Below are 55470 nucleotides of genomic sequence, written 5' to 3' on the forward strand. Positions count from 1 at the left end.
GCAGCGAACCGAAGCGGTCGACCAGCTCGGCGCCGATGGCCTCGATCTCCGCGTCGGTTTCGAGGTCCGCGAGGCGGCGGTAGAGGGTGAGCCGCACATGAAGGTCCGCCACATAGTCCTCGGGAATCAGCACCGGCGTGCCGATGGAGATCGTCGGCGACCATTTGTCCGCGACGGGCGCGGTGATGCCGGCCTTGAGGTTGGCGATCGCCTCCTCCAGCATCTCCTGGTAGAGCTCGTAGCCGACCTCCTTGATATGGCCGGACTGTTCGTCGCCGAGTAGGTTGCCGGCGCCGCGGATATCGAGGTCGTGGCTGGCGAGCTGGAAGCCGGCTCCCAGCGTGTCCAGCGACTGCAGCACCTTGAGGCGGCGCTCGGCCTGCGCTGTCACCGTCTTCTGCGCCGGCAGGGTGAAGATCGCGTAGGCACGGGTCTTCGAGCGGCCGACGCGCCCGCGCAGCTGGTAGAGCTGGGCGAGACCGAACATGTCGGCGCGGTGCACGATCAGCGTGTTGGCGGTGGGGATGTCGAGGCCGGATTCGACGATGGTGGTCGACAGCAGCACGTCGAACTGCCCGTCATAGAAGGCCGACATGATGTCTTCGAGCTGCGTCGCTGCCATCTGGCCGTGCGCCACCGCCACCTTCACCTCTGGCACGTTCTTGTCGAGGAAGTCCTTCACCTCGGCGAGATCCTCGATACGCGGCACCACATAGAAGCTCTGACCGCCGCGATAGCGCTCGCGCAGCAGCGCCTCGCGCACGATCAGCGGGTCGAAGGGCGTCACGAAGCTGCGCACGGCAAGGCGGTCGACGGGCGGCGAGGCGATGATGGAGAGCTCGCGCACCCCGGTCATGGCGAGCTGGAGCGTGCGCGGGATGGGCGTGGCGGTGAGCGTCAGCACATGCACCTCGGCGCGCAGCTGCTTCATGCGCTCCTTGTGGCCGACGCCGAAATGCTGCTCCTCGTCGATGATGACCAGGCCGAGATCCTTGAAGGAGATCGCCTTGCCGAGCAGCGCATGGGTGCCGACCACAATGTCGACCGTGCCATCTGCCAGGCCCTTCTTGGTCTCCGACAGCTCCTTGCCGGTAACGAGGCGCGAAGCCTGCCGCACCACGACGGGCAGTCCCTTGAAACGTTCGGTGAAGGTCTTGAAGTGCTGGCGCGCCAGCAGCGTGGTGGGGACTACGACGGCGACCTGCTTGCCGCTCAGGGCGACGGCGAAGGCGGCGCGCAGGGCCACCTCGGTCTTGCCGAAGCCGACATCGCCGCACACCAGCCGGTCCATCGGATGACCGGAGCCGAGATCGTCGAACACCGATTCGATGGCCGCTTCCTGATCCTCGGTCTCTTCATAGGGGAAACGCGCGCGGAACTCGTCATAGATGCCGGCCGCCGGGACGAGGCGCGGCGCCTCGTGGAGCTGGCGCTGCGCGGCGATCTTGATCAGTTCGGCCGCCATCTCACGGATGCGGCTCTTCATGCGCGCCTTGCGCGCCTGCCAGCCGCCGCCGCCCAGCCGGTCGAGCTGCGCCTCGGTGTCCTCCGAGCCGTAGCGCGACAGCAGTTCGAGGTTCTCCACCGGCAGGAACAGCTTGGAGCCTTCCGCATAGTGGATTTCGAGGCAGTCGTGCGGCGCGCCCATCGCCTCGATGGTCTTCAGCCCGATGAAGCGGCCGATGCCGTGGTCGACATGCACCACGAGATCGCCCGCGGTCAGCGAAGTCAGCTCGGCGATCACGTCCTGCGGACGGCGCGCCTTGCGCTTGGGCCGCACGAGGCGGTCGCCGAGAATGTCCTGCTCGCCGATGACGACGAGCGAATCCGTCTCGAAGCCGGTCTCGATGCCCAATACGGCAAGGGCGATGGTGCCCTTGGGCAGCGCTTCCGCCGCGTCGCGCGAGCCGACCGTCTGCGTGCCCTTGAGCCCGTGGTCGGCGAGCACCGTCGACAGGCGGTCGCGGGAACCGTCCGACCACGCTGCGAGTATGGTGCGCTTGGTTTTGGCGAGGTCGCGCAGATACTCCGCCGCCACGTCGAAAAGCGGCGCCTCCGGGTCCGCCCGCTCGGGCGCGAAGGAGCGCGCGGGGCGCCCGCCGAGATCGAGCACATCCTTCGATTCGGGTAGCGCGAAGCCGGTCACGGCGATGATGCGCGCGGCCTTTTCATTGGCTTCCCATTCGCCAGCGGTCAGATACAGCGCCTCGGGCGGCAGCGGCTTGTAGGGCGCGCCGCCGCCATGCTCCATGCCGTGCTTGCGGGCGTCGTAATAGTCGGCGATCTGGTCCAGTCGCGAGGTCGCCGCCTCGTTGCCCTGCGCCTCCATGACGATGGGCGCGTCGGGCGCGTAGTCGAACAGCGTGTCGAGCCCGTCATGGAACAGCGGCAGCCAGTGCTCCATGCCCGGATAGCGCCGCCCCTCGCTCACCGCCTCATAGAGCAGGTCGCCGCGCTGGGCGGCACCGAAGGCGGCGACATAGGCCATGCGGAAGCGGCGCATCGATTCCGTGGTGAGCTGTAATTCGCTCATCGGCACCAGATCGAGCGAGCGCATCTGCATGGCGGTGCGCTGTGTCTCGGGATCGAAGGCGCGGATCGATTCCAGCGTGTCGCCGAAGAAGTCGAGCCGCACCGGCGCCGGCAGCCCCGGCGGGTAAAGATCGACGATGCCGCCGCGCACCGCGTATTCGCCGGTGTCGCGCACCGTGGAGGTGCGCTGGAAGCCGTTGATCTCCGCCCAACCTACGACTTCGTCGAGCGAGAGCGCATTGCCGGGCGCGGCCGAGAAGGACTGCGAGGCGACGAGCCCGCGCTTCGCCACCCGCTGGAGCGCCGCATTCACCGTGGTGAGCACGATGGAGCCCGCCTCGCGTCCCTTCACGCGGGCGAGGCGGGCCAGCGTCGTCATGCGCCGCGCGATGATGGTGGCGTTCGGCGAGGCGCGGTCATAGGGCAGGCAGTCCCACGCCGGGAAGGGCAGCACCTCGACGCCGGGCGCGAAGAAGGCGAGCGCGCGCTCCAGCTCCGCCATGCGCTCGGTGTCGCGGCAGATCACGATCAGCGTGGGCCAGGGCGCGTCTTCCTGCGCAGCGAAGGCGCGGGCGAGGTCGGCGACCACGAGGCCCTCCATGCCGGAGGGCACGTTGGCGAGGGTGAGCGGACGGCCGGGCGCAAGTCGGGTGGTGAGGCTCGAAAATGCGGTCTTCATATCTCGGGCGATTTTCATATCTCGGGAACGCCCTCGCCCGACAGGTGGAACTGCCGGAAGCGGTGGAAGATGGGCGTGTCGAACGCCGGCGCCGGCGTGCCGGAATTGATCCAGCCGAACAGGTCGGGGTCCTCGACCTCGATCAGCAGCTCGAAATCGGCGACGTCCTCCTCGCTCAGATCGGCGATATGGGCATCGGCGAAACGGCCCATCAGCAGGTCCATTTCGCGGGTGCCGCGATGCCAGGCGCGGTAGAGGATGCGGCGGCGGCGGGCGTCGAGTCCGGCGCTCGAACGGGTGGTTCCGGTCATGTGGTTCCTGTGCCCCGGCGGCTTAAGGCCATGGAAGGCGGTGGCCATCGAAGGCGGTGTATCTAGCGCGCCCGGCGCCCGCTGTCAGGTAGGCATTGGGCGGGGACGTGGCGGGGAAACGTCTTTGCCGAGTAGATTACGCTGGGTCCTGGATCGGCGCTGCACTCTGTGCAGCTTGTCCGGGAAACAGAGGCGACGTGTCCCGGACAAGCGACGCCGGAGGCGGAGCGCCGATCCGGGACCCAGCAAAGACTTCCCGGCCGAATTCCCCCGTCCGATCGATGCCCGACCGGCTCCCTCCCCCGCTGCCGCCGCCCGCCGCATTGCGCCGCGCCGCGCCTTCGTCCACCTTCCGCCCATCATGCGGCCCGATATCCTCAATCCATACTTCGCGGCGATCACCGGCCTGTCGGGCATCGGCCCGAAGCTGGCAAAGCCGTTCGGACGGCTGCTCGGCCGCGAAGGCGAGCCCCGCCTGCTCGATCTGCTCATGCACCTGCCCGCCTCGACCATCGACCGGCGGGCGCGTCCCACCCTCGCGGAGGTCGTGCCCGACACGGTGGTGACGCTGGAGCTCGTCGTCGACCGCCACGTGCCGACCCCGCGCGGCTCGCGGGCACCTTACCGCGTCTACGCGCATGACGAGACCGGCGACATCGTGCTCGCCTTCTTCAAGGCGGACCGGAGCTGGATGGAACGCCTGCTCCCCGTCGGCGAGACGCGCTGGGTCTCCGGCACCGTCACGCTCTATGACGGCATGCATCAGATGACCCATCCCGACCGCGTGGTGGACGCGGCGGGACTCGCGAAGCTGCCGCCCATCGAGCCGGTCTATCCGCTGGTGGAAGGCCTCGGACAGGGCCATGTGCGCCGCGCCGTCGAGGCGGCGCTGAATGAGACGCCAGAACTGCCGGAATGGCAGGCCGCGCCGCCCGGCATCGGATTCCACGCCGCGCTGCGCCTTGTTCATCAGCCGCGCGAGACTCTGGACGCCAGCCCGCTCGGCCCGGCCTGGAAGCGCCTTGCCTATGACGAACTGCTCGCCGGTCAGCTCGCCCTCGCGCTGCTGCGGGCGCAGACGGTGAAGGAGGCGGGCCGGCCGAGCCTCGGCACCGGTGCCCTCTCGGAGCGCATCGTGCGCGCCCTGCCCTTTTCCCTCACTGGCTCGCAGACGCAGGCGCTGGAGGCGATCCGCGCCGATCTCGCCTCCAAGGACCGCATGTTGCGGCTGCTGCAGGGCGATGTCGGCTCCGGCAAGACAGTGGTGGCGCTGCTGGCGGCGGCGACCGTCGTCGAGGCCGGCCGGCAGGCCGCGCTGATGGCGCCGACCGAAATCCTCGCACGCCAGCATCTCAAGACCATCGAGCCGCTGGCGCAGGCGGCGGGGCTGCGCGTCGCGCTGCTCACCGGCCGCGAGAAGGGCCGCGCCCGTGCCGACATCCTCGCGGGCCTTGCCGCCGGCGTGGTGGATCTGGTCATCGGCACCCATGCGCTTTTCCAGGAGGGCGTCGTCTTTCACGATCTCGCCCTCGCCGTGGTCGACGAGCAGCACCGCTTCGGCGTGCACCAGCGCCTCGCGCTGGCCTCAAAGGGCGAGGCGGTCGATGTGCTGGTGATGACCGCGACGCCGATCCCGCGCACGCTCGTGCTGACCTATTTCGGCGATATGGAGTCGAGTGAGCTGCGCGAGAAGCCGGCCGGCCGCAAGCCGATCGACACGCGCGCCGTGCCCTCCGATCGTGTCGACGAGGTGGTCGCCAGCCTCGGCCGGGCGCTGGCGGAGGGGCGGCGCGCCTACTGGATCTGCCCGCTGGTCGAGGAATCGGAGAATTCCGACCTTCAGGCCGCACAGGCCCGCTTCGAGGACCTGCGCCACTGGTTCGGCGACAGGGTCGGCCTCGTGCACGGCAAGATGAAGGGCGCCGAGAAGGACGCCGCCATGGCCGCCTTCGCGGCGGGCGAGACGCAGCTCCTCGTCGCCACCACCGTGGTCGAGGTCGGCGTCGACGTGCCGGAAGCCAGCATCATCGTCATCGAGCATGCCGAGCGCTTCGGGCTGTCGCAGTTGCACCAGCTGCGCGGGCGCGTCGGGCGCGGCGATGCCGCCTCGACCTGCCTGCTGCTCTACCGCCGTCCGCTGGGCGAGATCGCCCGCCAGCGGATCGAGGCGTTGCGCGCCTCGGAGGACGGCTTCTTCCTCGCGGAGGAAGATCTGCGCCTGCGCGGCGAGGGCGACGTGCTCGGCACGCGGCAGAGCGGCTTCCCCGGCTTCAAGCTCGCGCGGCTCGACGTTCACGGCGATCTTCTCACCCGCGCACGCGCCGAGGCGACAGCAATAGTTAGGAACGATTCCGATCTTCTCGGCGCACATGGCGCGGCGCTGCGTCTGCTCCTACATATTTTCGAGCGCGACGTGGCGGTGAAGCTCCTCAAGGCGGGCTGAATACTGTCATGTTCCGCGTTGAAGAACTTGCACAGCTGACGATGGGAAGCCCGATGAACGAGCGGCGGCCGCGTCTATATTCCCTTACGGCACCCGGCCGGTGGGCGATGTTTGCGCTCGGCTGGGTCTGCGTCGTGCTCGGTATTATCGGCATCGTTACCCCGGTCATGCCCGGGACCGTGTTCCTCATTCTCGCCGCGTGGCTGTTCGCCCGCTCCTCTCCCCGTTTCGAGAACTGGCTGCTCACGCATCCGCGCCTCGGCCCCTCCGTTGTCGCCTGGAGGGCCAATGGCACGGTGCCACGCTGGGTGCCTTATGTGGCGTCCGGCAGCATGGGGGGCAGCTTCGTGCTGCTGGTCTTCGTCGGGCTGCCGGTGGCGGTGCTGGCGATCATCGGCGCGATCTTCGTGGCGGTCAGCGTCTATCTCTTCACGAGGCCGGTGACGTGATGGACGCGGCTGACAAGCCTGTCGGGCTTATCCTCGCCGGCGGCCTGTCGCGGCGCATGGGCGGAGGAGACAAGGCACTGCGCCCGCTGGCCGGCGAGAGCATCCTCGCCCGCGTCGTGCGCCGCCTGCGCCCACAGGTCAGGACGCTGCTTCTGAACGCCAACGGGCCGGCGGAACGCTTCGGCCTCAATCTACCCGTGGTGCCGGACGAGATGCCCGACACGCCCGGCCCGCTCGCCGGCATTCTCGCAGGGCTCGATCATGCGGCGCGGGAGATGCCGGGCGAGCCCTTCCTGCTCACCGTGCCAGCCGACTGCCCCTTCCTCCCCGCCGACCTTGCCGCCCGGCTGGCCGATGCCGCGACAGACGCAGGCGCGGCCTATGCGACGTCCGGCGCGCGCGCGCATCCCGTCGCCGGCATCTGGCGTGTCGCGGCACGCCACGATCTGCGGGCCCTGCTGGTCGACGAAGGCGAGCGCCGCGTCGGGCGCTGGCTGGCGCGCGCCGGCGCCGTGCCCGTCGAATGGCCGGCCGAGCCCTTCGATCCGTTCTTCAACGTCAACACGCCGGAAGACCTCGCAGCGGCCGAGCGGCTGGCGGCGGCCTATCCCGCGCTCTGACCGGCATCCGCCCGCCAGCCCATGCCGTCGACGGGCGCGGCGTGCTGGTCGACGAAATCGGCCACCGCCTCGATGTCGTCGAGATCGATCACCGGCAGCGGGCAGTCGTGCAGGCCGCCATCGCTGGCGACGCCGACGATATGGGGATCGTCGGGGTAGAGAAGCGGCTTGCCGACCTCGGCTCGGTGGATTTCGAGCTTGGGATGGTGGTCGCGCTTGTAGCCCTCGACCAGAACGAGATCGACCGGCGCCAGATGCGCCACCAGCTCCGGCAGATTCGGCTCCGGCGCGCCGCGCAATTCGTGCATCAGCGCCCAGCGATTGGCGGAGGCCACCAGCACCTCGCTGGCGCCGACCATGCGATGGGTGTGCGAATCCTTGCCCGGCTTGTCGACGTCGAATTCGTGATGGGCGTGCTTGATCGTCGAGACACGATGCCCACGGGCCACCAGCACCGGGATGAGCCGCGCCAGCAACGTGGTCTTGCCCGATCCGCTCCAGCCGGCAAAGCCGATCAGTCGCATAGGCGCGTCTCCCCGTTTCTTCGTTGCGCCAGAGTTCGGGCGTCCGCGCCGCTGCGTCAAGCGGGCCGCCGCCATGGGCCGATTGCGCTTTCCGCTTGCCGGCCATGCAGGCGCGGCCTACTCCGGCGCGGGAGTTTTGTGATGGATCAGGCGAACGGGCCGCTGCGGCTGGACCTCAAGGGGCTGAAATGTCCCCTGCCCGCGCTGCACACGCGCCGGGCGCTGGAGCGCGCCGCGCCGGGCACGGTGATCCTCGTCGAGTGCACCGACCCGATGGCGGTGATCGACATTCCCCATCTGGTCGGCCAGACGGGCAACGTCCTTGAGGAACAGACGTCGCAAGGCGGCGTGCTCGGCTTCCGCATCCGCCGGGCTTGAAGGTCAGGCATCTTGCCAGTCGAAGGCCAGCGGCGCTTCGCGAAAGGCGAAGCGGTCGAGATGGCGGGCCACTACGCCCTTCATCCGCTCCAGCGTCTCCGCGTCCCCGGCCTCTATGCGCACAATGAGCGCTTCCGCCTCTGCGTCCATGGTGGCCAGCGCGCCCTCGGGCAGCTTCACCTCGCCATGCGCGGGGTCGAAGCTCACGTCCAGCTTGTGCGCCCAATGCTTGCAGAGCTGCTGCAGATAGCGGCTGGCGTGTTGGGTGGGGACATGGGCCTGCGTGCTCGCCATGAGTCTTTCCTCTTTTCCGATGCCCCGACCGGGCGATGGACGAATCATGCGGCGCCCGGCCTTATGGAGTCGCGCCTCGATGGGAGACGCGTATCCCAATGGAGGAGCCCATGAGGCTGCCGCGCCTTCTGCTTGCCGCCCTGCTGGGCGCGTTGTGCCTCGCGGGCGCGGCGCAGGCGCAGACCTCGCCGCGTCCGCCATGGGCCGCCCCGCCAATCACGGCCAAGCCCGGCAAGCCGCTGCCCTCGCGCGCCGACACACATGTGTACCTGCTTCGCGGCCTGTTCGGGGTGTTCTCGCAGGGAATCGACGCGCTTGCCGCCGAGCTGGTGCAACTCGGCTACACCGCCGAGGTGCATGGCTGGGACGAGGCGCAAACGGTAATCGACCAGATCGTCCGGCGCTTCGCGGACGGGCATGACGGGCCGGTGGTGGTGATCGGCCATTCGCTGGGTGCCAATGCCACCATCGCGGTGGCGAGCGCCGTGGCGCCGCAGAACATCCCGGTCGACCTCGCCGTGACCTTCGACGCCACCGACCCCGGCCTCGTGCCGGAGAATGTCGCCATCCTGATCAACTTCTGGGCCAATGACGGCTTCGGCAAGCCGGTCTCGGCCGGGCCGGGCTATACGGGCCAGCTTGAGAATTTCGACCTCTCGGGCGAGCCGGGCATCGACCACACCAGCATCGATACGCGCGAGCGCTTCCACCAGTTCGTCATCACCACGCTGGAGGGCATGACCGGCCATTAACGCCGGCGGCCCGCCGCATCCCGACCCGGCAGCAGTGCCTTCAGTCGCCTCGTGAAGCCCGCATTCTCGATTCTGGCGAGCCGCGCGGTGGCGAAGGCGAGTTCCTGCCCGGTCGCCTCCAGCCGAGTCTCGGCGTCGGCCCGCGCGGCACGCACCGCCGCCAGTTCTTCCTCGGCACGGGCCAGCCGCGATTCCAGCTCGGCGGCGCGGCGGCCGTCCCAAGTGGCGCTCGAACGCGCTTCCAGCGCGTCCGGCGCCTCGATGTCATAGACGTTGAGCGCCGGCACGAGACGAGCCATCCGATCCTTCCGGCGCAGCGGCTCGGTGGAGGCCCGGCGGAACACCGCCACGAAGTCCGCCCACCCCGTCGGCCCCGGCTTACCGATGAAGCTCTCCACCACCTCGACGGAAATCCCGCTACGGCGGCTCCACAGGGCGAGCGCGTGGCCGGCATCGGGATAGAAGCGCCAGCAGTCCACGGGATAGCGATGGAAGTGATGGTTGCTTGGCGCGTTCACGTAGAGAAAGCCGCCGGGCTTCAGAATCCGCGCCAGCTCCACGAAGGTTTGCCAGAAGCAGGCATCGTGCTCGAAGGCGGAGCTTGTGACGATCACGTCGGCACTGGCATCGGCCAGCGGAAGCGGCCGGGCCGGATCGACGACGAGATCGACGCCCGCGCCCGGCGCCATGTCGAGGCCGAGATAATTCGCCCCCGGCGGGCAGTGGTCGCGCAGCGTGCCGTTGACGTTCTGGCTGCCGAGTTCGACGACCTGTCGGAACTCCGGCCGCCAATAGAGGTCAAAGAACAGCCGGCCGTGCTCATAGGCCGTGTCGTGCATGGGGAGCTCCGCTCTCGCTGCGAGGGTCGATGGATGGCCGGCGAACGAAGGATTAGCCGGTTTTCCGCCGTCACCGGAAGCATAAAACCCTTCCCGCTTCGCAGGCGGGAGGAGCCCTCCGGCGGCTTGCCATCGGCGCGCGAAACCCTTAAGCCCCGTCCCCGTGGGAGCCCGTAGCTCAGCCGGTAGAGCACGTGACTTTTAATCATGGGGTCTTGGGTTCGAATCCCAACGGGCTCACCACCTGTCCGATCCGTTTCCCCGACGCGGCGGTCACTTGTAGGAGGCGACCTCGATGAGGTTGCCGTCGGGGTCGCGCACGTAGACGGACAGTATGTCGCCCTGTGCACCCGGCTTGACCACCGGGCCGAGCTCGATCTCCAGCCCGCATTGGCGGAAATGGTCGGCGACCTCCTCTGGTCCGATATCGGTGAGGAAGCAGAGGTCGTCGCTGCCCGGCTGGGGGGACAAGCCGGTGAACCAGACGTCGGGCGACATGGAAATCGGCCGCAGATTGATCTTGTTGCGGCCGAACATCATGCTCGTGCGGATCGGGCCACCCTGCTTCTGCACGTTGTCCACGCGCGTCATGCCCAGCACGCGCGCGTACCATTCTGCCGCCACTTCGACATCGCGGACATTGAGGACGAGGTGATCGAACGCGTTGACTTTCAACATGGCGGGACTCTGTCTCTGGGCCTTTGCCTGTCCGGGGATCGTCCGGGCCGAACTGAGCGCCCGTCCCATGCATCCACAACGAAAGTCGTAACCCGTTTGGGTGCAGCCCGTCGATAGCCGCGATGCCATGATTGCAGCGCCAAAGGAATTCCAGCCTGAGGCGATCCTTCCTTAACCCCGGCGTCGGCTGCGAAGCGAATCGCGAATTGCCGGCGCCGGGGTCTTTTCGGTCGCTTCTTCCGCCGCCGCGCCTTAGCACTCTGGCGGCGAATTATTGCAAACCTGCAAGAACGCCCTGTCGATCATACCGCTTCCGATGCGTGGGAACGGCGACTAGCTTGCGTGCAACCCATCCGGCGGGCGGGCCCAGCGGACCTCGCGAAAACCTTGCCCCGCATATCTTGCAGGAGTTGCCCCCATGGCCAAAGTCCTCGTTCTCTACCATTCCGCCTACGGCCACATCGAAGCCCTCGCCAATGCCGTCGCAGAAGGTGCCCGCGAAGCCGGCGCGGCCGTCGACGTCAAGCGCGTTCCCGAGACGGTGCCGGAGGAGGTCGCCCGCGCCAATCACTTCAAGCTCGACCAGGCCGCTCCCGTCGCCACCGTCGACGATCTGAAAGACTATGACGCGATCATCTTCGGCGCCGGCACCCGCTTCGGCACGGTCGCCTCGCAGATGCGCAGCTTCATCGACCAGACCGGCGGCCTGTGGTTCACCGGCGCGCTCGTCGGCAAGGTCGGCTCGGTGTTCACCTCGTCGGCCACCCAGCACGGCGGGCAGGAATCGACCATTCTCGGCTTCATCCCCACCCTGCTGCATCACGGCATGGTCGTCGTCGGCCTGCCCTATGCCTTTCAGGGCCAGACGGGCGTCGACGAGATCAAGGGCGGCTCGCCCTACGGCGCCTCGACCATCACCGACGGCGACGGCTCGCGCCAGCCTTCCAAGGTCGAACTGGACGGCGCCCGTTTCCAAGGCAAGCACGTGGCGACCATCGCCGGCAAGCTCCACGGCTGACGGCCACCTTCTGACGCATCCCGGACGGGCTTCATCCGTCCGGGATGCGCTCTCTCACGACCGCGCCGAAATATCCCCGCGCGCCCAGCCTTCCTTCACCTGCGCCTTGTGGTCCTCGAAGCGCCCCTCCGCGATGGCGGCGCGGATGCCGGCGGTCAGGCTCTGGTAATAGGCGAGATTCACCCAGGTCAGCAGCATCGAGCCCAGCATCTCGTCGCAGCGCACGAGGTGGTGGAGGTAGGCGCGCGAATAGTCACGCGCGGCCGGGCAGTCGCTCTCCTCGTCCAGCGGGCGCGGGTCTTCGGCGTGGCGGGCGTTCTTCAGGTTGATCTTGCCGAAGCGGGTGAACGCCGTGGCGTGCCGACCCGCCCGCGTCGGCATCACGCAGTCGAACATGTCGACGCCACGTGCCACGCTTTCGATGATGTCGTCCGGCGTGCCGACGCCCATCAGGTAGCGCGGCTTGTCCTGAGGCAGGATCGGATTCACCGTCTCCAGCATCGACAGCATCACCGCCTGCGGCTCGCCGACCGCCAGCCCGCCGATGGAATAGCCGGGAAAGCCGATATCGACGAGGCCGCGTGCTGATTCCTCGCGAAGCTCCGGGTCGTCGCCGCCCTGAACGATGCCGAACAGCGCGCGGCCTTTCGGCTGGAGCTCGAACGCCTTCTTGGAACGCTCGGCCCAGCGCAGCGACAGGCGCAGGGCGCGGGCGATCTCCTCCTTTGAGGCGGGCAGGCGCACGCACTCGTCGAGCTGCATCTGGATGTCCGAGCCGAGCAGGCCCTGGATTTCCACCGAGCGCTCCGGGGTCAGCTCGTAATAGGACCCGTCGATGTGCGAGCGGAAGGTGACGCCCTTCTCGCTCATCTTGCGCAGCGCGGCCAGCGACATGACCTGAAAGCCACCGGAATCGGTGAGGATCGGGTGCGGCCAACGCGCGAATTCGTGCAACCCGCCGAGTTTGGCTACCCGCTCCGCGCCTGGGCGCAGCATCAGGTGATAGGTGTTGCCGAGAATGATGTCGGCGCCGAGCTCACGGACCTGGTCCGGATACATGCCCTTCACCGTGCCGGCGGTGCCGACCGGCATGAAGGCCGGTGTTCGGATGTTGCCGCGCGGCGTGACGACTTCGCCGAGGCGCGCAGCCCCGTCGGTGGCTTTCAGGCGGTAGCGGAATTCAGCGGTGTCGTTCATGCGGCGGCTTTTGGCAGCAAAAGGCAGGCGTCGCCATAGGAATAGAAGCGGTAGCCGTTCGCGATCGCGTGCGCATAGGCGCGCTTCTGCGGCTCGTGGCCGATGAAGGCCGCTACCAGCATCACCAGCGTCGAACGCGGCAGGTGGAAATTGGTGAGCATGCCGTCGATGAAGCGGAAGCGGGTGCCCGGCGTGATGAAGATGTCCGTGTCGCCGCGCCAGGCCTCCAGCCGTCCGTCCTCGCTCGCCGCGCTCTCGATCAGGCGCGTTGCCGTGGTGCCGATGGTGACGACCCGTCCGCCCCGCGCCCTCACCGCGCTCAGTGCAGCGGCGGTCTCGGCGGAGACCTCGCCCCATTCCGAATGCATGCGGTGATCGCGCGTATCGTCCGCTTTCACCGGCAGGAAAGTGCCCGCCCCGACATGCAGCGTGACGCGATGGGTCTCGATGCCGCGCGCGGCGAGGCGCGCGATGAGCGCCGGCGTGAAATGCAGCCCGGCGGTCGGCGCGGCGACCGAGCCCTCATGGGCGGCGAACATGGTCTGGTAGTCCGCGCGGTCCTGCGCATCCTCCGCCCGCTTGGCGGCGATGTAGGGCGGCAGCGGCACATGACCGATGGCAGCGATGGCGGCGTCGAGCCCGGCGCCCGAGGCGTCGAAGCGCAGCGTGACCTCGCCGCCCTCGCCCTTGCCCTCGACAGTGGCAGTAAGGTTGCCGGCCGCCGGGTCGGTACCGGCGAATTCCACCGTGTCGCCGAGCGCGAGGCGCTTGCCGGGACGGGCGAAGGCAAGCCACAGGTCGGGGCCGACGCGCTTGTGCAGCATCGCCTCCACCCGCACGCCCTCGCCCTGCGAGGTGGCGCGCCGGCGCATGCCGTCGAGCCGGGCGGGCACGACGCGGGTGTCGTTCACCACCAGGGCGTCGCCGGGCGCGAGAATATCCGGCAGGTTGCGCACATGGGCGTCGGTCAGCTCCTGCGCGGTGCCGGGGCGCACGACGAGCATGCGGGCGGCATCGCGCGGAGAAACCGGCCGAAGCGCGATGCGCTGGGGCGGCAGCTCGAAATCGAAAAGGTCAACACGCATGGAAACGCCGGCCCGGAAATAGCGATCCCGGATGCGCGATTGCACATCCGGGATGACGCGTCATCGACGGTAGGGTCGATCAGGCGGCGGAGACGCTCGCCTTGACGATCTTGTCGGGGTTCGACACCGGCTCGCCGCGCTTGATCTTGTCGACGTTCTCCATGCCTTCCACGACCTCGCCCCACACGGTGTACTGGCCGTCGAGGAAGGAGGCGTCGCCGAAGCAGATGAAGAACTGGCTGTCGCCCGAGTCCGGGTGCTGGGCGCGCGCCATGGAGGCGGTGCCGCGCACGTGCCGGCCCTTGTTGAACTCGGCCTTCAGCTTCTTGCCGGAGCCGCCGGTGCCGTTGCCGAACTGGCCATCGCCGGTCTGGGCCATGAAGCCCTCGATCACGCGGTGGAACGGTACGTTGTTGTAGAAGCCTTCCGTCGCCAGCTCGGCGATGCGGGCGACATGGTTCGGCGCCAGATCCGGGCGGAAGCGGATCTTGACCGGGCCCTGGGTCGTCTCGAGCAGCAGGAAGTTGACGGTGTCGGACATGGTGGTCTCCTTCAAAAACTCACAAATGGGCCTGGCGGATGCCGGTCACTTCGCGTCGGAAGCGACCTTCATCGAGATGATCTTGTCCGGGTTCTGCACCGGCTCGCCGCGCTTGATCTTGTCGACGTTCTCCATGCCGGAGACGACCTGACCGATGACCGTGTACTGGCCGTTCAGGAAGTCGGCATTGCCGAAGGTGATGAAGAACTGCGAATTGGCGCTGTTGGGCGCCGAGGCGCGGGCCATGCCGACCGTGCCGCGCTTGAACGGCACGTTGGAGAACTCGGCGGGAAGGTTCGGGTAGCGCGAGCCGCCGGTGCCGTTGCCGTACTGGCCGTCGCCGGTCTGCGCCATGAAGCCCTCGATGACGCGATGGAACGGCACGTTGTCGTAATAGCCCTCGCGCGCTAGCGTCTTGATGCGCTCGGCATGCTGCGGGGCGAGGTCGTTGCGCAGCACGAAGATCACCGGGCCCTTGGTGGTCTGCATGATGATGGTGTTCTGCGGATCGACATTCGGCGGCAGCTTGGGCGCGGTCTGCGCGGCGGCGGGCAGCACCAGCGCGCCAAGGACAGCGAAGGCGGCGATCAGGGATCGGATCATCGAATGGGACTCCGTTGAGCGATGGCGGGCCGCTGCCCGCTTCTAGCCGTTATGCCCGAACCGGCCGCGCAGGCGGGCCAGTACGGCGGGCGGGACGAAGGCGGACACGTCGCCACCCATGGCGGCGATCTGCCTGACCAGAGTGGCGGTGATGGGGCGGGCGATGGGCGAGGCCGGCAGGAAAACCGTCTGCACGCGGGGTTTCAGCACCGCGTTCATGCCAGCCATCTGCATCTCGTAGTCGAGATCCGTGCCGTCGCGCAGGCCGCGGATGAGAAGGCTCGCGCCCTGCGCTTCGGCGGCGTCGACTACGAGCGTGTCAAAGGTCACGCAGTCCAGCGCGGCGCCCTCCTCGCGGGCGATCGGCTCGAACACCTCGCGCAGCATCTCCAGCCGCTCGGCAGCCGGGAACAACGGCGTCTTTCCGGGATGGATGCCGACCCCGACCACGAGCCGATCAACCAGCCGCGCGGCGGCGCGCGCCACCTCGACATGACCGTTGGTCGGCGGATCGAACGAGCCGGGATAGAAGGCGGTGCGCGTGGCGCTCATGCAGTGCCTCTCGATGCGCCGCCAGCGTTAGCGGCCTCCCGCCGCCGACGCAAGCGGGACCGGCGCCCCGGTCCCTAGCGTTCCGCCCGGTCGATCCACTTCGTCACCTGCGGCGCACGGTAGTCGCGCAGCCGCGCGAGCAACGCTTCGGGCTCCTCACCCACCAGCAGCATGTCGCGATGCGCCTCGCGCATGAAACCTTCCTCGACCGCATGGTCGATGAAGCGCAGCAGCGGCCGGTAAAAGCCGGCGACGTCGAGCACGGCGCAAGGCTTCTCGTGGCTGCCGAGTTGCGCCCAGGTCCACACCTCGAACAGTTCCTCCAGCGTGCCGATGCCGCCGGGCAGCGCGACGAAGGCATCGGCGAGGCTCGCCATCAGCGCCTTGCGCTCATGCATGGAGCCGACCACGCGCAGGTCCGACAGGCCGAGATGGGCGACTTCCTTGTCGACGAGGCGCTGCGGGATGACGCCGATCACCTCGCCGCCCGCCGCCAGCGCGGCATCGGCCAACGCGCCCATCAGCCCGACGGAAGCCCCGCCATAAACGAGGCCGATGCCTTCGCGGGCCAGCAGCCGGCCGAAATCGAGCGCGGCCTGCCGGTATTCCGGCCGCCGGCCGGCATTCGAGCCAAGAAAGACGCAGATACGGCGCATGGTTCGCCTCTCGAAACGGGTGACATGAAAACGGCGCCGTCTCCGGCGCCGCTCATTCTTTCGGGCAAAAGGCGCGGTCGGCGGATCAGTCCGCCGCGTCCTCGCTGCCGGCATCCTCGCCTTCTTCCTCGGTGACGCGCTCGACCGAGACGACCTTCTCGTCCTCCGCCGTGTCGAACACGATCACGCCCTGGCTGCCGCGCCCGACGATGCGGATGCCGTTGACCGGGCAGCGGATGAGCTGGCCGCCATCGGTGACGAGCATGATCTGGTCCGCTTCCTCCACCGGGAAGGAGGCCACCAGCGGCCCGTTGCGCTCGTTCACCGCCATGGCGACGATGCCTTTGCCGCCGCGCCGCGTGGTCCGGTACTCGAAGGAAGAGGTGCGCTTGCCGTAGCCGTTCTCCGACAGGGTCAGGATGAACTGCTCGGCGGCGCCCATCGCGACATAGCGCGCCTGATCGAAGGTGGCGGCGGTGCCCGTGGTCTCGGCCTCCTCGGGTGCCTCCTCGGCCTCCAGCTCGACGATGTCCTCCGCTTCGGCCGTAGCCTCGCCACCCTGGGCCCGGCGCACGGCATTGGCGCGCTTGATGTACTCGGCGCGCTCCTCGGCGGTGACGTCGATATGGCCGATGATGGCCATGGAGATCAGCTTGTCGCCGCCCTCCAGCTGGATGCCGCGCACACCCATGGAATCGCGACCCTTGAAGACGCGCACCTCGGTGGCGGGGAAGCGGATGCACTGGCCGTTGGCGCTGGTCAGCAGCACGTCGTCAGCCTCGGTGCAGAGCTGGACGTCGGCGATGGATTCGCCCTCCTCCAGCTTCATGGCGATCTTGCCGTTCCGGTTCACATTGGTGAAGTCGGAAAGCTCGTTGCGCCGGACCGTGCCGCCCGTGGTGGCGAACATGATCTGTAGCCGGCTCCACGTCTCCTCGTCCGGCAGCGCCATGATCGAGGTGATGCGTTCGCCCTCGGTCAGCGGCAGGATGTTGACCAGCGCCTTGCCGCGCGATTGCGGGGCGGCGATGGGCAGGCGCCAGACCTTGAGCTTGTAGACCTGACCCTTGGAGGAGAAGAACAGCACCGGGGCATGCGTCGAGGCGACAAACAGGCGGGTGACGAAATCCTCGTCCTTCGTCTGCATGGCCGAGCGGCCCTTGCCGCCGCGCCGCTGCGCGCGATAGGTGGAAAGCGGCACGCGCTTCACATAGCCGGCATGGGACACAGTGACGACCATGTCCTCACGTGCGATCAGATCCTCATCCTCGAAGTCGCCCTCGGCCTCGGTGATCTCGGTGCGGCGCGGCGTGCCGAACTCGGCCTTCACCCCCAGAAGCTCGTCCTTGACGATGGCGCGGATGCGCTCGCGGCTGGCGAGAATGTCGAGATATTCGCGAATCTCGACGGCGATCTTGTCGAGCTCGTCCGCTACTTCGTCCCGACCGAGCGCGGTAAGGCGCTGCAGGCGCAGATCGAGGATGGCCCGGGCCTGCTCGAAGGAGAGGCGATAGGTGTTGTCCGGGCCCAGCCGGTGGCGCGGATCGTCGATCAACGCGATCAGCGGGGCGACGTCGAGCGCCGGCCAGTCGCGCGTCATCAGCGCCTCGCGCGCCGTCGCCGGGTCGGGCGAGGTGCGGATGGTGTGGATGATCTCGTCGATATTGGCGACGGCGATGGCGAGGCCGACCAGCACATGGGCGCGATCGCGCGCCTTGCGCAGCAGGAACTTCGTGCGCCGGCTAACAACCTCCTCGCGGAAGGCGACGAAAGCGGTCAGCAGGTCGTGCAGCGTCATCACCGCCGGCTTGCCGCCGTTGAGCGCCACCATGTTGGCGCCGAAGGAGGTCTGCAGCGCCGTCATGCGGTAGAGATTGTTCAGAACGACATCGGCCTGGGCGTCGCGCTTGATCTCGAACACCACGCGCAGACCCTCGCGCGAGGATTCGTCGCGGATTTCGGCGATGCCCTCCAGCCGCTTTTCGCGGACCAGCTCGGCGATGCGCTCGATCATCGTCGCCTTGTTCACCTGATAGGGGATCTCGGTGACGATGATGGCGTCGCGGTCCTTGCGGATCTCCTCGATGGTGGCGCGCGAGCGCATCACGATGGAGCCGCGCCCGGTGAGGTAGGCCTGCCGGATACCGCTGCGCCCGAGGATGAGCGCGCCGGTCGGGAAGTCGGGGCCGTGGATGTAGTCGAGCAGCCGCTCGACATCGAGCGCGGGGTCGTCGATCAGCGCCACGCAGGCATCCACCACCTCGCCAAGATTATGCGGCGGGATGTTGGTAGCCATGCCGACGGCAATGCCGCCGGCTCCGTTGACCAGCAGGTTCGGGAAGCGGGCGGGGAGCACGGTCGGCTCCTGCTCGCGCCCGTCGTAATTGTCCTGGAAGTCGACCGTGTCCTTGTCGAGGTCGTCGAGCAGCGTCATCGCCGGCTTGGCGAGGCGCACCTCGGTGTAGCGCTCGGCCGCCGGCGGGTCGCCGTCGATGGAGCCGAAATTGCCCTGCCCGTCGATCAGCGGCAGGCGCATGGAGAAGTCCTGCGCCAGACGCACCAGCGCGTCATAGATCGCCTGGTTGCCGTGCGGATGGTACTTGCCCATCGTGTCGCCGGTCACGCGGGCGGATTTGTTGTAGGGCCGGTCCGGCGTGTAGTTGTTCTCGCGCATCGAGAACAGGATGCGGCGATGCACCGGCTTGAGGCCGTCGCGCACGTCGGGCAGCGCGCGCGAGACGATCACGCTCATCGCGTAGTCGAGATAGCTGCGCGAGAGCTCTTCGGTGATCGAGACGGGCCGGATATCCGACGGGCCGCCGCCCTCCGGCTTGATCGTATCGGAATCGGACAAGGATTCGACTTTCCGTGGTTGCGGAACAGGTGTCACTGTGTAGCCGATTCCGGCTGAGGGCGCCAGTTTCGCGACGTTTTCGGTCGCGCAAAAAGCGTAGCAATACCAATATTTTACAGCCGAGTTTCCACAGGCGTCGCGGAACGTGGCGGAAGCATGGCGCCAAGGACGGCAAAGCCTGCCGGCGGATGCCCGAATCCTGGGCGCGGAGATGCCTGCCGAAGAGTTCCGCCGACCGCTTGGCAGGGCCGGCGCTGCGCGGTCTTATAGGACAGGCGGCCCCTTCGGCCGCAGCGGGACGCGCCCGACGCGCGACGGGGCTGGAACGTGCTGGACTATGTGTTTTCCGCCGTGGTGACGATGGCGGTCGTCATCGACCCGATCGGCCTCGCGCCGCTCTTTCTCGCCGTGACGACGGACCTTACCGGCCCGGAGCGCCGGCTGGTTGCCATCCGTTCGGCCTGCATCGCGCTCGCCATCCTGGTGGCGTTCGGCCTTGTCGGCGCGCCGCTGCTGGCCGCGCTGGGCATCACCCTGCCCGCCTTCCGCATCGCCGGCGGGCTGCTGCTGTTCACCATTTCCTTCGAGATGGTGTTCGGTCGCCGCACGGAGCGCAAGTTCGACGCCTCCGAGGTCGCCCAGCGCGAGAAGCTGCTGCGCACGCTCGCCGTGTTCCCGCTCGCCATCCCGCTGATGGCGGGGCCGGGCGCGATCACCGCCATGCTGCTGCTGGCCGGCGAGGCGCATGGCGATCCGGCGCGGCTGGCTCTGCTGTTCCTCATCACCGTGCTGGTGATCGCGAGCTGCCTCGCCGTCTTCCTGCTGGCCGAGCGCACCGACAAGCTGCTCGGCGTCACCGGCAACGTCATCCTCTCGCGCCTGCTAGGCATCGTGCTGGCCGCGCTGGCGGTGCAGTTCGTCATTGACGGGATCAGGGCCTCGTTTCTGGCGTGACGGACATCGCCGCGGCAGTCGCTTTCCCTTGATCCCCGCAATATCGACGGATTCTGCCGCCCTCGAATGCCGGCGAGGACCCGCCGGCCACGTTTCTGCCCTGTCCGCCTTTAGCCGCTCAGCCGCCGAACACGACCTGGTTCATGATCCGGCCGGGCCAGAGGGTGAACAGCCCGGCCAGTACCAAGCCGCCATAGAACAGGCCAGTCATGCCCTTGGCGTGCAGTGCCGCCTCGTGGCGATGGGCATGCCACAGCGCCATGGGCAGCGCCCAGAGCACGAAGAGCGAGAGCAAATGGATGGGGCCGAACGGACCGATCCATCGCATTTCGTGGATCCAGAACGAAGAGAGTGCGACGGTCAGCATCAGCGCTGCCCAGCTCCAGCCGACTGCGCGGTGCGGCAGCGTGCCCTTGGGTGCGGCGAGCTGGACCGCGCCGAGCGCGAGCGCGGCCAGCGCGCTGAAGGCATGGATGCGGATCGCCAGCGAAGCGTCGAGCAGGGGAGCGAGGCTCATGCGATTTCTCTCGCCTCCCGCCGGCCCATTCGGCCTGTCGCGCCCATGGTCATCTCTGGCAGGCCCGATGCCGGGCAAAATCCGGCCTCGGCGTCACTAGCTTGTCGACTGAGCGATAGGGGGTAAATCGCCCGCCCGCGAAGCATCCAGCCACAGGATGCCGGACGGCGGAAGCGCTCCGGAATGCCCCCGTTCCACCGCATGTCTGCCGACATGCTGCGCCGCTCGACGTGCCGCTCGCCTGCCAGCGCCTCAACCGTCGCTCCGCAGTCGAACGTATCTTGGCTCAGAAAACGTATCTTGGCTCAGAACGGGATTTCGTCGTCGAGATCGCCGCCACCGCCGAACTTGCCGCCGCCACTGCCGCCGCTGCCGCCCGCGCCGCTCACCGGGGCGGGCTTGCGCTCGCCGCCGAAGGAGCGGCCGCCGGACCCGCTACCACTGCCACCGCCGAAGCCCGAACCGCCCGAGCCAAAATCGCCGCCCGAGGCGTAGTCGTCACCGCCGCCGCCTTCGGAGCCGCCGCCGCGGCTGTCGAGAATGGTCAGCTCGCCACGGAACGGGCGCAGCACTACCTCGGTGAAATAGCGCTCACCGCCATTCTGGTCGGTCGCCTTGCGGGTCTCGAGCTGGCCTTCGATATAGACCTTGGTGCCCTTGCGCAGATACTGCTCGGCGACGCGCAGCAGGTTCTCGTTGAAGATCACCACGCTGTGCCACTCGGTGCGCTCCTTGCGCTCGCCGGAGGCCTTGTCGCGCCAGGTCTCGGAGGTGGCGATGCGCAGGTTGCACACGCGTCCGCCGTTCTGGAAGGTCCGCACCTCGGGGTCGCGGCCGAGATTGCCGATAATGATCACCTTGTTGACGCTGCCCGCCATATTGTCCTCCGTTAAGGGACGCCCGCGGCGGCGCGCGCGCGTCATTCAGGCCGCCATACTAGCTTACGCGTCCCCGCCATGCGCGCCCGCTCGCCCGCCTGTCCACATCTAGGCCGAAAACGGGGTGCCGCCATGTCAGATCGTTCTTGTTATGTTCCTAACATTGTGTCTAGTTTGATGCAAGACAATGAGTCCCTCGTTGCAGTGGCGGAGACCAGCACTATGTTAACGCTGTGAATGCCGCAGGGAGTGTTCCCGTCATGACCGATCCGCGTAACCGCCGGCGCGCCCGCGCCACTGCCATTGCCCTCAACGCCGAGGACGCGCGCCAGGCGATGATCCGCCGCGCGCTGCTCGCCGTAACCGGCGGGATGATCGCGGCGACCGCCGTCGCGGCGCTGGCGATGAAGGCCGCCGGCCTCTGAGTTTCGTCGGGACGGGCGGCCGCCCCCGCGATATGTTTCTGGCACAGCCCGTCAAGATGAGACCGGAATGAAGGACCGCGTGGATCCCCCGCGCCGCGACGCCCGTTCGATTACGATACGCGGCGCGCGCGAGCACAATCTCAAGAATGTCGATCTGGAAATCCCGCGCGACAGCCTTGTCGTGTTCACGGGACTTTCGGGCTCAGGCAAATCCTCGCTGGCCTTCGACACGATCTATGCCGAGGGCCAGCGCCGCTATGTCGAGAGCCTCTCGGCTTATGCACGCCAGTTCCTGGAGATGATGCAGAAGCCGGACGTCGACCAGATCGACGGCCTGTCGCCGGCCATCTCCATCGAGCAGAAGACCACCTCGAAGAACCCGCGCTCCACCGTCGGCACCGTCACCGAGATCTACGACTACATGCGCCTGCTCTGGGCGCGCGTCGGCATCCCCTATTCGCCCGCGACCGGCCTTCCCATCGAGAGCCAGACGGTCAGCCAGATGGTCGACCGCGTGCTGGCGCTGCCGGAGAAGTCGCGGCTCTTCCTGCTGGCTCCGGTTGTTCGCGGTCGCAAGGGCGAGTACCGCAAGGAACTCGCCGAGTTCCAGAAGAAGGGCTTCCAGCGCGTCAAGGTCGACGGCGAATTCCACGAGATCGCCGAGGCCCCCGCGCTCGACAAGAAGTTCAAGCACGACATCGACGTGGTGGTGGACCGCCTCGTGGTGCGCCCGGACATCGCCAGCCGTCTCGCGGATAGTTTCGAGACGGCGCTCGGCCTTGCCGACGGCATCGCGGTGATCGAGTTCGCCGACGAGAAGGACGAGGGCGGCGAGCCGCGCCGCATCGTCTTCTCGGAGAAGTTCGCCTGCCCGGTCTCCGGCTTCACCATTCCCGAGATCGAGCCGCGGCTGTTCTCCTTCAACAACCCGTTCGGCGCCTGCCCGACCTGCGACGGCCTCGGCCACGAGAGCAAGATCGACCCGGACCTCGTGGTGCCGGACAAGTCGCGCACCCTCAAACAGGGCGCCATCGCGCCGTGGGCGAAGTCCACCTCGCCCTATTACGGCCAGACGCTGGACGCCATCGCCCGCCATTACGGCGTCAAGCTCACCGTGCCCTGGTCGGGCCTGCCGGAGAAGGTGCAGGACGTCATCCTGCACGGCTCGAAGGCCGAGACCATCCGTTTCGTCTATGACGACGGCATGCGCGCCTATGAGACGGTGAAGACTTTCGAGGGCATCGTCACCAATCTGGAGCGCCGCTGGCGTGAGACGGAAAGTGACTGGGCGCGCGAGGAGATCGGCAAGTATTTCTCCGCCGTGCCCTGCGCGGCCTGCCACGGCTATCGGCTGAAGCCCGAAGCGCTGGCGGTGAAGATCGCCGGCAGCCATATCGGCCAGGCCGCGCAGCTTTCCGTGCGCGCCGCGCTGGACTGGTTCGGCGCCCTGCCCGGCCAGCTCAGCGACAAGCAGAACGAGATCGCGGTACGCATCCTCAAGGAAATCCGCGACCGCCTCGCCTTCCTGCTCGATGTCGGGCTCGACTATCTCACGCTGGCGCGCTCCTCCGGCACGCTGTCGGGCGGCGAGAGCCAGCGCATCCGCCTCGCCTCGCAGATCGGTTCCGGCCTGACCGGCGTCCTTTACGTGCTGGACGAGCCGTCCATCGGCCTGCACCAGCGTGACAATGAGCGCCTGCTCGGCACGCTGCGGCGCCTGCGTGACCTCGGCAACACGGTGATCGTGGTCGAGCACGACGAGGACGCCATCCTCGCCGCCGACTATGTCGTCGATGTCGGCCCCGGTGCGGGCGTGCATGGCGGGCGCATCGTCGCGCAGGGCACGCCACGCGAGATCCTTGCCAACCCGAACTCGCTTACCGGGAAGTACCTCACCGGCGAACTCACCGTGCCGGTGCCCAAGCGCCGCAAGCCGGACCGCAAGCGGCTGCTGCGGGTGGTCAATGCGCGGGCCAACAACCTCAAGAACGTCACGGCGGAGATCCCGCTCGGCCTGTTCACCGCCGTCACCGGCGTCTCGGGCGGCGGCAAGTCGACGCTTCTGGTCGACACGCTCTACCGCGCCGTGGCGCGCCGGCTCAATGGCGCTTCCGATCCCCCGCTGGCCCATGACGGGCTGGAGGGGCTGGAGCACCTCGACAAGGTGATCGACATCGACCAGTCGCCGATCGGGCGCACGCCGCGATCGAACCCCGCGACCTATACCGGCGCCTTCACGCCGATCCGCGAATGGTTCTCCGGCCTGCCGGAGGCCAAGGCGCGCGGCTACGGCCCGGGGCGCTTCTCGTTCAACGTGAAGGGTGGGCGCTGCGAGGCGTGCCAGGGCGACGGCGTCATCAAGATCGAGATGCACTTCCTCCCGGACGTCTACGTCACCTGCGACGTCTGCAAGGGCAAGCGCTACAACCGCGAGACGCTGGAAGTCACCTTCAAGGGCAAGTCCATCGCCGACGTGCTCGACATGACGGTCGAGGAAGGCGCCGAGTTCTTCAAGGCGGTGCCGGCGGTGCGCGAGAAGCTGGAGACGCTCTCGCGCGTCGGGCTCGACTACATCAAGGTCGGCCAGCAGGCCAACACGCTGTCGGGCGGCGAGGCGCAGCGCGTGAAGCTCTCCAAGGAGCTTTCCCGCCGCGCCACCGGGCGCACGCTGTACATTCTCGACGAGCCGACGACGGGGCTGCACTTCGCCGATGTCGCCAAGCTGCTCGAAGTGCTCCACGAACTGGTCGAGCAGGGCAACACGGTGGTGGTGATCGAGCACAATCTCGAGGTCATCAAGACCGCCGACTGGGTGATCGACCTCGGCCCCGAGGGCGGCGACGGCGGCGGCGAAATCGTCGCGGCCGGCCCGCCGGAAGTCATCGCAAAAGCCGCCCGCAGCCACACCGGCCGTTTCCTCGCCGAGGTGCTGGAGCGCCGCCCGCTCAAGCCGCGCAGCGCGGCGGAGTAGACGAGCGCCTCTCCGACCAACGCGTCATTCCGCACCAAACGCGTCATCCTGGACGGTCCGCAGGACCGATCCGGGATCGTCTGCCGGTGTTTCCGCCACGAGCCTCCGTCCGGCCGGACGGCCAGCCGCTGTCCTCGGCGCGTCACGCGTCCTGCCACAACCGGACCAGGTTCACCGTCACCGCGATCAGTACGATGGTGGCGCCGAACTGGTGCGCCAGCGCGATGTCGACCGGCACCTGATGGATCAGCGTCCACACGCCGAGAAAGGCCTGCGTCGCCACCAGGGCGAGGATGACGAAGGCGCGCCGGCGCACCGCCCCGCCGACCCGCCGCGCGCTCAGCCAATGCCCGATCGCCAGCGCCAGCAGCGCATAGGCGACGAGGCGATGGTTGAACTGGACGGTGAGAACATTCTCGAAGAAATTGCGCCAAGCGGGTTGCTGGATCAGCAGATTTTCCATCGGCGGCACGAGATGCCCGTCCATCAGCGGCCAGGTCGTGTAGCTCAACCCCGCGTCGAGGCCGGCGACCAGACCGCCGAGGAAGATCTGCAGGATGACGACGCCGAACAGGATGCGGGCATAGGAACGCAGCCAGTCCGGCGAGGCGCGCCGCTCCGCCGGCGGCTTCAGCGAGACCGCGACCGCCACCGTCGCCGCGAGGATGATGCAGGCGAGCGTGAGGTGGGTGGCGAGCCGGTACTGGCTCACATCGACGCGGTTCACCAGGCCCGAGGCGACCATCCACCAGCCGACGCCGCCCTGCAGTCCGCCGAGCACGAAGAGCCCCGACAGTTTCCAGCCGAGCGCCCGGTCGACCAGCCCCCGCCATAGGAAGAACAGGAAGGGGATGAGGAAGACGAATCCGATCAGCCGGCCGAGTAGCCGGTGCACCCATTCCCACCAGAAGATGTATTTGAACTCATCGAGGCTCATGCCCCGGTTGATCTGCTGGTACTGCGGGATCTGGCGGTACTTGTCGAACTCGGTCTGCCACGCGCTCTCGGAGAGCGGCGGCAGCATGCCCGTCACCGGCTTCCACTCGGTGATGGACAGGCCGGATTCGGTCAGCCGCGTCGCCCCGCCGACCACCACCATCAGCACGATCAGCGCGGCGACGGCATAGAGCCAGAGGCGCACCGGCCGCAGCCGGTCGGCGGCGGGCACGGCGAGATCGCCCTGCGTCGAAGGGGAAAGATCGAGGGCCATGCACGCGCTCCCTGCACCGGCGGCCACCCGCCCCCGCCGGCCGCCTTGCGCCGGGCGGCTTCCGCCCGGGCGTCGCGAGCGATATAGAGGCGCGCGCGGCCATGCAACGGGACTCTTTGTCCCGCGCGCCGTGCCGACCAGCCGGAGCGCCGACATGAACGACAACCGCCCCGCCCCTACCGGCCGCCTGCGCAAGTTCGCCGGTACTCTGGCGCTCGTCGTGCTGGTGGTGTTCTGGGCGCTGGCCGCGATGGCGCTGGCACAGGGCCGTGTCACCACCCTGCCAGCTTTCGGACAGTTCGTGGCCTATGTGATCCTCGGCAGCGGATGGATCGTGCCGGCCGCCTTCATCATCCGCTGGATGCTGAAATACGACCGGCGCCCGGAAAGCCTTTGAGGGCGCGCGTTCACGCTGCGCGGGAGAGTGCGCCGGCCGGTGTTTCCGGCGTGAACGTCACCATCGCGATATCGCCGAACCCCTGAGCGCCCAGGCCGTCGAAGGCCTGCACCGCATCGGTCGCCAGCGCGCCGGGACGCGTCACCAATATGGTGGTCGGCGCCAGCGCCGCGATGCGCGCGGCTCCCTCGGCGCCGCCGAGCGGCGGGGCGGCCACGATGACGTGATCATAGGTCTGGGTCAGCGCCGTGAGGATCAGCGGCAGACGGTCGGCCGCGATAAGCCCCGCCGCCTCGCGGGCGCCCCGGCCGGGCGGAATCACGTGGCAGCGCGAGCCGTTCTCGCGATGGATGGCGTCCGAGAAGCTCGCCACGCCGAACAGCAGGTCGGTGAGGCCGGGCGCACGCGGGTCGCCCGCGAGGGCATCGAGCGTCGGCGAGCTCATTTCGAGGCACACCAGGACAACCCGGCGGTCGGCAGTGGAGGACAGCGCGCGCCCGAGCGCGACGGCGCAGCGGGCTATGCCCTCGTCCGGGCTCGGGCCCGTGACGACGACCAGCCGCGCGGCGGCGCCGCGCACCTCCACGAGCCGCGAGAGATCGGCCAGCTCGCGCTCGCGGGCGGGAAGGCCGCGCGGCGGCAGGCGCTCCTCGTCCGGCTCGTCATTGGCGCCGCCGATCCACGGAAGATGCTGCATCGCGCGGGCCGGCACCTCCGGCATGGGCACGGCTCCGAATTCCTGCCCGGCGGCACGCGTGCGGCGGCGCGCCAGCGCCTGAAAGCCCATCACCAGTAGAAAAGTGCCGATGCCGGCGGTGAGGCTGGAAATCAGCGGCGTGGGCCAGCGCGGCGTCGCGGCGGGCGCGGCGGAGGCGAGGATGCGGGCCGGCATAGGCGCGGCGGCATTGGGGTCCATGCTGAACGGACCTCGGCTTTCGCGCAGTTCCAGATAATTGGTCGCAAAGGCGTTGGCGACATCCGCCGAGAGGCGAGGATCGGGCGAGGCGAAATCCACGGCGATCTGGCCGGAGCCGATATCGCGCACCGACAGCCCGCGCTCGACCGAACGCAGCGCCAGAGTCTGGCGGGACTCCTGGCCCGCCGACGGAACGGCGGAGAAGCCGGCGACGCGCAGGGCCGCGCCTGAAAGGGCCGCCGTCACTCCGCCCAGCGGGGCGGCGAGCCGCGCGGTGAGCCCGTTGCGCTCGATGACGTGGCGGGCGAAGTCGCGCGAGGAGAGAACCTTCAGGCTGTCGCGGCCGGCGGCGAAGCTGCGGCTGTCGGTCCACAGGCGTGCCTGCGACTGGTAGCGCGGCGTGCTGACCTGGCTGACGATTCCCCCGGCGAGCAGGCCAGCGAGAACAGGCGCGAGCAGAAGACGGCGAATCCGCTGGACGGTACGTTCCGGCGGAATCGCGGCGGGCGGCGGCGTCGCCTCATCGGGCAGCGGCGCGGCGCTCGGGCTGGCGATCTCACTCGGGTCCATCATGGTGCCCATTAGGCACCGTCATGGTTTCCACCGTGTTAAAGCCGCACACGCACCCACAGGCGACCGCGAGGGCCGCCGTTCGTTCCGGGAATGGGGATGGAGTGGAAATGGTCGGAGCGAGAGGATTTGAACCTCCGACCCCTAGTCCCCCAGACTAGTGCGCTAACCAGGCTGCGCTACGCTCCGACGCCGTGAGGCGTCGCCTGTCTAGCCATTTGCCGGCCGCGATGCAAGCCGCGCGGCGGGCTCGACAGGTCCCTCCCCACCTTCCTGCGCCTCGGGCTCGGGCCCCACTTCGCGCTCGGTTGACGCGCTCAGGCGCTGGAACACGCCGAGGGAGACCAGAGTGAGGCAGCCGGCGGCCAGCAGAAGCGCGGCATAGACCACATCCGCGACATCCTCACGCGCCGTCTCGAACACCAGCACCAGCGCCTCCAGGAAGATGGCGATGACGATGGTCGAGATGAATTTGGTGAGGCCGCGCCGCGCGTCGGCCGCCGTGCGTTTCTCCCGGCCGGCCGGCACCTCCTCCTCGAAAAAGTACTTGGCGACGTCGAACAGGGCGATGGCGACGATGAGATAGCCGACCACGGCGAGCAGCGAGCCGTGAATCGCCTGCCCTCCCGCGAGGCTGTCGCGTATCGCCATATAGGGGGCATAGACCAGCAGGATGGCCGCCACGGCCATGAGGGCGCAGGCGGCGACGGCGAAGACGATGCGGATGAAGAGGCTCATGCGGGTTCCCCTATCGGAATGCCGTCCCAGCTAGAGCGAGCCGCGCCGCCGGCAAGGGTTCTTGCGCTTCGGGGCTGCCGGATGTGCGGGAATGGGCCATATGTTGAAGCGCCGGGCCAGCCACGGAGCCATTGTCATGAATCATCACAGCCACGGCCATGTCCACGGCCACCCTGCTCCGGCCGTCGCCGAAGGCAGTGATGCGCCGCTCGACGCGCCGCCCGACATTCCGCCCCTGCCCGAGATGCTGGCGCGGCTGGAGACGCGGCGCTCGGCGCCGCTGCGCGGGCTGGTCGAACCGGGGCTGTCGCCGGATGAACTGGACCGGCTGCTGAGGCTCGCCGCGCGCGTTCCCGATCACGGTCGACTAGTGCCCTGGCGCTTCATCGTCGTGGCCGGTGCGGCGCGGCAGGCGCTCGGCGAACGGCTCGATGCGCTCTATGCCCGGCAGAACCCCGGCCTGCCGGTGGCAAAGGCCGACATGTGGACGCTCTACATGTCCCGCGCGCCGCTGACGGTGGTCCTTGTCAGCCGACCGGATACGAGCGCCAAGGTGCCGGAATGGAATCAGGTGCTGTCGGCCGGTGCCGCCGGCATGGCGCTGACGGTAGCCGCCAGCGCCATGGGATTCGCAACGCAATGGCTGCTGAAATGGCCCGGCCGTGACACCGAGGCGGCCGCCCTGCTCGGCGTGACAGCGCCAGAGCGGGTCGCCGGCTTCATCCATATCGGCAAGCCGGCGCAAGTCAGCGAGGACCGGCCGCGGCCGGCCCTCGACGAGGTGGTGAGCTACTGGGCGCCCGATCAGTCGATGTCGAACGACACGCCCTGAGCCAGCGGCAGGGAGCGCGAATAGTTGATGGTGTTGGTGGCGCGCCGCATATAGGCCTTCCACGCATCCGAGCCTGACTCGCGCCCGCCGCCGGTCTCCTTCTCGCCGCCGAACGCGCCGCCGATCTCGGCTCCGGATGGGCCGATATTCACATTCGCGATGCCGCAATCCGAGCCCTCGGCGGACAGGAAGGTCTCAGCCTCGCGCAGATCGTTGGTGAAGATCGACGAGGAGAGGCCCTGCGGCACGCCGTTGTGCAGGGCGATCGCCTCCTCAAGGCTCGACGTGCGCAGCACGTAGAGGATCGGCGCGAAGGTCTCGTGCTTCACGATCTCGATCTGCTCGCCGATCTCGACCAGCGCGGGGCGGACGTAATAGGCGTCCGGCCGTTCGTCCGCGCGCACGCGCTCGCCGCCATGGATGCGGGCGCCGGCGGCGCGGGCGGCGTCGAGCGCCTTCTGCATGCCCTCATAGGCGGCCTTGTCGATCAGCGGGCCGATCAGCGTGCCCGCCTCGCGCGGATCGCCGATGCCGACCGAGCTATAGGCCCTCACGAGGCGCGGGATCAGCGCGTCATAGACGGCTCCGTCGACGATTAGGCGGCGCAGCGTGGTGCAGCGCTGGCCGGCCGTGCCCATGGCGGCGAAGGCGATGCCGCGCAGGGAGAGGTCGAGATCGGCCGAGGGACGCACGATGGCGGCGTTGTTGCCGCCCAGTTCGAGGATCGAGCGGCCGAAGCGGCGGGCCACCCGCTCGCCGACGATGCGACCCATGCGGGTCGAGCCAGTGGCGGAGACGACCGGCACGCGCGTGTCGTCGGTCAGCACCGCGCCCACGTCGGCACCGCCGATGAGAAGCTGCGACAGGCCCTCCGGCGCCCCGCCGAAGGCGCTTGCCGCCCGCTCGAACAGTGCCTGCACGGCGAGCGCGGTGAGCGGGGTCTTCTCGGACGGCTTCCAGATCACGCTGTCGCCGGCGACCAGCGCCAGCGCCGCATTCCACGACCACACGGCGACCGGGAAGTTGAAGGCGGTGATGATGCCGACCGGCCCGACCGGGTGCCAGGTTTCCATCATGCGATGGCCGGGCCGCTCGGAGGCGATGGTGAGACCGTAGAGCTGGCGCGACAGGCCGACGGCAAAATCGCAGATGTCGATCATCTCCTGCACTTCGCCGAGGCCTTCCGAGACGATCTTGCCGGCCTCCAGCGTGACGAGCCGGCCGAGCTCGGCCTTGTGCGCCCGCAGTTCCTCGCCGAGCAGGCGGACCAGCTCGCCACGGCGCGGGGCCGGCACGGTGCGCCACGCCTCGAAGGCGGCGACGGAACGGGCGACCGCCTGCGCGGCGTCCTCAGGACTGGCCTCGGGCACCTCTCCGATGATTTCGCCGGTGATCGGCGAGCGCACCGTGCGGGTGCCGTTGCGCCAGCTCTTGTCCGGTACGCCGAGCGCCCGCAGGAGCTGCACCGTCTCCTCGGCCACCGGCCGCTGACCCTTGCCCGTCTCGCTGTTCGCCATGTCGCGCTCCTTGTCGCACCACCACCCGGCCGAACCGATCCCATAGCACCGGCAGCGGCGCCAAATCCATCGCGGCTTTCGACCGAAAGGGCCGGCGGCGCACCTTCCCCAATGCTGTCCACGCCTTATCCAGCGGTTCAGCTGCGGCCGCGAAATCAATGAGTTAGCCGCCTGGCTACAACATGACGCGCGCGATTGATTGTTCGCGGTCATCTTGGGGACAACGGCAAGTCTAGGCTGACTATTCGTCCGATATTTCTTATGCTGCATGTCACGACATCCATGTGCGTATCGCACTCTAGCCATAATGTCGTGATGCCCCGGCCACATTTCCTTTCCATGCACGACTCGTCTGCAACAGGAGAAGGACGAGGGTATTGACGGCTTGGGGAACAGGACGGGTCGCCGGCGCGGCGTTCGCGACGGGGATCATCTTTCTCACCGGCGGCAATGCTGCCCTTGCTAATCAGAAAAACCAGAACACGACGTCCGGAATGGCGTCGTACTACGGCTATGGCGGCCGCACCGCGAGCGGTGAACGGCACAGTGCCAACGCCATGACGGCGGCGCATCGCAGCCTGCCGTTCAACACGAAAGTGCGCGTCACGAACAAGGCCAATGGCCGTTCCGTCGTGGTGCGGATCAACGATCGCGGCCCGTTCGTGAGGGGCCGGATCATCGACGTCTCGACCGCCGTCGCCGACCAGCTCGGCTTCCGCAGCCGGGGCGTCGCGAAGGTCGATATCGCGGTCGTCGATTGAGACCCTGAAGGCGCCGGATCCGGAAGCGTTCAGCCTTCCCGGTCGCGTGCGGCGTCGAGTATGCGACGACAGTCCTGAAGCTCGTAGAGCGCGGCCTGCAGCCGCTGGATGTCGTCGCGGCCAAGCTTCGCCCGGGCGGGGATTTCGTTTTCCTGTACCCCGCCCGCGGCGCGCATCGGTACATGAAGCGGCGCGGAAGGCGTCGCCGCCGCCGCAGAGGGGAGCGGCTGGGCGATAGGCGGCTGGACATGCAGCGGCGCGACCGGCCTCGCGGCTGCGGGCCGCACGGACGGCTCCGGCGCCGGGCGATGGTGCTCCGGCACATAGTCCAGATCAGGCTCAGGTTCGGGCTCGTCGAAGGCCGTCTCGTCAAACACGGGCTCGGCGGCGATGGGACGGAAGGCGAAGGCCGGCCGGCTCTCGGACGGGCGCGCCTGGAAGTCCGCATTCTCGCGTCGCTCCGGCGCCGGTGCCGCCGGCGGCATGGCGCGGTGCCCCTCACCCTCCGGCGCGGCCGGCTCGTGCGGCAGCGCCCGCGAAGGTGCCTCGCCGCGCAGCGAGGGTTCGACGCGCGGCGGGCGCACCTGAGGCGCCAGGTCCGGCAGCAGCGGCAGCTCGAACATGTCGGGGTCGGCATCCGGTCGCCGCCTGGCGCGGCGCGCGGGCGCTTCCTCCGACGCTTCGCGCTGGCGCGTCGGCAGGAGGTTGAGGATGCCGCTGAGAGGGCCGGAGCGGGGCGGCTCCTCCTCGCGGGCGCGACCGGGATGGCCGGCATCGACGGAAGTGGCACTCCGCGCGGCGCGCTCCTCGCGCGCGTCCAGTTCGGCGATCTGCTCGGCTTCCGCTTCGGCGTCGCGCCAGATGGCCTGCACGTAGCGCGGGCCTTCGTCCTTGAGGATGCGCTGCACGCCGCGGATGGTGTAGCCCTCCCCGTAGAGGAGATGGCGGATGCCGCGCAGCAGCTCCACGTCGTCGGGACGGTAATAGCGCCGGCCGCCGCCACGCTTGAGCGGGCGGATCTGCGGGAAGCGCGTCTCCCAGAAGCGCAGCACGTGCTGCGGCAGGTCGAGATCCTCGGCGACCTCGCTGATCGTGCGGAAGGCGTCGGGCCCCTTCTCCACGCTCGGCTGCTCCTGTCGGACGCTCACGATTCGGGCGCGGAGTTGATCTGCTGCTTGAGGATGTTGGACGGCTTGAACACCATGACGCGGCGCGGCGCGATCGGCACTTCCTCGCCCGTCTTCGGGTTGCGCCCGACCCGCTCACCCTTCTGGCGCACGACGAAAGAGCCGAAGGACGACAACTTCACGGTCTCGCCGCGCGCCACGCAATCGGCGATCTCGGTCAGGACCGTCTCGACGAGCGCGGCCGATTCCGTGCGCGAAAGGCCGACCCGCTGATACACGGCCTCGCACAGATCGGCGCGCGTGATGGTACGACCGGCCATTGCTGTCTTCCCCGTTCCGTCGAACCTGTTATCGAATGCTGAAACTAGGCGCCGTCGCCGTTGCCGGTCAACGGTGCGTCGCGCGCAATGCGCCGATTACCAGCGAACCAGCGCCGAACCCCAGGTAAACCCGCCGCCCATGGCTTCCAGCAGCACCAGATCGCCGCGCTTGATGCGCCCGTCGGCATGCGCGGCCGCCAGCGCCAGCGGGATCGAGGCGGCCGAGGTGTTGCCGTGCCGGTCGACGGTGATCACCACTTTTTCCGGGGCGATGCCGAGCTTGACCGCGCTGGCGTCGATGATGCGCCGGTTGGCCTGGTGCGGCACGAACCAGTCGATCGTCTCGGCGTCCTCGCCGGTCGCCTCGAAGGCGTCGACGATGACGTCGGTGATCATGCCAACCGCGTGGCGGAACACCTCGCGGCCCTCCATGCGGAGATAGCCGACGCTGCGGGTGGAGGAGACGCCACCGTCCACGAACAGCTTGTTCTTGAAGCGGCCGTCCGAGCGCAGATGGGTGGTGAGCACGCCGCGCCCGTCCGCCTCATCGCGCACCGCCTCCAGCACCAGCGCGCCGGCACCGTCGCCGAACAGCACGCAGGTCGTGCGGTCGGACCAGTCGAGAATGCGCGAGAAGGTTTCCGCGCCGATGACGAGGCAGCGCCGGTACTGGCCGGATTTGAGGAAATTGTCGGCCGTCGCCAGCGCGTAGACGAAACCCGAGCACACCGCCTGCAGGTCGAAGGCCGCGCCATGGGTGATGCCGAGGCCGGCCTGCACGCTCACCGCCGTCGCCGGGAAGGTGTTGTCCGGCGTCGAGGTGGCCAGCACGATCAGGTCGATGTCGCCCGGCTCCAGCCCGGCATCGGCCAACGCCGCTTTCGCGGCAGCCAGCGCGAGATCGGACGTCACCTCGCCCTCGGCGGCGATGTGGCGTTCGCGGATGCCGGTGCGCTGGACGATCCAGTCATCCGACGTGTCGACCATCTGCGCGAGGTCGGCATTGGTCAGACAGCGGCCCGGCAGATAGGCGCCGAGCCCGCGCACAACGGAACGGATTGCACTCACGATGGAACCTGTAACTCGTCTGTAACGGTGGTCTCCGCGCCGGCGCGGGCACCGACCTGCGGGCGGTCATGCATGCCCGCCGCGATGCGGGAGAGAAGCTGGTAGCGCACCATGTCGTAGCCGATATCGACCGCCGAGGCGAAACCCTCCGCGTCGGTGCCGCCATGGCTCTTGATGACGACGCCGTTCAGCCCGAGGAAGACGCCGCCATTGGACTTGCGGGGATCGAGCTTCTCGCGAAGTGCGTTGAAGGCGCCGCGCGCCAACACATAGCCGATCTTGGCGAGGAAGCTGCGCTGGATGGCGCCGCGCAGGAATTCGGCCACCTGTTTGGCGGTACCCTCGGCGGTCTTGAGCGCGATGTTGCCGGAGAAGCCCTCGGTCACCACCACGTCGACCGTGCCGCGTCCGATGTCGTCGCCTTCGACGAACCCTTTATAGGCAAGGCCGGGATGGGTGGACTCGCGCAGCGCGACGCCCGCCTCCTTGACCTCCTCGACGCCCTTGATCTCCTCGACGCCGACATTCAGCAGCCCGACGGTCGGGCGCTCGATATCGAAGACGATACGCGCCATGGCCGCGCCCATCACCGCCATGTCGACGAGGTGCTGGGCGGAAGCGCCGATGGAGGCGCCAACGTCAAGCACGACGCTCTCCCCGCGCATGGTCGGCCATAGGCAGGCGATGGCGGGGCGGTCGATGCCGGCCATGGTCTTGAGGTTGACCTTGGCCATCGCCATCAGCGCGCCGGTGTTGCCGGCCGAGACGGCGCAGTCGGCCTCGCCGAGCCGCACCGCGTCGATGGCGCGCCACATGGACGAGACCCGGCGCCCGCGCCGCAGCGCCTGGCTCGGCTTGTCGTCCATCTGCACGACGACATCGGTATGGATCACCCGGCTGGCGGCGGCGAGGCGCGGCAGGCGGCCGAGGATCTCGTTGATGCGGGCGGAATCGCCGAACAGCAGGAAACTGATATCGGGATGACGCGTCAGCGCGATCTCAGCGCCGGGCAGCACCACGCCGGGCCCGTGATCGCCGCCCATGACGTCGAGCGCTATTCGGACGGTCGAGGACATCTAGCGGCGTGGTCTCGCTGGTCGTGGGGACGCCGGCAGCATGCCGGGGCGGCGCAGACGGCATGCCCCAGATGCGTGCCCGTGACAATAGCGCAGTGCGTATTTGACGTTCGGCGGCCCCTAATTGGTGCCATCGTCCTTGCGCAGCTTCGCCAGCGCGGCGAAGGGCGAGGTCTCTTCCGGGCCGGGCTCGGGCGCGTCGGCAAAGGCCGCGCCGGGCTTGCGCGGATAGGGATCGAGGCCCAGCGCCAGGAACTCGGCGACCACGGCGCCCACGTCGACGGTGCCGTCCACCAGCGGATCGGGCAGATCGAGTTCGGTCACGTCGACCTCCGAACCGGGCCGGATCGGGGGAATCTGGTCCTCGGGCGCGAAACGCATCTCGATATCCTCGGAGACCGGGGCGTCGAAAGCCTCCAGCGTGACGACGCAGGTCTGCGTCACCACCGCCTCGACATGGCCGGTGACGCGCACCGTGCCGGCGCGTTCGGGCTTCACCGTCACTACGGCGGTGAGCGCGGGAATGCCGGGAATGCCGAAATCCGCCGCCAGCGCCGCCCGCGTCGCCGCGTCGGGCGCGAGCTTCAGGGTGAGCCCGTCATCCGGCAGGCTGGCGACGAGCACGGGACGGGAAAGGGGCGATGCGTCCGTCATGACGGGGCTGTCTCCGTGAAGCTGATCCGCGCCGGCTCCGGCATCGGGAAGTCGCCGGCGGCGAAAGTGTCATAGCCGGTCGTCTTCAGCGCCTCGGCCGCCTTCACCATATAGGCGGCCAGCGCCGCCGCCTGAAGGGTGCGCTCGGTATCCGAACCGTAGACGTTGCGCAGCACCGCCTCGGCAAGCGCACCGGACTGGCCGGCGTCGACCGGAATCTCATAGGCGCTCACCCGGCCATAGAAGGACTGGGTGACGCGCTTCATCTTCTTCGGCACGGTGAGGTCGCCGACGCCCATCTCGCGCAGATTTGCATCCATGTCGACACAGAACGCGTCGAACACGCGCTGGCCGAGCTGGCGGCGCTCCTCGCTCTCCTCCTTCAGGCGGTGGAACAGCAGGAAGGCGTGGACGAGGATCATCTCGAAGCGGCCTTCGACGGTGTCGGGCACCTTGTAGTCGGTATAGAATACCGGATCGCGCGATCGTGCCACGATCGCGCCATAGAGCCGCTGAATGGTCTCGCCTCCGTCGTTCCGACGGAAGAAACGCAGAATCATGGACGGCTCCTGCCGCGTTCGACTGCCGGTCCGCCTGCGCGGAGTGCCGGTTTCGGCGGGGTAGCGCGGACGGCTGGCGCTGGCAACCCCGGCCGGCTCACACCCCCGCGACACGGCCCTCGGGTTGCTTCGGGCACCCGGCCTGTGCTTTCTGCCGTGTGGTGCCGTTCCGGGACCTGTCCCGCGGCAAGCTGGTGTGGAGACGAGTATATGGCATCGACGCGCGTGACGCAGGCGGGAAGCTCCCGCGCCCCGCTCGCCCGCCTTGCAACCGTGGCGGCCGTGGGTGTCGCGGCGCTCGGCCTGCCGGCGTGCTCGTCGGACAGTATGCCCATGGCGAACGCTACCATGGGACTGCCTCGCCAACCCACGACCTTCGTTTCCGAGCAGCAGCGCGGCTACGTGGTCGCCGACGGTGCGCTCGAACAAATCCCGGTCGGCTCCAGTCAGGAGCAGGTCCTGCTCGTGCTGGGAACGCCCTCGACGGTCGCCACGGTGGATGGCGAGGTGTTCTATTACATCTCGCAGAAGGCCAAGAAGGTCATGTTCCTTCGGCCGGAGATCACCGACCAGCGTGTCGTCGCGGTGTATTTCGACCCCAAGGACAAACGCGTCACGCGCGTCGCCGACTACCGGCTGAAGGACGGCAAGGTGTTCGACTTCGTCAGCCGCACGACGCCGACCGGCGGCCAGGAAATGTCGATCCTCGGCCAGATCTTCCAGTCGACCACCTTCACGCCCGGCGGGATCTGATCGGGCCGGCCTGACGTCGCTCAGAACCGCTCGGCCGAGAAGGGGCCAGGATCGGCGCAGGGCTCCTCCCCGGTCATCATCTCCGCCAGCAGCCGCCCCGTGATCGGGCCGAGCGTGAAGCCGAGATGCTGGTGGCCGATGGCGAGCCACATGCCCTTCTGGCCCGGCGCGCGCCCGATGACCGGCAGCATGTCCGGAAAAGCCGGGCGGCAGCCGAGCCACGGCTCGGCCTCGGCCCGCTCGCCGAGCGGGAACAGGCCGCGCGCCAGCGCTTCGGTCTTCTCCAGCTGAACCGGCGTCTTGGGCGCGTCGCGGCGGGCGAACTCGACACCCGTCGTCAGGCGAATGCCTCCGGTCATCGGCGTGATGACGTAGCCGCCTTCCTCGTCCAGCACCGGACGGGAGAGCCTCGCCTCCCCATCGGCGTGATAATGCATGTGATAGCCGCGCTTGACTGCCAGCGGCAGGCGCAGGCCAAAGGGGCGCAAGACGTCCATCGCCCAGGGCCCGAGCGCCACGACGATTTCGGGGGCCTCGACACTCCCCTCCTCCGTCGTCACCGCCCAGCCCGAGCCGAGCCGCGCAAGGGTCCGCGCGTCGCCCCGGCGCACATGGCCGCCGAGCGCGGCGAGATGGGCGGCATAGGCCTGCGTCACCCCACCCGGGCTCGACACCGAATGCGGATCGGACCAGATCACTGCGCCCCGGAACACCGGGCGCAGCGACGGCTCCATCGCGATCGCCTCGTCGACGGTGATTTCCCGCGCGGTGAGGCCATAGTCGCGCGCCAGCGGGAATTCGCGGCGCTCATTCTCCAGCCCCGCCTCGGTCCGGTAGAGCTTGAGCCAGCCGCCCTCGCGGAAGAAATGTTCGGCGCCGCTCACGCGGGCGAGGCTGTCGTGCTCGGCAATGCTGTGGGCGAGCAGCGTCTCGATGGTGCGGGCATAGGCGAGGATGCGATCCGGCGCCGACGCCCGCCAATAGGCGAACATCCAAGGCAGCAGGCGCGGAAGCGCGTTCCAGTGGTAGTTGGCCGCCGGATTGCGGCCGAGCGCGACATCGACGAGCGCGGAAAGCTGGCGCGGGAAGGCGACGGGATAGATGGAGGCGCGCTCGACCAGCCCGGCATTGCCGTAGGAGGTCTCCTCGCCCGGTCCCCGGCGGTCGACGAGCACGACGGAGCGGCCGCGCTGCGCGAGATGGAGAGCGACGCAGGTGCCGACGATGCCGGCCCCGAGCACGATCGTATCCGTCTTCATGGAGGTTATCCGGGAGTCCGTTCGGCGGGAGACGGCGGTGGAGCGCAGGCCCCGCCGCCGGATCGGGTCAGTTGATCGGGAACGGGAAGTACTTGGCGTTGATCTTGGCGTAGGTGCCGTCCGCCTGGATCTCCTTGATCGCCTTGTTCAGCGCCTCGCGCAGTTCGTTATCCTCCTTGCGGACCGCGATGCCGGTGCCGTCGGGGTTCACGTCGGCGAGGTCGGCGCCGATGAACTTGCAGCACTTGCCGTCCGCCGACTTCTCCAGCCACTCATAGAGCACGAACTTGTCGGCCAGCACCGCGTCGAGACGGCCGGCGGCTAGATCGGCATTGGCCTCGTCCTGCGTCGGATAGAGCTTGATGTCGGAGCCCTTGTACTTGTCTTCGAGATAGGTCGCGCCGGTGGTGGAGGACTGCGCGCCGATGGTCTTGCCCTTCAGCGCGTCGGGCGTGATGGCGGTGAGCTTGGTGTCCTTCGGGGCGATGAAGTTGCCCGGCGTCAGGTAATAGGGGATCGTGAAGGAGACCTTTTCCTTGCGCTCGTCGGTGATCGACATGGAGGCGAGGATGACGTCGTACTTCTTGGCCAGCAGGGCCGGGATGATGCCGTCCCAGTCCTGCGCGACGAAGGTGCATTCCGCCTTGAGCTTCGCGCACAGCGCCTCGCCGATCTCGATGTCGAAGCCGACGAGCTTGCCGCTCGAATCGACCGAGTTGAAGGGCGGATAGGCGCCTTCGGTGCCGATGCGGATCTTCTTGATCTCGGCCTGCGCGGCGCCGGCGCCCACGGCGAGCACGGCAGCGGCGGCCAGCAGAATCTTGGCGATTTTCATATGACTGTTCCCGATATCGGTCCGGGTGCTCCGGATCCTGCGCTGAGGCTAGGTCGGGCGGGGTGCGCAGGCAATCGGGGAAATCGACCAACCTTTGCGGGGCTTGTCAGAAATGGCTGAAGCTGCCTCGGGCGAGGGTGAGCTCCGCTCCGTCGCCGTCGCGCACGCTCAGCCCCTCACCCTCATGGGTATGGCCGATCACGCTCACCCCGATGCCGGCCGCGGTGGCGAAGGTGCTGAAGGCGCTCACTTCGTGGTCCGGCATCACGGCGAGGATCTCGTAATCGTCGCCGCCCGTCAGCGCCGTCTCCAGAAGCGCCGGCTCCGCCGCGATGGCCGCGCGGGCGGCGGCGCTGAACGGCACGCGCGACGCCTCGATCGTGCCGGCGACGCCGGAGGCCGACAGCAGCTTTCGCAGATCGCCGACGAGCCCGTCCGAGACGTCCATCGCCGCGCTGGCTCGACCGCGCAGCGGACGGGCGAGCGCCAGGCGCGGGCGCGGATGCAGGTAGCGGTCCCGCAGATGATCGAGGCTGGCCGAATCGAGCCCGGCGAAACCGGACCGCGCCGGATCGAGCCGCAGGGCGAGGCCCAGCGCGCTGTCGCCGATGGTGCCGCTCACCACGATCGCCTCGCCTGGCCGGGCAGTGGCGCGGCGCACCATCTGCCCCGTGGGCACGGCGCCGAGCGCGGTGATGGACACGGTGAAGGGGCCCGGAGTGCGCACCGTGTCGCCGCCGAGCAGCGGCGCCCCGTAGAGTGTGGCATCGGCGCCGATGCCACCCGCGAAGGCTTCCAGCGCGGCAGCGTCCATGTCAGGCGGTATGGCGAAAGCCAGCAGCACCCCGAGCGGGTCCGCCCCCTTGGCGGCGAGGTCGGACAGGTTCACCCGCATCGCCTTGCGGGCGATGGAGGCCGGCGGGTCGTCAGGGAAGAAATGCACGCCGGCGACCAGCGCGTCCTTGGTCAGCACCAGCTCGTGGCCGGGGGGCACTGCCAGCAGCGCGGCATCGTCCTTGAGGCCCAGGGCGCCGGGATGTGTCGCCACCGATCCGAACAACCGGGCGATCAGCTTGTCTTCGCCTGAATCGCCCGCCGCCATGTCCAGCTCCTAGCCGGTGAACTCGTCCGGCCGCCGTTCGCGGGCGATGCCGTCGAGCACGGCATTCACCATGCCGGTTTCTTCCCGGTCGAGGAAGGCGGCGGCGACGTTCACATATTCCGCCACCACGACGCGCGCCGGCACATCCGGACGCTCGGCAAGCTCATAGGTGCCGGCACGCAGCACGGCGCGCAGCACCGCCTCGATGCGCTTGAGCGGCCAGCCCTTGACCAGCGAGGCGTCGAGAACCGGGTCGATGGCGCGCTGTTCGCGTACCACACCGCCCACGATGTCGCGGAACAGGTTGATGTCGGCACCGGCGATCTCGTCGCCCTCGATCTCGTGGCCGATCCAGTGGCTCTCGAACTGGGCGAGAATCTCCGGCAGCGGCGTCGCCGCGAGGTCCATCTGGTAGAGCGCCTGCACGGCATTGAGCCGCGCCGCGCTCTTGCGCACCGGCTTGTGGTTCACGGGCTTGGCGGTCGTCATATGGCCTGCCCCGCCCGGCGCTTGAGGCGAAGGACGGCGAAGGCCGCCTCCACCGCGCCGCCGCCCTTGTTGCCCTCGGAGACGCGGGCGCGCACCCAGGCCTGCTCATCGTTCTCGACGGTGAGGATGCCGTTGCCGAGCGCCAGCTTACGAGCGACCGAGAGGTCCATCAGCGCGCGCGAGGATTCACCCGCGACGATCTCGAAATGATACGTCTCGCCGCGCACCACGCAGCCGAGCGCCACCACAGCGTCGTAAGGCGCACCGGCGGCTTCCGCGCCATCGAGCGCGATGGCGATGGCCGCCGGAATTTCCAGCGCTCCGGGCATCGTCACGATATCCGCCGTGGCACCGGCGGCCTCGACGGTCGCGAGAGCGCCGGCGAGCAACTCGTCGGCGATATCGTCATAGAAGCGCGCCTCCACGATGAGGACTCGAGCGCCGGTCAGCGGGATGGCAGCGGCGGCATCGGATGCACGCGGCGGGCGGGGGCTCGCCATGGATGAACCTCACGAAACTGGACGGGTCGACGACGTACAGGCGTCAACGGAACTCCGCAAGCCGCGCAGCATAGCGGGCCATCATGTCGACTTCGATATTGACAAGGGCGCCGGCCTGCACGTCTCCCCATGTCGTGTGGGTCAACGTGTGCGGGATCAGCAGGCAGGTGAAGCGCGGCCCGTCCACCGTGTTCACGGTCAGCGAGGTGCCGTCGAGCGTGATCGAGCCCTTGACCGCGATGAAGGGCGCGAGACTCTCCGGCGCCTCGAAGGTGAAGCGCGTGGTCTCGCCGAGATCGTCTCGCGCGATCACGCGGGCCATGCCGTCGGCGTGCCCCTGCACTATATGGCCGCCAAGTTCGTCGCCGATCTTCAGCGCACGTTCGAGATTGAGCCGCCGGCCTTCGGCCCAGCCGCTTGCTGTCGTCACCGCCAGCGTCTCCGGCGCCGCCTCGACCTCGAAGGCATCCGGCTGCGTCGCCACCACCGTCAGGCATACGCCCGCGCAGGCGATGGAGGCGCCCAACTCAATGCCCGCAGTGTCGTAGCGCGTGGCGATTGTCAGCCGCCGGACGTCGTTGCGGGGAGTGACGGCGCGGACGGTGCCGATGTCGGTGACGATGCCGGTGAACATTCTAGCGACGCCTCATGATGCGCAGGCGATCCGGCCCCTGCCGTTCGCTGCGCGCCTCGCTCAGATAGTCATCGAGCACCGAAAGCGGCAGCCCCTCCAGCGCGTCGAGCGCATCCATGCCCAACAGCGCCGGAGCGTGGAAGACATTCGCCTCGTCCACCAGCCGCTCCCGAACGAATGCCGCTGCGATGCGCGGCCCGGCCTCGACCATCAGCCGGGTGATGCCGCGCAAGCCCAGCAGCTTCACCGCCTCGTTGATATCGACCGCGCCATCGGATCGCCGGCGCACCCGCATCACCTCGACGCCCATGGCCGTGAGCATCGCTTCCGGTGCGTCGGGCGCGTCTTCGGCCGCGATCACCCAGAGCGGTGCGACGGCGAGGCTGCGGGCCAGCGCGCTGGTGGGCGGCAGGCGCAGCGAGGCATCAAGCACCACGCGCAGCGGCGAACGGTCCTGCATGCCGGGCAGCCGGCAGGTGAGCTGCGGGTCGTCGGCGATCACTGTCCCGATGCCGGTGAGCACGGCGTCGTGCGTCGCGCGCATCATGTGAACGCGCCCGCGCGCAATCTCGCCGGTGATGGCGGCGGGGCGCCGGCCCGCGAGGCCGACCTTGCCGTCCGCCGAGACGGCGAGCTTCAGCATGATGTGAGGGCGCCCCTCGGTGACGCGCCTTATATGCCCGGCATGAGCGATCCGGGCTTCCGCCGCACCGGCGCCGACGTCGACCCGGATGCCGGCCTCGCGCAGAATAGAGAAGCCCCGTCCCGCGACCCGGAAATCGGGATCCTCGATTGCGGCGACCACACGGCCGATGCCGGCGGCGCGCACCGCGTCGACGCAGGGCGGCGTTTGGCCGTGATGCGAGCAGGGCTCCAGCGTCACATAGAGCGTGGCGCCCTTCGCGGCTTCGCCGGCCTGCGCCAGCGCCTGCGGCTCGGCATGCGGGCGCCCGCCCCTGGCCGTCCAGCCGCGCCCCAGCACGAGGGGGCCGCGCGCCGTCTCGCGCACCACCAGCGCGCCGACGGCAGGATTGGGCCAGGTGTGGCCGAGTTCGCGGCGTCCGACGCTCAGCGCGGCCGCCATCAGGGATTCGTCGTCTCGGGTCAGCGTCATGAACGTCTCGGGTGCGGTCGCGAGGGCCGCCTCACTCATCGAGCCCGCCGGCACCGGCGGTCCGCAGGGCCTTGGGTTCGTCCTCGCTCCCGTCGGCCGGACGCGTCTCAAGTTCGCCGAGCACGGCCTCGAAATCCTTGGCCTCGCGGAAATTGCGATAGACCGAGGCGAAGCGGACATAGGCGATGTCGTCGAGCTGCTTGAGGCTCTCCATCACCCGCTCACCGATCATCTCGGAGGTGATCTCGCTCTCGCCCATGCTCTCGAGCCGGCGCACGAGGCCGGAAACGAGGCGCTCGACCCGCTCGGGGTCGACCGGGCGCTTCCTCAACGCCACCTCGATGGAGCGGGCGAGCTTGTCGCGGTCGAACGGCACGCGCCGGCCGGAACGCTTGAGCACGGTCAGCTCGCGGAGCTGCACGCGCTCGAAGGTGGTGAAGCGGCCGCCGCAATCGGGGCAGATGCGGCGGCGGCGTATGGCGGCGCTGTCCTCGGTGGGACGGGAATCCTTGACCTGCGTCTCGAGGCTTCCGCAATAGGGACAGCGCATCGTCTTCCTCAGCCGTAGATCGGGAACCGGGCCAGAAGCTCGGCAACCTTGCCGCGCACGGCCGCCTCGACGAGGCTATCCTCCTCCGTGCCCTTCTGCGAGAGCACGTCGAGAACTTCCGCGATCATGTCGCCGATCTGCTGGAATTCGGCGACACCGAAGCCGCGCGTCGTGCCGGCCGGCGTGCCCAGACGCACGCCCGAGGTCACGAAAGGCTTCTCGGGATCGAACGGAATGCCGTTCTTGTTGGTCGTGATGTGGGCGCGGCCCAGCGCGATCTCGGAGACCTTGCCGGTGAGCTTCTTCGGACGCAAATCGACCAGCATGAGGTGCGTATCGGTGCCGCCGGAGACGATCTCGAAGCCGTGGCCCTGGAGGTTTTCCGCAAGCGCCTTGGCGTTTTCCACCACGTTCTTCGCGTAGACCTTGAACGAGGGCTGCAGCGCCTCGCCGAAGGCAACGGCCTTGGCGGCGATGACATGCATCAGCGGCCCGCCCTGGATGCCGGGGAAGATCGCCGAGTTGATCTTCTTCGACAGCTCCTCGTCATTGGTGAGGATCAGGCCGCCGCGCGGGCCGCGCAGGGTCTTGTGCGTGGTCGAGGTCACGACATGGGCGTGCGGCACCGGATTGGGATGCACGCCGCCCGCCACGAGGCCCGCGAAATGCGCCATGTCGACCATCAGCTTCGCGCCGACCGAATCGGCGATGGCGCGGAACTTGGCGAAGTCGATGTGGCGCGGATAGGCCGAGCCGCCGGCCACGATGACCTTCGGCTTGTGCTCGTCGGCGAGGCGGGCGACCTCTTCATAGTCGATGCGCTGGTCGTCGCGGCGCACGCTGTAGGGTACCGGCTTGAACCACTTGCCGGACAGGCTCACCGGCGCGCCATGGGTCAGGTGACCGCCGGCAGCGAGGTTGAGCCCGAGGAACGTATCGCCCGGCTGCATCAGCGCGAAGAACACGGCGGTGTTCGCCTGCGCGCCCGAATGCGCCTGCACATTTGCGAAAGAGGCCCCGAAGAGCTGCTTGGCGCGGTCGATGGCGAGTTGCTCGGCGACGTCCACATACTGGCAACCGCCATAGTAGCGCCGGCCCGGATAGCCCTCGGCGTACTTGTTGGTGAGCACCGAACCCTGCGCCTCCAGAACGGCGCGCGAGACGATGTTCTCCGAGGCGATCAGCTCGATCTCGTCGCGCTGGCGGCCCAGCTCGGCGGTGATCGCACCGGCGAGCTCGGGATCGGTCTCGGCGAGCGTGGCGGAGAAGAAGCGATTGGTGGAAGAAGCGTGAGCTTCGGACGACATGAACCGGCCTCCCTGGGCGGTGGCGACGCCTCCGGGCCGACCTTGTGCCGGCCGCGAAATCGAGGCGGGTCGCTTAGCACAGCACCCGGGGCTTTCAAAGCACGCCGCCTGCGGGGCCGCCTTGCACCGAGGCGGCAGCTCGTCACGCCTCGCGCGACACCAAGGGCATGGCGCGGCGGATGACAGGGGCGCGGCCCCTCGCCTATCGTGGCGACCTCACCTATCCACGCCCCGGATTCCCCTCCATGAAGATCATCCACTCGCCGCGCCATCTCGGCCATTCCGGCCATGTCGAGCTCATGAACGGGCGGGTCGTGCCGGCCTTCGAGAAGCCCGAGCGGGTGGCGATGATCCTGAAGGCGATCGGCGAGCGAAATCTCGGGCCGCTCGTCGACCCGGCGGCGCATGGACTCGATCCGATCCTGAAGGTGCACGACGCCGACTATATCCACTTCCTTGCGCAGGCCTGGGAGCTGTGGACGCAGGACGGACGCGACTTCCCCGCCCTGCCGAGCTTCTGGCGGGCGCCGGGCATGCGCTATGTCGAGCCGGAGAACATCGACGGCAAGCTCGGACACTTCTCCTTCGACGCCGGCTGCTGCATCGTCGCGGGAACCTGGGACGCCGTGCAGGCCGGCGCCGATATCGCGCTGACCGGCGTCGACCTCGTCGCGGGCGGCGAGGCTTCCGCCTTCGCCCTGTGCCGTCCGCCCGGCCACCACGCCCATCAGGCGACGATGGGCGGCTACTGCTTTGTCAACAACGCGGCCGTGGCGGCCCAGGCCTTCCGGGACCGGGGCGCCGCGCGCGTGGCGGTCCTCGACGTCGACTATCACCACGGCAACGGCACGCAGGCGATCTTCTACGATCGGTCGGACGTGCTGGTGTGCACCATCCACGCGGACCCGCTGCAGGAATTCCCCTATTTCCTCGGCTTTGCCGACGAGACCGGCGCCGGCGAGGGCGAAGGCTTCAACGCCAATTACCCGCTGCGCTGGGGCACCGACTATTCGGGGTGGAGCGCCGCGCTCGACGATGCCTGCGCGCGCATCGAGGCCTGTGGTGCCGATGTCGTGATCGTCTCGCTCGGCGTCGACACCTACAAGGACGACCCGATATCCCAGTTCAGGCTCGACAGCCCCGATTATCTGAAGATCGGCCTGCGGATCGCCAAACTGGCGAAGCCGACGCTGTTCGTGATGGAAGGCGGCTACGCCGTCGAGGCCATCGGCATCAACGTCGCCAATGTGCTGGAAGGCTTCGAGCAGGGCTGAGACGTGCCCTCAGAGCCGGTAGAGTATCTGATCGGTCCAGAAGCGTTCCAGCCGGTTCAGCGCCTTGTTGAGCTGCTGGAACTCCTGCGGGCCGATGCCGCCGATCTGCTCGATGGTGGCGATGTGCTTGGCGTGCAGCGCCTCGACGACGTCGCGCACCGCCTCGCCCTTCTCGGTGAGGCGGATGCGCACCGAACGGCGGTCGATGCGCGAGCGCCGATGATCGAGATAGCCCATCTCGACCAGCTTCTTGAGATTGTAGGAAACGTTGGCGCCGAGATAGTAGCCGCGCGTGCGCAGCTCGGCCGCCGTCAGCTCGGAATCGCCGATATTGAACAGCAGCAGCGCCTGCACGGCGTTCACATCGTCGCGCCCGCGCCGGTCGAACTCGTCCTTCACCACGTCGAGCAGCCGCCGGTGCAGTCGCTCGACCAGCGTCACCGCTTCGCGATAGAGCGGCAGGAGCTCGCTGCGGGTCTCGTCCTGCGTCTCGGCAAATGCTTCGGCCCTGACGGCCTGACCTGCAAACATGAATCACCCCGGTCTCGATTTGGGGATTGCCTCCCTCTGATCGACCCGAGTGTGGAAGCGCGCCGCTAAGAACGGTTTAAGCGACAGGCTGAATCCTTCGTCACCGCAATGGCTTAACGAAAGATGAATCAGCCCTCGCTCTCGCGCGCCGCCTTGTAGGTGAGGAAGGCGTAGCCCGCCACGAGCACCGTCTCGATGGCCGCCACGATCATCAGCCGGCCGACGCCCTCGGGCGCGGAAGCGTTGATGAGGATCTGCACCATGGCGGTGACGAGCCACAGCACCACGCCCCAGGACGCCCCGAGCCAGAGGCCGACGGCGGCGACGGGATTCATGATCGCCGCCCAGATGACGGCGGCCTGCGCGGCGGTGGAGAGCATTTCGAAGCGGCTGGTGTCGCCGTCCCATACGCCGCAGATCAGCGTCCAGCTATAGACGGTCTTCACCATCAGGAAGCCGGCGAGGCAGCGCAGATAGAGCAGCACCCGCCCCTGCCAGAGCGGAAGCTGCGCGCCGGCCGGGCCGAGCGTGGCGTCGATGGGGTCGTAAGGCGAACTCATGCCGCTTCCATAGCGCAAATCGGGCTCAGGCGAGCAGCAATTCGTCGGCAAGCGGTTCGTCGAAGAGCGCGGCGATGACCACTGGATCGACCTCCTCCAGCCGCGCCGGCGTCCAGGCGGGCTTCTGGTCCTTGTCGACGAGGAGCGCGCGCACGCCCTCGTAGAAGTCGCTCTGGCCGAGCAGGCGGGTAACGAGCCGGAATTCGAGGTTGAGGCAACCGGCGAGATCGAGCCCGAGCCCGCGCTGCATCTGCTGGAAGGCGATGTGCACGCTGGTGGGCGAGGCGCGGCGGATGGTGTCGAGCTGGCCGCGGGCGAACTCGGCGGCCGGCCTGTCGCCCGCCCCGACCACTTCCAGCGCGGTGACGATGGCGTCCACCGATCCCCCGGCGAAGATGCGGTCGATATCAGGATAGAGCGCACCGAGTGCGGGCGCCGGCGGGCGCGCGGCCAGACGGGCCAGCGCGGCCTCGGCCTCCTCACCACCGGCCAATGCGTCGATCAGCGCGGGCCAGCGCGCCACCGGCACGTGATGGGTGTAGAGGCCAAGCGCCATGGCGTCAGGCATGCCGATGCGCGCGCCGGTCATGGCGAGCCAGGTGCCGCTCCAGCCCGGCAGGCGCGGCAGCACATAGGTGCCGCCGACATCGGGAAACAGGCCGATGGCAACCTCCGGCATGGCGAAGCCGAGCGTCTCGCCGGCGACGCGGTAGCGCGCATGGCCCGACAGCCCGAAGCCGCCGCCGAAGCACAGCCCGTCGACCAGCGCGATGAAGGGCTTGGGATAGCGCGAGATCAGCAGGTCGAGGGCGTATTCATCCCGCCAGTACTGGCGCGCCTCCTCCTTGCGGCCCGAACTGCCGAGAGTCGCCATAGCTCGCACGTCCCCGCCGACGCAGAAGGCCCGTTCATGCGCGGAGCGCAGCACGACCTGCGTGATGGACGGGTTGGCGATCCAGCCGTCGAGGGCGGCGCGCAGGGCCAGCACCATGGGGTGATCGAGCGCGTTCAGCGCGCGCGGCCGGTCCAGCGTCGCGATGCCGAGCGCGCCGCGTTCCTCGAAGCGGATGCCGATATCGCTCGTCACGCCCGTCTCCCCGATGAAGTCCCCGTACGCTTAAGGCGTTCGGGCGGAGGGGGAAAGGCGCAGCCTTGCAGACGAGGTGCGCGCCAGCGGGCGTCCGCGTCAACATGCCCCGCGACGCGTTGCCGGGCTTCTACGCAATCACACGGTTCCATGGGTCGCGCTCCCCGTCGTATGAAGCTATAAACATTCGAAAGTGCCGCATCAGAATCCTGCGTCTGAATCCCTCGTGGCCGTCCACGGCCCCTTGCGAGCGTGCCCATGACCATTCCCTTCGCCCGCCCCCGCCCCGTCCATCCCGAGCCGTCGGGCCGGCCGGATGTGTCGTCGAAGCTCGATCTGGTCCAGCGCCCCCGGCGCAACCGCAAGTCCGAGTGGGCGCGCCAGCTCATGCGCGAGAACACGCTCACCGTTGCGGACCTGATCTGGCCGATCTTCGTCATGGACGGCGAGGGCGAGCGCACCGCGGTCGGCTCGATGCCGGGCGTCGAGCGGCTGACGGTGGACGAGGCGGTGCGCGACGCCGAGCGTGCCGCGCGCCTCGGCATCCCGGCGCTGGCCCTGTTTCCCTATACCGATCCCACGCTTCGCACTGTCGACGGGCGCGAGGCGCTCAATTCGAACAACCTCGTCTGCCGCACGCTGCGGGCGATCAAGGACGCCGTTCCGCAGATCGGCCTCATCACCGACGTGGCGCTGGACCCCTATACGAGCCACGGCCATGACGGGCTGCTGGACACTGACGGGCGCATCCTCAACGACGAGACCGTCGCCGTGCTGGTCGAGCAGTCGCTGGTGCAGGCCGACGCCGGCGCCGACGTCATCGCCCCCTCCGACATGATGGACGGGCGCGTCGGCGCCATCCGTCGCGCGCTTGACGGCGAAGGTTATCACGACGCGCAGATCCTCGCCTACAGCGCCAAATACGCCTCGGCCTTCTACGGCCCGTTCCGTGACGCGGTGGGCTCCTCCGGCTGCCTCAAGGGCGACAAGCGCACCTACCAGATGGACCCCGCCAATGGCATGGAGGCGCTCCGCGAGGCGGCGCTCGACATCGAGGAGGGCGCGGACATGCTGATGGTGAAGCCCGGCCTGCCCTATCTCGACATCGTCTACCGGCTGAAGGAGACTTTCGGCCTGCCGACCTTCGCCTACCAGGTGTCCGGCGAATACGCGATGATCGAGGCCGCCGCCCGCAATGGCTGGCTCGATGGCGAGAAGGCGATGATGGAGAGCCTGATGGCGTTCAAGCGGGCCGGGGCCGACGGCGTGCTGACCTATTTCGCCCCGCGCGTCGCTGAAAAGCTCGCCCGGGAGGCGTGACGGGCCGACGGGCACGGCCATGCCCGCAAGGTCCTCATCTCCCCTCGCCCATCGCCCTTCCCTTTTCCGGGTTCTCGCCTTCATCGCCCTGCTGCTGCTTCCCGGCTGCGGATCGGTAATCGACGCGGATCAGGCGCGGCTGTGCCGGGCCGTCGCTCCGGCCCTGCACGACGAGGATACCGACATCGTCGAAATGGCGCTGCGGCCGGTACCGGGCGCCGGGGACACGCTGCGCTACGGCTACCGCACGCGCGGGCCGCTCGGCAGCGGCGCGCATTGGATTTCCTGCCGCTTCGCCGGCCATACCGGCGCCGCCCGCTTCGATCTCGCCGCTGTCGATACCGACCGGGGACCGCTGAGCGAGGTGAAGCTCTTCATCCTCAAGCGCTGGTGGCTGGCCGAGGCGAGCGAGGCGGCGCGTCCGCCCTTCTTCACGCTGGGCGCGCGCAGCGCCTACTGGCTGCAGCAGGCGCTCGGCGGGCTGGTGCTGGCCGGTGTGTACGGGCTCATCGCCACCGGCTTCGCGCTCGTTCACGGACTTTACGGGCGCGTGAACCTCGCCTTCGGCGAGATTGCCGTGACCGGCGGCGCCTTCATGCTGATCGCCGTGGGGTGGTTCAGTGTCGGGGGGCGCATCGGCCCGACCGCGCTGGGGCTCGCGCTGACCTTCGGCATCCTGGCGGCGGCGCTGCTGAGCTGGGTCGTCGGGCGGGCGGTGTTCGTGCCCATTGCCGAGCGCGCGCGCTCGCCGCAGCCCGTGCTCATCGGCACAATCGCCGTCTCCATCGTGCTCGCGGAGGTGCTGCGCCTCACCTCCTCCTACCGGGAGAACTGGCTTCCGGCCCTGCTCAACCGGCCGATCTACATCGCCGGGCAGGACGGTTTCGTCGCGACCGCGACGCCCGCGCAGTTCCTCGCCGCCGGCCTGACGCTGACGGGTCTGTCCGCGCTGCTCGGCGTGATCAGCCTCACCTCCTTCGGCCGTTCCTGGCGCGCCTATGCGGACGATCCGAAGATGGCGGCGCTGCTCGGTGTGCGCGTGCCGGTACTCGTGGGCGCGACATTCGCCATCGCGGGCGCCGCCGCCGGGCTCGCCGGAGCCAGCGTCGTCATCGCCTATGGTACGATATCGCCCGGCGATGGGCTGGCGATTACGCTCAAAGCCTTGATTTCGGCGATTATTGGCGGCATTGGCTCGGTGCCGGGCGCTTTTCTCGGCGCCGCCCTCGTCGCCGGCGTCGAAATCGTGTGGTCCTCGGCCTTCGATATCGCGTATCGCGACGTGGTGATCTATTCCCTGCTCGCCGCCTTCCTCGTATTGCGGCCGGGCGGGCTCCTCAATCGTGCGGCGCCGACGCCGCGAGAATTCTGAGTGGTTCGATGACCCTGCCCGTCTCCCCCGCCGATGTCGCCGCCGCACGCACGCTGCTGGATGGCGCGGTGCTGCGCACGCCTACGCTGCCGGCGCCGCGCCTCTCGGCGATTACGGGCGCGCACGTGTACGTGAAGTACGAGAACCTCCAGGTCACGGCGAGCTTCAAGGAGCGCGGCGCGCTGGTGAAGCTCTCCAGCCTGTCGCCGCAGGAGCGTGCCGCCGGCGTCGTCGCCATGTCGGCGGGCAATCACGCACAGGCGGTGGCCTATCACGCCGCCCGGCTCGGCATCCGCGCCACCATCGTCATGCCCAAGCACACGCCCATCGTGAAGGTGGCGGCGACCGAGGCGCATGGCGCCCGCGTCGTACTGCACGGGGAATCGGTGGGCGACGCCAGCGAGGAGGCGGACCGCATCGCCCAGCGGGAACATCTCGTCTGGGTGCACCCCTATGACGATGCCCATGTCATCGCCGGCCAGGGCTCCATCGCCGCCGAGATGCTGGAGGACGCGCCCGACCTCGACGCGCTGCTCGTGCCGGTCGGGGGTGGCGGGCTGATCTCCGGCATGGCGGTCGCCGCACGCGACCGGCGCCCGGACATCGAAATCGTCGGCGTCGAGACCCGGCTCTATCCCAGCATGTGGAACGCCCTGCACCAGCAGAGCCTGCCCTGCGAAGGCGCCACGCTAGCGGAAGGCATCGCGGTGAAGCAGGCCGGCGCGCTGACGCGCGAACTCGTCTCCGCCCTCGTCTCCGACGTGGTGCTGGTCGACGAGCCGACCATTGAGCGCGCCGTGAACCTGTTCCTCACCCAGCAGAAGACGCTGGCGGAAGGCGCGGGTGCCGCCGGCCTCGCCGCCCTGCTCGCCGACCCCGACCGCTATCGCGGGCGCAAGGTCGGTCTGGTGGTGTCCGGCGGCAATATCGACCCGCGCATCGTCGCCTCCATCATGATGCGCGAGCTGGAGCGCGAGGAGCGCATCGTCTCCTTCCGCTTCTCCATGCTCGACCGGCCGGGCGAGCTCGGCATCATCTCGACGCTGCTCGGCGATCTCGGCGCGAACATCCTCGAAGTGGAGCACAAGCGCCACTTCCTCGACGTGCACGCCAAGGGCGCCCGGCTCGACGTGACGGTCGAGACGCGCGACCGCGCCCATGCCGACGAGGTGCACCGGGCGCTGATCGAGAACGGCATGGACGTGACGCGCATCGACTGGCACGCAGGCAACTGAGCCCGCGCCATCGAGCGCCGTGGAGGGAAGGCATGAGCGACGCATACCGCGAGCCGGAACCCTATCTGTTCGATCCGGTACAGCACCCCGATTCGTTTCGCGGGGTGCTGTTCCGCCGCTTCATCGCCTTCCTGCTGGACACCGTGATCATTGCGGCGCCCGTCGCGGCGGCCGGGTTGCTCATCCTCGTCTTCGGCTTCCTCACCTTCGGCTTCGGCTGGGCGCTCTATGGGCTGATCGGTCCGGCCTCCATCCTGTGGGCACTCGCTTATGCCGGCCTCACGCTGGGCGGATCGCGCAGCGCCACGCTCGGCATGCGCGCCATGGGAATCGAGATGCGGCAGTTGGACGGAGCGCCGATGACGCCGGTGCTTGCGGTGATTTCAATCGTGCTGTTCTGGGTGGCGAACAGCCTGCTCACGCCCCTCGTCGCCATCGTCGGGCTGTTCAACAGCCGGCGCCGGCTGTTGCACGATCTCGTCATCGGCACCGTGGTGGTTAACAGCGACGAGCGGGTGAGCGAGTTGCGGCGCTATCGCTGACACGAAAGCGCGACGCACGAAATGGGGCTTTGACGTCGGGGCCGGCTCGCGCAATCCTTGCCCTACCTGCTGCGTGAACGAGCCGTGACCGAACACTCGCGCGACACACCGCAATTCTACCTGACCGCCCCCTCGCCCTGCCCCTATCTGGCGGGCCGCTCGGAGCGGAAGGTCTTCACGCACCTTGTGGGGGAGCGGGCGACCCAGCTCAACGACGTGCTCACCCATGGCGGCTTCCGGCGCAGCCAGTCCATCGCCTATCGCCCGGCCTGCGAACAATGCCGGGCCTGCGTCTCGGTGCGGGTCTGCGTGGACGATTTCCGCGAGACCCGCAGCTTCCGCCGCGTGCGCCAGGCCAACGCCGACCTGATCGGCGACATCCGCGCCGCCGTGCCGACCGCCGAGCAATATTCACTGTTCCGCTCCTATCTCGACAGCCGGCATTCCGACGGCGGCATGGCCGACATGACCGTGCTCGACTACGCGATGATGGTGGAGGACAGCCATGTCCGCACCCGCCTGATCGAGTACCGCCGGCGCGGGCCGGGCACTGCCGTGCACGGGCGCGGACAGGGCGCGCTGCACGGCGTCGCGCTGACGGACGTGCTCGCGGACGGCCTGTCCATGGTCTATTCGTTCTACGAGCCCGAGGCGCCCGGCCGCTCGCTCGGCACCTTCATGATCCTCGACCACATCAGCAAGGCGAAGGCGATGGGCCTTCCCTATGTCTATCTCGGCTACTGGGTCGAAGGCTCCGACAAGATGAATTACAAGCGCCGCTTCCTGCCGCAGGAACGCCTCGCGCCGGCGGGCTGGATTCGGCACGACGAATAGTCCTGCCGTTGGGGAACGGCTGGTGTCATTCCCCTGTGATTGGGGCGGGGTAGCAGATTGGAACGCCTCCAGACCGGAGCGGGTCAATCTTGCCGGAGCCCCCCATGACCGACGACACCCGTGACCACGACACTCAGGAGTCGCCCTTCCGCACCAGCCTGCTGGAAGAGGCCGAGGGCGAGGGCAGCAACCCGACCGTCAACCCGACGATGGGCGAGCTGATCTCCATCCGCTTCTCGCGCCGCGGCCTGCTCAAGGGTTCGCTGGCGGTTTCCGCCATCGCCTCCACCGTCGGCCCGCTGGCCCTGCTCTCCGCCGAGAAGGCCAATGCCGCCAGCACGACCACGGGCAACGGCTCGGCCTTCATCTTCGTCGAGGTCGAGGCGGGCGTCGACCAGACCCACCATGTCGCCGAAGGCTATGACGCCGAGGTGCTGCTGCGCTGGGGCGATCCGCTCTTTGCCGATTCGCCGGCCTTCGACCCCAAGAGCCAGAGCGCCGACGCCCAGCGCCGCCAGTTCGGCTACAACAATGACTATGTCGGCTTCATCCCGCTTGATGGCTCCGCCGAGCACGGGCTGCTGGTGGTAAACCACGAATACACCAACGAGCACCTGATGTTCCCCGGCATCGTCAGCGTCGCCGAGGGCAAGCTGAAGGTCGCCCCCGCCGACCAGAAGCGCGTCGACATCGAGATGGCCGCACATGGCGGTACGATCGTCGAGATCCGCAAGGTGGACGGCAAGTGGCAGGTGGTGCGCGAGGGCAAGCTGAACCGCCGCATCACCTCGACCACGCCGATGCAGCTCAGCGGCCCCGTCGCCGGCCATGACCGCCTGAAAACGAAGGACGACCCGACCGGCACGCAGGTGATCGGCACGCTGAACAACTGCGCCGGCGGCGTCACGCCCTGGGGCACCTATGTGATGGCCGAGGAGAACTTCCACGGCTATTTCCTCGGCAAGCTGCCGGAGGGCCACCGGGAGGCCGCCAACTACAAGCGCTACGGCGTGCCGGAAGCCACCTATGAGTGGGGCAATTTCTACGACCGCTTCGACCTCTCGAAGGAGCCGAACGAGCCGAACCGCTTCGGCTGGATCGTCGAGGTCGATGTGAACGACCCCAACGCGGCGCCGAAGAAGCGCACGGCGCTGGGCCGCTTCAAGCATGAGGGCGCCGAGTCGATCGTGGCGAAGGACGGCCGGGTGGTGTTCTACCTCGGTGACGACGAGCGCTTCGACTATGTCTACAAATTCGTCACCGCCGGCCGCTTCGACCCGAACAACCGCACCGCGAACCTCGACCTGCTCGATTCCGGCACGCTGTATGTCGCGAAGTTCGACGCCGACGGCGCGCTCAACTGGCTGCCGCTGACCTTCGGCGAGGGCCCGCTCACCGCCGCCAACGGCTTTGCCAGCCAGGCCGATGTGCTGATCGAGACCCGCCGCGCCGCCGATCTGCTCGGCGCCACCAAGATGGACCGTCCCGAGGACATCCAGCCGAACGGTGTCAACGGCAAGGTCTATGTCATGTTGACCAACAATACGCGCCGCAAGGACGACCAGGTCGACGCCGCCAATCCTCGCGCCAAGAACGCCTTCGGCCACATCATCGAGCTGACCGAGGCCGAGGGCGACTTTGCCGCCACCAAGGGCACGTGGGAAGTGCTGCTGAAG

General features: G+C 68.5%; 56 protein-coding genes, 2 tRNA genes and 1 pseudogene (2 of these 59 only partly in view). 21 read left to right on the plus strand and 38 right to left on the minus strand.

Annotation, left to right across the window (positions count from 1 at the left end; all coding sequences use genetic code 11):
• Positions 1-3211, minus strand: the 5' portion of a protein-coding gene (mfd, locus tag MWN33_RS11010; protein ID WP_247200547.1) for a transcription-repair coupling factor. It extends 302 nt beyond the left edge of the window; only the first 3211 of its 3513 coding nucleotides appear in the window; the start codon lies at positions 3209-3211; the stop codon falls past the left edge of the window.
• Positions 3212-3225: 14 nt separating this feature from the next.
• The gene (locus MWN33_RS11015; protein ID WP_247200548.1) at positions 3226-3522 is read right to left on the minus strand and encodes an FAD assembly factor SdhE; all 297 of its coding nucleotides are present in this window, start codon (positions 3520-3522) and stop codon (positions 3226-3228) included.
• Positions 3523-3883: 361 nt separating this feature from the next.
• Here MWN33_RS11015 and recG point away from each other — a divergent pair, with 361 nt between their 5' ends.
• The 3 genes from recG (at position 3884) to mobA (ending at position 7034) form a co-directional block, all read left to right on the plus strand.
• A complete protein-coding gene (recG, locus tag MWN33_RS11020; protein WP_247200549.1) occupies positions 3884-5965 on the plus strand; it encodes an ATP-dependent DNA helicase RecG in 2082 nt (693 codons plus the stop codon).
• A 107-nt stretch (positions 5966-6072) separates the two neighbouring features.
• Positions 6073-6414 (plus strand): YbaN family protein, encoded by a 342-nt coding sequence (locus tag MWN33_RS11025; protein ID WP_247200550.1) that lies wholly within the window; start codon positions 6073-6075, stop codon positions 6412-6414.
• Complete coding sequence (gene mobA / locus MWN33_RS11030) at positions 6414-7034, plus strand: molybdenum cofactor guanylyltransferase MobA (protein ID WP_247200551.1); 621 nt, start codon at positions 6414-6416, stop codon at positions 7032-7034. The genes MWN33_RS11025 and mobA overlap by 1 nt, the downstream gene beginning before the upstream one ends.
• Here mobA and mobB read toward each other — a convergent pair.
• On the minus strand, positions 7019-7558 hold the full coding sequence (gene mobB / locus MWN33_RS11035; protein WP_247200552.1) for a molybdopterin-guanine dinucleotide biosynthesis protein B: 540 nt from the start codon (positions 7556-7558) through the stop codon (positions 7019-7021). The genes mobA and mobB overlap by 16 nt on opposite strands.
• Before the next feature lie 141 nt (positions 7559-7699).
• On the opposite strand from mobB, the gene MWN33_RS11040 reads away from it, so the two are divergent.
• A complete protein-coding gene (locus tag MWN33_RS11040; protein ID WP_247200553.1) occupies positions 7700-7936 on the plus strand; it encodes a sulfurtransferase TusA family protein in 237 nt (78 codons plus the stop codon).
• 3 nt (positions 7937-7939) lie between these two features.
• Here MWN33_RS11040 and MWN33_RS11045 read toward each other — a convergent pair whose 3' ends face one another.
• Positions 7940-8230 (minus strand): DUF2218 domain-containing protein, encoded by a 291-nt coding sequence (locus tag MWN33_RS11045; RefSeq protein WP_247200554.1) that lies wholly within the window; start codon positions 8228-8230, stop codon positions 7940-7942.
• Between the two features lie 110 nt (positions 8231-8340).
• Between MWN33_RS11045 and MWN33_RS11050 the strand changes: the two genes are divergently transcribed.
• Entirely contained in the window at positions 8341-8982 is a 642-nt protein-coding gene (locus MWN33_RS11050) for an Mbeg1-like protein (RefSeq protein WP_247200555.1), read from the plus strand.
• On the opposite strand, the gene MWN33_RS11055 is transcribed toward MWN33_RS11050, so the two are convergent.
• A complete protein-coding gene (locus tag MWN33_RS11055) occupies positions 8979-9821 on the minus strand; it encodes a methyltransferase domain-containing protein (RefSeq protein WP_247200556.1) in 843 nt (280 codons plus the stop codon). The genes MWN33_RS11050 and MWN33_RS11055 overlap by 4 nt on opposite strands.
• A 167-nt stretch (positions 9822-9988) precedes the next feature.
• On the opposite strand from MWN33_RS11055, the gene MWN33_RS11060 reads away from it, so the two are divergent.
• Positions 9989-10064 (plus strand) — tRNA-Lys (locus MWN33_RS11060).
• 30 nt (positions 10065-10094) lie between these two features.
• Here MWN33_RS11060 and MWN33_RS11065 read toward each other — a convergent pair.
• A complete protein-coding gene (locus MWN33_RS11065) occupies positions 10095-10499 on the minus strand; it encodes a VOC family protein (protein WP_247200557.1) in 405 nt (134 codons plus the stop codon).
• Between the two features lie 418 nt (positions 10500-10917).
• Between MWN33_RS11065 and wrbA the strand changes: the two genes are divergently transcribed.
• Positions 10918-11517, plus strand: coding sequence for an NAD(P)H:quinone oxidoreductase (gene wrbA, locus MWN33_RS11070; protein WP_247200558.1), 600 nt, complete (start codon positions 10918-10920; stop codon positions 11515-11517).
• Between the two features lie 54 nt (positions 11518-11571).
• On the opposite strand, the gene tgt is transcribed toward wrbA, so the two are convergent.
• The 7 genes from tgt to gyrA form a co-directional block, all read right to left on the minus strand.
• A complete protein-coding gene (tgt, locus tag MWN33_RS11075) occupies positions 11572-12714 on the minus strand; it encodes a tRNA guanosine(34) transglycosylase Tgt (protein WP_247200559.1) in 1143 nt (380 codons plus the stop codon).
• Positions 12711-13799: a tRNA preQ1(34) S-adenosylmethionine ribosyltransferase-isomerase QueA gene (queA, locus tag MWN33_RS11080; protein WP_247200560.1), complete on the minus strand. Its 1089-nt coding sequence runs from the start codon at positions 13797-13799 to the stop codon at positions 12711-12713. The genes tgt and queA overlap by 4 nt, the downstream gene beginning before the upstream one ends.
• 79 nt (positions 13800-13878) lie before the next feature.
• Entirely contained in the window at positions 13879-14340 is a 462-nt protein-coding gene (locus MWN33_RS11085) for a peptidylprolyl isomerase (RefSeq protein WP_247200561.1), read from the minus strand.
• 45 nt (positions 14341-14385) lie between these two features.
• Positions 14386-14943, minus strand: a complete 558-nt coding sequence (locus MWN33_RS11090) for a peptidylprolyl isomerase (RefSeq protein ID WP_247200562.1) — start codon at positions 14941-14943, stop codon at positions 14386-14388.
• A gap of 42 nt (positions 14944-14985) precedes the next feature.
• Entirely contained in the window at positions 14986-15495 is a 510-nt protein-coding gene (gene coaD / locus MWN33_RS11095; protein ID WP_247200563.1) for a pantetheine-phosphate adenylyltransferase, read from the minus strand.
• 74 nt (positions 15496-15569) lie between these two features.
• Positions 15570-16151 carry an LOG family protein gene (locus MWN33_RS11100; RefSeq protein ID WP_247200564.1) on the minus strand — a complete coding sequence of 194 codons (582 nt, stop codon included), beginning with the start codon at positions 16149-16151 and terminating at the stop codon, positions 15570-15572.
• Positions 16152-16236: 85 nt separating this feature from the next.
• Positions 16237-19005: a DNA gyrase subunit A gene (gyrA, locus tag MWN33_RS11105; protein ID WP_247200566.1), complete on the minus strand. Its 2769-nt coding sequence runs from the start codon at positions 19003-19005 to the stop codon at positions 16237-16239.
• A gap of 327 nt (positions 19006-19332) precedes the next feature.
• On the opposite strand from gyrA, the gene MWN33_RS11110 reads away from it, so the two are divergent.
• Positions 19333-19959, plus strand: coding sequence for a MarC family protein (locus tag MWN33_RS11110; protein WP_247200568.1), 627 nt, complete (start codon positions 19333-19335; stop codon positions 19957-19959).
• A 118-nt stretch (positions 19960-20077) separates the two neighbouring features.
• On the opposite strand, the gene MWN33_RS11115 is transcribed toward MWN33_RS11110, so the two are convergent.
• Entirely contained in the window at positions 20078-20476 is a 399-nt protein-coding gene (locus MWN33_RS11115; RefSeq protein ID WP_247200569.1) for a DUF2306 domain-containing protein, read from the minus strand.
• A gap of 305 nt (positions 20477-20781) precedes the next feature.
• On the minus strand, positions 20782-21354 hold the full coding sequence (gene ssb / locus MWN33_RS11120) for a single-stranded DNA-binding protein (protein ID WP_247200570.1): 573 nt from the start codon (positions 21352-21354) through the stop codon (positions 20782-20784).
• Positions 21355-21614: 260 nt separating this feature from the next.
• Here ssb and MWN33_RS11125 point away from each other — a divergent pair, with 260 nt between their 5' ends.
• Positions 21615-21779, plus strand: a complete 165-nt coding sequence (locus tag MWN33_RS11125) for a hypothetical protein (RefSeq protein ID WP_247200571.1) — start codon at positions 21615-21617, stop codon at positions 21777-21779.
• Between the two features lie 67 nt (positions 21780-21846).
• A complete protein-coding gene (gene uvrA, locus MWN33_RS11130; protein ID WP_247200572.1) occupies positions 21847-24750 on the plus strand; it encodes an excinuclease ABC subunit UvrA in 2904 nt (967 codons plus the stop codon).
• Positions 24751-24892: 142 nt separating this feature from the next.
• Here uvrA and MWN33_RS11135 read toward each other — a convergent pair whose 3' ends face one another.
• A complete protein-coding gene (locus MWN33_RS11135) occupies positions 24893-25960 on the minus strand; it encodes a COX15/CtaA family protein (RefSeq protein WP_247200573.1) in 1068 nt (355 codons plus the stop codon).
• A gap of 154 nt (positions 25961-26114) precedes the next feature.
• On the opposite strand from MWN33_RS11135, the gene MWN33_RS11140 reads away from it, so the two are divergent.
• A complete protein-coding gene (locus MWN33_RS11140) occupies positions 26115-26357 on the plus strand; it encodes a DUF2842 domain-containing protein (RefSeq protein ID WP_247200574.1) in 243 nt (80 codons plus the stop codon).
• A 10-nt stretch (positions 26358-26367) separates the two neighbouring features.
• Here the strand turns inward: MWN33_RS11140 and MWN33_RS11145 are convergent, their stop codons facing one another.
• The 3 genes from MWN33_RS11145 to MWN33_RS11155 form a co-directional block, all read right to left on the minus strand.
• Positions 26368-27846: a tyrosine-protein kinase family protein gene (locus tag MWN33_RS11145; RefSeq protein WP_247200575.1), complete on the minus strand. Its 1479-nt coding sequence runs from the start codon at positions 27844-27846 to the stop codon at positions 26368-26370.
• 108 nt (positions 27847-27954) lie between these two features.
• Positions 27955-28032, minus strand: a tRNA-Pro gene (locus MWN33_RS11150).
• 21 nt (positions 28033-28053) lie between these two features.
• Positions 28054-28581, minus strand: coding sequence for a GNAT family acetyltransferase (locus MWN33_RS11155; protein ID WP_247200576.1), 528 nt, complete (start codon positions 28579-28581; stop codon positions 28054-28056).
• 136 nt (positions 28582-28717) lie between these two features.
• Here MWN33_RS11155 and MWN33_RS11160 point away from each other — a divergent pair, with 136 nt between their 5' ends.
• Positions 28718-29413 (plus strand): nitroreductase family protein, encoded by a 696-nt coding sequence (locus MWN33_RS11160; RefSeq protein WP_247200583.1) that lies wholly within the window; start codon positions 28718-28720, stop codon positions 29411-29413.
• On the opposite strand, the gene amaB is transcribed toward MWN33_RS11160, so the two are convergent.
• On the minus strand, positions 29386-30930 hold the full coding sequence (gene amaB / locus MWN33_RS11165; RefSeq protein ID WP_247200584.1) for an L-piperidine-6-carboxylate dehydrogenase: 1545 nt from the start codon (positions 30928-30930) through the stop codon (positions 29386-29388). The genes MWN33_RS11160 and amaB overlap by 28 nt on opposite strands.
• Positions 30931-31307: 377 nt before the next feature.
• On the opposite strand from amaB, the gene MWN33_RS11170 reads away from it, so the two are divergent.
• Positions 31308-31691 (plus strand): septal ring lytic transglycosylase RlpA family protein, encoded by a 384-nt coding sequence (locus MWN33_RS11170; protein WP_281493734.1) that lies wholly within the window; start codon positions 31308-31310, stop codon positions 31689-31691.
• 880 nt (positions 31692-32571) lie between these two features.
• Here the strand turns inward: MWN33_RS11170 and MWN33_RS11175 are convergent.
• The 6 genes and pseudogenes from MWN33_RS11175 to MWN33_RS11200 all read right to left on the minus strand — a co-directional run.
• Positions 32572-32812: pseudogene (locus MWN33_RS11175) on the minus strand (MerR family transcriptional regulator); the annotation flags it as partial.
• A gap of 23 nt (positions 32813-32835) precedes the next feature.
• Positions 32836-33138 carry an integration host factor subunit alpha gene (locus MWN33_RS11180; RefSeq protein WP_247200585.1) on the minus strand — a complete coding sequence of 101 codons (303 nt, stop codon included), beginning with the start codon at positions 33136-33138 and terminating at the stop codon, positions 32836-32838.
• A 96-nt stretch (positions 33139-33234) separates the two neighbouring features.
• Positions 33235-34206 carry a beta-ketoacyl-ACP synthase III gene (locus tag MWN33_RS11185; RefSeq protein WP_247200586.1) on the minus strand — a complete coding sequence of 324 codons (972 nt, stop codon included), beginning with the start codon at positions 34204-34206 and terminating at the stop codon, positions 33235-33237.
• Complete coding sequence (gene plsX, locus MWN33_RS11190) at positions 34203-35282, minus strand: phosphate acyltransferase PlsX (protein ID WP_247200588.1); 1080 nt, start codon at positions 35280-35282, stop codon at positions 34203-34205. The genes MWN33_RS11185 and plsX overlap by 4 nt, the downstream gene beginning before the upstream one ends.
• A gap of 120 nt (positions 35283-35402) precedes the next feature.
• Positions 35403-35936 carry a YceD family protein gene (locus tag MWN33_RS11195; protein ID WP_247200590.1) on the minus strand — a complete coding sequence of 178 codons (534 nt, stop codon included), beginning with the start codon at positions 35934-35936 and terminating at the stop codon, positions 35403-35405.
• On the minus strand, positions 35933-36496 hold the full coding sequence (locus MWN33_RS11200) for a ubiquinol-cytochrome C chaperone family protein (protein ID WP_247200592.1): 564 nt from the start codon (positions 36494-36496) through the stop codon (positions 35933-35935). Before MWN33_RS11200 ends, MWN33_RS11195 begins: the two co-directional genes overlap by 4 nt.
• Positions 36497-36706: 210 nt before the next feature.
• Between MWN33_RS11200 and MWN33_RS11205 the strand changes: the two genes are divergently transcribed.
• Positions 36707-37249, plus strand: coding sequence for an outer membrane protein assembly factor BamE (locus MWN33_RS11205; RefSeq protein WP_247200594.1), 543 nt, complete (start codon positions 36707-36709; stop codon positions 37247-37249).
• A gap of 20 nt (positions 37250-37269) precedes the next feature.
• Here the strand turns inward: MWN33_RS11205 and MWN33_RS11210 are convergent, their stop codons facing one another.
• The 9 genes from MWN33_RS11210 to glyA all read right to left on the minus strand — a co-directional run bounded on the left by MWN33_RS11210 (position 37270) and on the right by glyA (position 45039).
• The gene (locus tag MWN33_RS11210) at positions 37270-38508 is read right to left on the minus strand and encodes an NAD(P)/FAD-dependent oxidoreductase (RefSeq protein ID WP_247200596.1); all 1239 of its coding nucleotides are present in this window, start codon (positions 38506-38508) and stop codon (positions 37270-37272) included.
• 67 nt (positions 38509-38575) lie between these two features.
• Entirely contained in the window at positions 38576-39343 is a 768-nt protein-coding gene (locus tag MWN33_RS11215) for an ABC transporter substrate-binding protein (RefSeq protein ID WP_247200598.1), read from the minus strand.
• 106 nt (positions 39344-39449) lie between these two features.
• Positions 39450-40445 carry a thiamine-phosphate kinase gene (gene thiL, locus MWN33_RS11220; protein WP_247200602.1) on the minus strand — a complete coding sequence of 332 codons (996 nt, stop codon included), beginning with the start codon at positions 40443-40445 and terminating at the stop codon, positions 39450-39452.
• A 9-nt stretch (positions 40446-40454) separates the two neighbouring features.
• On the minus strand, positions 40455-40934 hold the full coding sequence (gene nusB, locus MWN33_RS11225) for a transcription antitermination factor NusB (RefSeq protein ID WP_247200604.1): 480 nt from the start codon (positions 40932-40934) through the stop codon (positions 40455-40457).
• Positions 40931-41434: a 6,7-dimethyl-8-ribityllumazine synthase gene (gene ribH / locus MWN33_RS11230; RefSeq protein ID WP_247200606.1), complete on the minus strand. Its 504-nt coding sequence runs from the start codon at positions 41432-41434 to the stop codon at positions 40931-40933. Before ribH ends, nusB begins: the two co-directional genes overlap by 4 nt.
• Before the next feature lie 43 nt (positions 41435-41477).
• Positions 41478-42068, minus strand: coding sequence for a riboflavin synthase (locus tag MWN33_RS11235; RefSeq protein ID WP_247200607.1), 591 nt, complete (start codon positions 42066-42068; stop codon positions 41478-41480).
• A gap of 1 nt (position 42069) precedes the next feature.
• Complete coding sequence (gene ribD / locus MWN33_RS11240) at positions 42070-43182, minus strand: bifunctional diaminohydroxyphosphoribosylaminopyrimidine deaminase/5-amino-6-(5-phosphoribosylamino)uracil reductase RibD (protein WP_247200608.1); 1113 nt, start codon at positions 43180-43182, stop codon at positions 42070-42072.
• A gap of 31 nt (positions 43183-43213) precedes the next feature.
• On the minus strand, positions 43214-43732 hold the full coding sequence (gene nrdR, locus MWN33_RS11245; protein WP_247200609.1) for a transcriptional regulator NrdR: 519 nt from the start codon (positions 43730-43732) through the stop codon (positions 43214-43216).
• Between the two features lie 8 nt (positions 43733-43740).
• A complete protein-coding gene (gene glyA, locus MWN33_RS11250) occupies positions 43741-45039 on the minus strand; it encodes a serine hydroxymethyltransferase (RefSeq protein ID WP_247200610.1) in 1299 nt (432 codons plus the stop codon).
• Positions 45040-45284: 245 nt separating this feature from the next.
• On the opposite strand from glyA, the gene MWN33_RS11255 reads away from it, so the two are divergent.
• Positions 45285-46313 carry a histone deacetylase family protein gene (locus tag MWN33_RS11255; RefSeq protein WP_247200612.1) on the plus strand — a complete coding sequence of 343 codons (1029 nt, stop codon included), beginning with the start codon at positions 45285-45287 and terminating at the stop codon, positions 46311-46313.
• Between the two features lie 9 nt (positions 46314-46322).
• On the opposite strand, the gene ldtR is transcribed toward MWN33_RS11255, so the two are convergent.
• The 3 genes from ldtR to MWN33_RS11270 all read right to left on the minus strand — a co-directional run bounded on the left by ldtR (position 46323) and on the right by MWN33_RS11270 (position 48491).
• Positions 46323-46844, minus strand: coding sequence for a transcriptional regulator LdtR (ldtR, locus tag MWN33_RS11260; RefSeq protein ID WP_247200613.1), 522 nt, complete (start codon positions 46842-46844; stop codon positions 46323-46325).
• Between the two features lie 128 nt (positions 46845-46972).
• Entirely contained in the window at positions 46973-47404 is a 432-nt protein-coding gene (locus tag MWN33_RS11265) for a DUF6163 family protein (protein ID WP_247200615.1), read from the minus strand.
• Positions 47405-47429: 25 nt separating this feature from the next.
• Positions 47430-48491 (minus strand): enoyl-CoA hydratase/isomerase family protein, encoded by a 1062-nt coding sequence (locus MWN33_RS11270; protein WP_247200616.1) that lies wholly within the window; start codon positions 48489-48491, stop codon positions 47430-47432.
• A 258-nt stretch (positions 48492-48749) separates the two neighbouring features.
• Between MWN33_RS11270 and hemB the strand changes: the two genes are divergently transcribed.
• The 6 genes from hemB to MWN33_RS11300 all read left to right on the plus strand — a co-directional run.
• Entirely contained in the window at positions 48750-49811 is a 1062-nt protein-coding gene (hemB, locus tag MWN33_RS11275; protein WP_247200622.1) for a porphobilinogen synthase, read from the plus strand.
• Positions 49812-49830: 19 nt separating this feature from the next.
• Positions 49831-51183 carry a branched-chain amino acid ABC transporter permease gene (locus tag MWN33_RS11280; RefSeq protein ID WP_247200623.1) on the plus strand — a complete coding sequence of 451 codons (1353 nt, stop codon included), beginning with the start codon at positions 49831-49833 and terminating at the stop codon, positions 51181-51183.
• An 8-nt stretch (positions 51184-51191) separates the two neighbouring features.
• Complete coding sequence (locus MWN33_RS11285; RefSeq protein WP_247200625.1) at positions 51192-52418, plus strand: threonine ammonia-lyase; 1227 nt, start codon at positions 51192-51194, stop codon at positions 52416-52418.
• A 32-nt stretch (positions 52419-52450) separates the two neighbouring features.
• The gene (locus MWN33_RS11290) at positions 52451-52960 is read left to right on the plus strand and encodes an RDD family protein (RefSeq protein WP_247200629.1); all 510 of its coding nucleotides are present in this window, start codon (positions 52451-52453) and stop codon (positions 52958-52960) included.
• Between the two features lie 84 nt (positions 52961-53044).
• Positions 53045-53794, plus strand: a complete 750-nt coding sequence (locus MWN33_RS11295; protein WP_247200634.1) for an arginyltransferase — start codon at positions 53045-53047, stop codon at positions 53792-53794.
• 104 nt (positions 53795-53898) lie between these two features.
• Positions 53899-55470, plus strand: the 5' portion of a protein-coding gene (locus MWN33_RS11300) for a PhoX family protein (protein WP_247200635.1). 447 nt of this gene lie beyond the right edge of the window; only the first 1572 of its 2019 coding nucleotides appear in the window; its start codon is at positions 53899-53901; its stop codon lies beyond the right edge, outside the window.

It is taken from the genome of Ancylobacter koreensis (genome assembly GCF_023016525.1).
Classification (GTDB): domain Bacteria; phylum Pseudomonadota; class Alphaproteobacteria; order Rhizobiales; family Xanthobacteraceae; genus Ancylobacter; species Ancylobacter koreensis.

Coding starts and splice junctions, on each gene's coding strand:
- MWN33_RS11015 (WP_247200548.1), bottom strand. CDS start 3,522: ATGACCGGAACCACCCGTTCGAGCGCCGGACTCGACGCCCGCCGCCGC.
- recG (WP_247200549.1), top strand. CDS start 3,884: ATGCGGCCCGATATCCTCAATCCATACTTCGCGGCGATCACCGGCCTG.
- MWN33_RS11025 (WP_247200550.1), top strand. CDS start 6,073: ATGTTTGCGCTCGGCTGGGTCTGCGTCGTGCTCGGTATTATCGGCATC.
- mobA (WP_247200551.1), top strand. CDS start 6,414: ATGGACGCGGCTGACAAGCCTGTCGGGCTTATCCTCGCCGGCGGCCTG.
- mobB (WP_247200552.1), bottom strand. CDS start 7,558: ATGCGACTGATCGGCTTTGCCGGCTGGAGCGGATCGGGCAAGACCACG.
- MWN33_RS11040 (WP_247200553.1), top strand. CDS start 7,700: ATGGATCAGGCGAACGGGCCGCTGCGGCTGGACCTCAAGGGGCTGAAA.
- MWN33_RS11045 (WP_247200554.1), bottom strand. CDS start 8,230: ATGGCGAGCACGCAGGCCCATGTCCCCACCCAACACGCCAGCCGCTAT.
- MWN33_RS11050 (WP_247200555.1), top strand. CDS start 8,341: ATGAGGCTGCCGCGCCTTCTGCTTGCCGCCCTGCTGGGCGCGTTGTGC.
- MWN33_RS11055 (WP_247200556.1), bottom strand. CDS start 9,821: ATGCACGACACGGCCTATGAGCACGGCCGGCTGTTCTTTGACCTCTAT.
- MWN33_RS11065 (WP_247200557.1), bottom strand. CDS start 10,499: ATGTTGAAAGTCAACGCGTTCGATCACCTCGTCCTCAATGTCCGCGAT.
- wrbA (WP_247200558.1), top strand. CDS start 10,918: ATGGCCAAAGTCCTCGTTCTCTACCATTCCGCCTACGGCCACATCGAA.
- tgt (WP_247200559.1), bottom strand. CDS start 12,714: ATGAACGACACCGCTGAATTCCGCTACCGCCTGAAAGCCACCGACGGG.
- queA (WP_247200560.1), bottom strand. CDS start 13,799: ATGCGTGTTGACCTTTTCGATTTCGAGCTGCCGCCCCAGCGCATCGCG.
- MWN33_RS11085 (WP_247200561.1), bottom strand. CDS start 14,340: ATGTCCGACACCGTCAACTTCCTGCTGCTCGAGACGACCCAGGGCCCG.
- MWN33_RS11090 (WP_247200562.1), bottom strand. CDS start 14,943: ATGATCCGATCCCTGATCGCCGCCTTCGCTGTCCTTGGCGCGCTGGTG.
- coaD (WP_247200563.1), bottom strand. CDS start 15,495: ATGAGCGCCACGCGCACCGCCTTCTATCCCGGCTCGTTCGATCCGCCG.
- MWN33_RS11100 (WP_247200564.1), bottom strand. CDS start 16,151: ATGCGCCGTATCTGCGTCTTTCTTGGCTCGAATGCCGGCCGGCGGCCG.
- MWN33_RS11115 (WP_247200569.1), bottom strand. CDS start 20,476: ATGAGCCTCGCTCCCCTGCTCGACGCTTCGCTGGCGATCCGCATCCAT.
- ssb (WP_247200570.1), bottom strand. CDS start 21,354: ATGGCGGGCAGCGTCAACAAGGTGATCATTATCGGCAATCTCGGCCGC.
- MWN33_RS11125 (WP_247200571.1), top strand. CDS start 21,615: ATGACCGATCCGCGTAACCGCCGGCGCGCCCGCGCCACTGCCATTGCC.
- uvrA (WP_247200572.1), top strand. CDS start 21,847: ATGAAGGACCGCGTGGATCCCCCGCGCCGCGACGCCCGTTCGATTACG.
- MWN33_RS11135 (WP_247200573.1), bottom strand. CDS start 25,960: ATGGCCCTCGATCTTTCCCCTTCGACGCAGGGCGATCTCGCCGTGCCC.
- MWN33_RS11140 (WP_247200574.1), top strand. CDS start 26,115: ATGAACGACAACCGCCCCGCCCCTACCGGCCGCCTGCGCAAGTTCGCC.
- MWN33_RS11145 (WP_247200575.1), bottom strand. CDS start 27,846: ATGATGGACCCGAGTGAGATCGCCAGCCCGAGCGCCGCGCCGCTGCCC.
- MWN33_RS11155 (WP_247200576.1), bottom strand. CDS start 28,581: ATGAGCCTCTTCATCCGCATCGTCTTCGCCGTCGCCGCCTGCGCCCTC.
- MWN33_RS11160 (WP_247200583.1), top strand. CDS start 28,718: ATGAATCATCACAGCCACGGCCATGTCCACGGCCACCCTGCTCCGGCC.
- amaB (WP_247200584.1), bottom strand. CDS start 30,930: ATGGCGAACAGCGAGACGGGCAAGGGTCAGCGGCCGGTGGCCGAGGAG.
- MWN33_RS11180 (WP_247200585.1), bottom strand. CDS start 33,138: ATGGCCGGTCGTACCATCACGCGCGCCGATCTGTGCGAGGCCGTGTAT.
- plsX (WP_247200588.1), bottom strand. CDS start 35,282: ATGTCCTCGACCGTCCGAATAGCGCTCGACGTCATGGGCGGCGATCAC.
- MWN33_RS11195 (WP_247200590.1), bottom strand. CDS start 35,936: ATGACGGACGCATCGCCCCTTTCCCGTCCCGTGCTCGTCGCCAGCCTG.
- MWN33_RS11200 (WP_247200592.1), bottom strand. CDS start 36,496: ATGATTCTGCGTTTCTTCCGTCGGAACGACGGAGGCGAGACCATTCAG.
- MWN33_RS11205 (WP_247200594.1), top strand. CDS start 36,707: ATGGCATCGACGCGCGTGACGCAGGCGGGAAGCTCCCGCGCCCCGCTC.
- MWN33_RS11210 (WP_247200596.1), bottom strand. CDS start 38,508: ATGAAGACGGATACGATCGTGCTCGGGGCCGGCATCGTCGGCACCTGC.
- MWN33_RS11215 (WP_247200598.1), bottom strand. CDS start 39,343: ATGAAAATCGCCAAGATTCTGCTGGCCGCCGCTGCCGTGCTCGCCGTG.
- thiL (WP_247200602.1), bottom strand. CDS start 40,445: ATGGCGGCGGGCGATTCAGGCGAAGACAAGCTGATCGCCCGGTTGTTC.
- nusB (WP_247200604.1), bottom strand. CDS start 40,934: ATGACGACCGCCAAGCCCGTGAACCACAAGCCGGTGCGCAAGAGCGCG.
- ribH (WP_247200606.1), bottom strand. CDS start 41,434: ATGGCGAGCCCCCGCCCGCCGCGTGCATCCGATGCCGCCGCTGCCATC.
- MWN33_RS11235 (WP_247200607.1), bottom strand. CDS start 42,068: ATGTTCACCGGCATCGTCACCGACATCGGCACCGTCCGCGCCGTCACT.
- ribD (WP_247200608.1), bottom strand. CDS start 43,182: ATGACGCTGACCCGAGACGACGAATCCCTGATGGCGGCCGCGCTGAGC.
- nrdR (WP_247200609.1), bottom strand. CDS start 43,732: ATGCGCTGTCCCTATTGCGGAAGCCTCGAGACGCAGGTCAAGGATTCC.
- glyA (WP_247200610.1), bottom strand. CDS start 45,039: ATGTCGTCCGAAGCTCACGCTTCTTCCACCAATCGCTTCTTCTCCGCC.
- MWN33_RS11255 (WP_247200612.1), top strand. CDS start 45,285: ATGAAGATCATCCACTCGCCGCGCCATCTCGGCCATTCCGGCCATGTC.
- ldtR (WP_247200613.1), bottom strand. CDS start 46,844: ATGTTTGCAGGTCAGGCCGTCAGGGCCGAAGCATTTGCCGAGACGCAG.
- MWN33_RS11265 (WP_247200615.1), bottom strand. CDS start 47,404: ATGAGTTCGCCTTACGACCCCATCGACGCCACGCTCGGCCCGGCCGGC.
- hemB (WP_247200622.1), top strand. CDS start 48,750: ATGACCATTCCCTTCGCCCGCCCCCGCCCCGTCCATCCCGAGCCGTCG.
- MWN33_RS11280 (WP_247200623.1), top strand. CDS start 49,831: ATGCCCGCAAGGTCCTCATCTCCCCTCGCCCATCGCCCTTCCCTTTTC.
- MWN33_RS11285 (WP_247200625.1), top strand. CDS start 51,192: ATGACCCTGCCCGTCTCCCCCGCCGATGTCGCCGCCGCACGCACGCTG.
- MWN33_RS11290 (WP_247200629.1), top strand. CDS start 52,451: ATGAGCGACGCATACCGCGAGCCGGAACCCTATCTGTTCGATCCGGTA.